The following is a 57,671-nucleotide window of genomic DNA, read 5'->3' on the forward strand; positions in this document are numbered from 1 at the left end:
AACAAATGGAATGGTGGCCATATTCAACAATGGGCTATGGTGATGAATCAACTACTCCTTCATGACCATCTTAAAGATCGTGTGTTAAGGTACTTAGAATAACTTACACACTTTAATTGACAAGCCCATGCAGTCCGCGAAAGTTCCTCCAGAAGTATTGTGATTCCCTATTCTCTGCAATAAAAAGACCTGCCAATCAATCAGCAGGTTCAATATCATAATACAAATGTTCTTTTAAGGATTTTTCTAATAATTGTTCCCGAATAGACATGGGTTTTACATATACTTTCTTTGCAAATGCTACACCAAAGCACTTCTCTACTTCCTTCTTTGAAATATGGGTCATGCTGGTGATACCAGACTTTTTTAATCTCTCTACACGTTTTTCTGCTTCCAATAGAATTTGGTGATTAAGAACAGGAATGCTAAAAAAATTAACCAACCTAAATTCATTTCTCCCTCCCCTGATAGCTTGAGCTACACTCATTAAGCTATTAGGAGCATCCTCATCTTTTAGCTTTTTTATCAATCCTAATACTGTGAACATGTTAATTGCCCTGCTACATATCGTTTGGTCTCTGCCCACAATCTTTTCCATATGCGTAGTGGATTGAAAAAAGATACTTTCACCTTTAAAACTCTGCTCCTTTTCCAAGATATGCTTAACTCCCCAATCGTTGAGATGTTCCAGCAAGTGCAAATAACTTTTAATGAAATCAAATAAATTCGGAAAATCTCTTTGTATCTCAACATCTGCACGTTGGATGATATCCATATTTTTTTCATATTTTTTCTCTTGCAAGATTTCCCACTGTCTCTCTGAATAAACGATACCTAAATCGGAAGCCAATCTTCTTCTCGCATTATTCATGCTATAAACAGAACCAATTTCAGCTCCTTCATGTACTTCAATCAAGTCAAAGATATTTAATCCATGAACAGTATGCTTTTCTTCATCTTTAGAGTAATATCTATAGACACCTTTATCATCTTGCTTTATCCATGCTTTATTTCCTTCAATAAATATACATTCCTTCGTTTCATTGATATCCCAATCCTGTAACCCCTTAAAATAAAATCGGAAATCCAAGGTCTGCATGTACTCCATAAATTCTTTGTGCTTGGTAATCTTCTCTGGAATTGTTATCTTATGCTCTGCTATACTATTGGTAGTGGTTAATATTTCAAGATTATTACTTTGAAAAAGTCCTTTTGCGAGAAGGATTTTTTCATTCTTTCCAGGTTTTACATATTTTGTTTGAATTCCTTCTTCTATCTTTTGGTCTTCCAGATGTTTTAATTTATAAACAGCATTTCTGATTTCCTCTCCAGTTGCACCCTCAGCTTCCATTTTGTTTTTTAGCCTATCAATCCTTTTCTGTTTCCTAAACTGCTTTTCCTTTATCTTACTACTGCTTATTCCTGGTTTTAAATCTGTTGAATCTCTTTGCTTCATTACTTTTCACCATTTTTAGAGGCTTTCAATCTTGCAAACATAGCATCAAACTGTGCAACTGTTTTATTAACATGTTCTACTCTTTCCTGATGATTGTAGGCAGAAGCTATTTGCTCTCGATTTATCTTATCGTTTTTATTGCTTTCCATATTGCTCATATTCTTTTCAGTTTCAGTAAATGGTTTCATATCAAAAACCCTCCTTCTTAGATGTTATTGTTTTTATAATATAATTTCATTTTACCTCTGTGGTTCATTATTGCCTATAGTAGAACGGTTCTATTGCGTTTGACTATTTTATCACCCAAACGATACGAAGAAGATTATTTCCATGTATCCATCTGCAATTTTGCCAAAATAAAAAGAGCCTTAATGGCTCAATTATCGGATAACACTAAATAAATATTTGGATTTTCCCAAAATTATCAATTCACTTCATTTCTTTTTGCTGAATGCTGATATGATAGCATCTACATTTGAATATGCACGTTCAGGCATTTCATCCCAAAACGTTTCTGTTGCTTCTACATAGCTTCTAAAGTCTTGTTCCTCCACCATAAGGGAGTATGAATCTAACAATACTGCACCTGCAAGTTCCAATGTATCTGTCCCTTTTATAATATCGAGTTCAAAATAATCTGGTCTAATCTTTCTAAGTTTCCTGGCTGATTCGCCATCACCATGTTTGATTGTATTGACCAGTAGCCTCATTTCTCTTATCTTATTCCATGATGCAATCTCTTCAAATGTAACACCATGTAACTCAAAAATCTTCTTTGCATCACCGAACGATAAGGAATTATTTTGAATATGTAAAAAGTGACGCAACTCTGTCAAAGTAAACTTGATTAATTGCTGTTCCCATATTTGACAAAGCAATGAAACCGACATTAATAGATGATTCTTCTTCATGGTATCCAAAAGCTCGTAAAGTTGTATCCCTTCATCATTTGCAAAATCTGCAACTGTGGCGGGGTCAGTATTTTCGTCTGCTGGAAAGTTATTATAGATGGAATCAGCGTATTCGGTAGCCTCTTTCTCAATGTCGCCAAATGGCGGTATCGTTCGGTTGTAATATTCCGCAACCATAGATAACTCTTTTTTATACCTATCCATTAATGGCTTCCAAAAGTAGAGTTGGGTATCCTTCATCTTTACCACTCCTCTCTATTTGCAATCCTTTCATAAATCCAATAATACAGTCTGGAATGAACGTAATCTATTTCCTTCTGCATGTGCTTGAAGTCAATTCCAAAACTTTCTTTCCCATTACCATACTGATACTCTTCTAAATTTTTATCATACGGATATCTGAAAGTCATAGAACTGTCATCAGTATTGTGTAGCTCCATAATTAATTTGCCAATTTTTTTCAGTTCATTCTTTGCCTGTTGATTATCTAAAAAACCATAATTATTTCTTATCTCATTATTTACTTTTGACCACAAGCTATCTAAGCTATGTCCTTCAAGTTTTTCCTTGATTTTTTCGTAATCGACACCATTATCAAGATAAACTTTATAAAGAATTGCTTTTAAACATAACTCAATTGAATGTCGGTAAAGAAATAAAGCTGGATTTATAATACTATCAACAATATGCCCTCGGTTCTCACCAACATCATTTATTAATTTGTCAGCAGAATCCTTAAATTGAACGGAGTACAAGGCAAATTGTTCATCAAATTTCCTCATTGATTTTTGCCAGTTTTGGTAAGCGTTCTTATAGATATCTGGATTTGATTTAAAAATCATTTTTCCCCTCACCCTTGCTCTTCATATTCTTCATCACGAAACATATCTGTATGGTCAATATTTTCAAATTCAATCATTTCAACACTAAGATAGTCTGGTTCATTCCCTTCAATATACTTTCTTAAAGAGAAATTATCGACAGCCAATTCCTTTTCGATATCCACTGGAAGCAAAAAGACTATATTTTCCGTAACCTTAACCATATCAGTAGCATAACTTTCAAATTTTTCATCTAAATCATCATGAACAGGGTTATATGTATAAATATCTACTTCCATTTCCACATCAACATCTACTGAAACGGAAATGGTGTCGCCAAATATATCAACTTCACTTAAACGAATATCACTAATATTTCCATATAGTAAAGGGTCAACGTAACCTGGCATAAAATAATCTTCATGTATCCCATTCGGTTGCATATTGGAAAGAAAACTATAAGTTTCGGATAAAATTTCTTCTGCAAAATATTGATTAATCAACTCTTCTGCGATACCATCTTCCAATTGTTCTACCACCTTATCAAATAACTCACTCGATAAGATTTTTGAATGTAAATCTTTAAACAATTTCTTTATCTGTTCATCATTATGGGCGAGAAAATCATGTATATTTTTATATGCAGTTATTTTGTTATTCTTAATAATTTCGGGATGAAGTGGATAAGGCATTTCTTTTGGACTGCTTTTAGAGCCAATTTTGCCAAATTCCTTTGTGTTATTAGAAATAAAATAGCAGTCTTCTAACTTATTATTCTCTGCAAACCGTTGATAAGAATACCAAATAATCGCATCTCTTATCGCCTTATTTACGGTTTTTACATTTTGACCTTTGTTATTCGTAATGTTACCTTGCTTAATAAACGGACTTTTCTCATACATGTCAGCTTCAATGATATCTTCTAATACATCCCCATCATACTCAATAATTTCGATTTGGCTGTCGTCTTGGAAAAAATTATACTGCTTATGGAAATCATCTAAAAAATCATCCAGTTTTATATCAATAACAAACTTTTGAGCTGTCTTATCTAAAAAAGGACTTAATTTAACCATTGATTCATTGGCCGCTTTCAGTTGTTGCTCAATAAAAACCTTATGTGCTCTAAAAAGTTCGGAATATACAGCTTTGCATATGTAGATTTTTACATCATCATGTTTTGCAAGGTTTAGTAGAATTCTATTTTTCCCCTTTTTAAAGAATGGGTCATAATATATGGCATTCGTATCCAAAAAGATATTCATGTTACTCTCCCTATTTTTCAATGTGCCATTATAAAAATCTGCTGGAGAAGTTGTTCCCCAGCAGTTACAGCAATTCTATATTAGCTTACTCCTAATGCTTTAAATACCGAATCTATCGGGTCGGAATAAAATATCGGCTGAACTTTTATCAGAAGCTCTGGCGGAACTGTTTGCAAATCTACAACGGAAGAAGCAGGGATTAATACTTTTTTCGCTCCAGCATCCACACACACTTGAAGCATATTAGCAAACTCTTCAACCTTAGAGATAGTTCCTCCAACCGTCATATTTCCTAATACAACCATACTTTCCTGGACTGGTTTTTCCAAAGCTCCTGAGCATAATCCAATAAGCTCCGCAATTGCCAAAGCATCTGTTAATCCTATCCCCTGCATGTCACTGATATGCATCAGATAATCCTTTGTTTTCGTGCTGATTGAACCACTAATGCTCTTACAGTTGGCAGTGAAATATCTAAACGCTGTATCCAAACTTTCTTTAGCTCCCCGATGTGAAGCAATACCCGATTTTTCAAATTTACCAGTACCAGAAACAACTTGGTTTTCGAGCTTATAGACTCCAATCATTCCAGAGTTTCCATGACCTACTGTATAAACATGTCCTGGTCTTCCTAATCCCTCTGGAATTAATTTGCCTCCACCTTGTTCTGGAACGGATACGTACTCTTCTTGCATGGATTCTTTATCAATATACGAGAAGTTAATATCGTAAAATTCCATACCGCCAATTTTTTTTAATTGCTCTTTTACTCTTCTTCTTCCTTCAAGAGCATAAGCAAGGATTTCTTCAATATCTTCTTTCGTATATTCTCCATGTGGGAATATCAGTTTAACAAGTCCAGAGACCGTTTTACGTACCGCTATAACATCACGTTGGTTCAAATTATTGCCCAACTTAAAATATTTATCTATGGAATCAGCAAAGGAACGCTTTCTCATTTCTCGGAAAAATTCAGCTAAATAATCAACAATGAATCCGTACTTATCTGTAAAGAATTCTGGTCTCATTTTAGGGATTTCCCAACCTGGGATATAATAGTGCATTCTATCAAAGAAGGCACTGTCGTTTGCCATTTCTTCTGGAAACGGAGCAAATAAGTGTGACGTTTTGATTAGTGAATCCAAGCTCTGATTTATGTTCCCAACAAATATCATGGATGCAGAAGCATTCTTTTCTTCTTTTCCCCTTGCAAAAGAGCCAGATGCCATATAATCCTTCATAATTTGGATTCCGTCTTTATCTTTAAATCGAATTCCAGCCACTTCATCAAAAGCAACCACATCCCACATTCCTACAAGACCAACCTTTTTCGTAGACATATTATAAAAGAGATTGGCTACTGTTGATTGTCCTCCAGAAACTAAAATGGAGTTTGGCGATATTTCTTTATAAACATGCGACTTACCTGTTCCCCTTGGACCAAGTTCACACGCATTAAAATTATTCTCAACCAAAGGGACAAGTCTCAATAGAAGATGCCATTTTACCCTATCCTCTAATTGTGTTGATTCCATCCCTGTAGAGCGAATAAGAATATCTATCCACTCTTGTTTGGTGAAGTTTTTCCTTCCTTCAAAGACCTCATTCAAATCCATATTGGGCATTTGGATGGGCTTTAAGCTACTGATACTAAATGGATTCATATTTTTAACTTCTTCATCGTAGAAATAATCCATTTTTAAAATACACCATATCCCACCTGCAAGAAGTTTATCGTACTCTTTTACATAATTGGCTGAGATTGGCACACCCTTTAACCCAAGGTTAGAAAACTCTGCTTCATATGTATCTATCTTGGCGTTTAAGGTTACATTCACCTTATCAATAATGGTGTATTGTCCTTGTTCACGTATCCTTGATTTGATTTTTTCGGCTTCATCAGGTCTTACAAAGTTATCAGCAAGAATTTTTTTGACCCTCTCTACGCCTTCACTAATGCTTTCTTCATCATCTGTGGCCGCATACATACCTAAAAGATACTCAAGCACATATACAGGGACATTAGCACCTTCTTTTATGAGCTTGGTTAAATCTTTTCTTACTACCCTCCCAGCAAAAAAGGAGTTTAATTTTTTGTCCAAGTCAATGCTATTTTCCTCACTCAATAGCTCCATGCAACTTCACCACCTTTATTAAAAGTCAAAATCACTGACAATTCCTAAGTTTATTTGGAAAGGGATTTTTTCTATAATGACATCTGTTTCACTATCTTTGATAATCAAATAATAGTATTTGTTTTTATCATATTGCTGTGATTTAAGAGCAAATTTCACTCTAAATGTTCTTTCATCTGGTTTATCTGTCTGCTTGTCCCCAATGATGGTTTCTTCATTAGAAATTAATGCATCATTCTCGTCAGCCATATAGATGTTTACTGTTCTCGGAACTACCTTATCTTCCACTTTCTCCGTTTGGAAGAAGGTAAGATTAAATAGACTGTTGGTAATTTTCCTTACAGTATTAGTCAATTTTATATCGACCTTTTCAATTTCTTTACTATTCGACTGACCTCTTCTAACATTTTTAAATTGAATAACAGGAACAACGACTTCTTGAAGACTTGCCCCACCATGAACGAAATTAGCTCCGCTTCCTTGTGTTTTAAATCGTATTGTGGAATTTGGCATATACACCGTCAATGAACTATCATTACCAATAACATAATCCATACTAAAATTTAATAGCCCTTTAATTTCCTTTTGCTCTTTTGATAGTAGGTATCTTCTCTTAACCTCTATGGATGAAATATCTTCTCTTTCAATTTTGTCGCTTTCCTCTAACGAATCTCTCTGATAGATAAATCCATGGTCGGCTGTGATAAATATGTTTGTCCCACTTAAATCATCTTTAATAACTTTAACTAAATTATATAATTCCTCTATCGCTTTCTCCACTGCATTAAACGTATAGAATTCCGTAGAAGCCTTATCACCAGTAGCATCAATAGAATCATGATAGATATAGATAAGTTTTTTTCCTTTGAAGTGCTCTCTTCGACCTGCTTTGTTCATTGCCATGATTTCCTGATAGTGAATAGCCATGCTATTTTCCACTTTGTCTTCGAGAATGTTTTTTCGATTCTCTAATCCTTGGGAATCCTTTGAATCAACATACACTCTCCCATTATCCTTTATTTCAATCTGCTTATAAGGGAGCAAGGAAGCCATTCCGAGCTTAGTTACCGAAGGAATAACACCAAGATTACCTTCTATCTCACAGTTACCAATTGTCTCTGTATTTAACTTGTCATTCAATTCAACTGCAACTTCATATCTTAATGCATCCGAAATAATGACAAATACCCTATCACCTTTTTGAACCTTTTGTGATACATAATTTTTATAAAAGTCCATCTGGCTTTCGATACCAGGTATTTTCCATCCTTTTTTCATTTCATCGCTTAAAACTGAAGACCAGTTGGAGCTTAATTGACCCATATACCAATTTGTATATAGATTCTCTACCATAGATTTAAGTTTTTTGAGGAGGTCACTGTTACTCTCATTATCAAAAGCAACGTAAAACTTCCTGTAATAAGTGTCCATCTTATAGAAATCATCTAAATATAATTGATACATCTCCGCAAGTTTTACTTGGGGAATACCCATGTTATATTTTTTGTGAAATTGGTGCATTTTAACTGTATAGAATAGTGCTTCGTAAATATATTGAAATTGCTCATAATAATGCTTCGTTCTACGAAGTTGAATCAGGTCAATGAACTGTTCAAAATCTTCAATATTAGAATCTAAGCTATTAGCAATATAAATAATAATCGCTTTGTCAAAGTACGGAAATACATCAGCATGTTTGAAGTTCTCTATGTCCAGTGCATTTATCAGGTCATGTATATGTATTTCTTTTTCAATAATTTCCGCAAGATTATCATAAAAAGTGTAATCCGTTTTGTGATGCATCCAATGGTCAATGAAAATCATGCTATTAGCTCGGTTTTTTTCTGCAATATATTCTTTGATATTTGATAAATACTTTTCATTCATACTATGACTCATAGCAGTTACAGTTAAATGAATTAATAACTTTTTAAGAGATTTCTCTTCCTTATAAAAGCCATAATACTGGGAAACATACTTCCAGAATACATCGATATCAAAGAACTTATCCATCTGCTGAAAATATTTATTCTCGCTTTCTTCAATCCCATTTATCAATATCTTTTTAAGTACATCATCCGTATCGAGTGTTTTGAGATTACATAAAGCACTAATGATAGCAAGTTCAATCTTTTCTTCAGTATATTGTTCAATTTCAAGAGCCTTAAACCTTTTACGTCTTTCTATTTTGTCAAAGAATTTCTCATATTTCTTAATGACATGTCTTAAAGAACTGTCTATTTTCAATTCATTCATCAATAGAGAAATCTTATCAGCATAAAACTGGTTAGAGTATAGGAACGTATCAATTAACCAGTTATCTTCTTCCGTTTGTATATCTACATTGGAATAAATCAAATAGTTGGAATCAGTATCTTCTTCCTCCAACAAATACTTGGAATAAAAGAAGTTGCTTTCATTCAACTTATGGAGCATGACATTATCAATATTTATTTCATCAATAATCTCTGAAAAACTGCTTTCTTTATCTAACCAGAAGATTATCTTTCGTTGTTCCCCATCCCTTAAAGGGGCATCGTAGCTCTCCTTTAAAGTCTTGACTATTTCATCTATATTCATTGAATGAACACCTCTTAACCTCTGTTACGATTAAATAGAAATATACCAGAAGCTATCTGGTATATTTCTTAATAATGCTTTCTATATCTTTGCCAATAATCCCTTGAACATTTCATAGTTCGTTGCCACACCATTATCTAAATCCATCTCTATCTGCTTATCGGCTAAATGGTGCAATAATTCATCATACGCTTTTAACTCTTCAATCTTCTTATCCAAGACTTTTAATTCCTTTTTAGCATTACTGATTTCTTTAACCGTAGAGTCACCTTCAATAATACTAAGCAAACCTTTTTTCTCTGCAAAAAGACGATTTTGTAGTTCATGAAGGTAATCCGTTCTGATTCTTGATAGGGTTGATTTATCATATCGGTGCATATAGATTAAGCAGTTAAATGCCTTTTGCTTACCAGAAGTAAACATCCAATAAATTGGTCTTTTTTTGTAAACCTGAACGTGGTCCTTAAAGAAATCGTTCACGAAATATCTTCTAATCGTTTCTTTAGCTGTTTCTCCACTTTTCTTGCCAAGAGTATCAGCAATAAAATCAAGATTTTGTTGTAAAGTGGCTTCACCAAAAGTCACTTTCACAAACTCAACAAACTTTGAAACAATATCATCTTCAAAATAAGAACCTGACAATACAGGAAGAATGTTATCCTTATCTGCTTTGAAGGTTTTATATGCTTCTGAATCAAACTTCCCACCTGCAAACACAAGACCTTCTTCATCAAGGGAATAACGCCCAAACATACAGCCGACAGCATAGGATATAAACGACTTAATTTCTCTTTTCCTATCTGATTTTCTTATTGTTACATCGTCTTCACTAACCTCGGGAGACATTTCACCTTCTAAACCGTACTCATTGATAAACAACTTGTTCAGTTCTTCTTCGTTATTCTTTAGTCGATTGAATTGGTCTTCGGTATATGAACTCCAATTATTAAATGTCTGTTCAATGATTGAAGTATCTCCTTTATGAATCAAGAATGGATGTTTACAGAAATCCCATGAGTTTTCATATGAGTCCCAATCATTTTTTGAAATATCTATACACTGGATAGACAATTTTTCAATCTCAGCAAATAAATCATCGTCATCTACCATTACAATAGGTAAACTATTAACATCCTTCATCTGATAACTCATTGTTGGATTGAACAAATCCATAATATAATTTATTACCTTAGTATTCAAAAGACCTATAATATAATGTTCACTTTTTCCATCTAACATGTGGAAGGTTGGTCCTTTTTTATCATATATTGCGTTACGGGCAATTCTAACTGAAAACCCCCTATTTGAGATACCGTTATATGTTAGACCATCTCTAAACCAATATTTTTCATTAAGTAAATTTGAGCTTTTATTTAATTTATAAAAACTCCTTGCATCCAGTGACCAATCTACGACATATTCTAAGTTTCCATACCATTTACGATAATTTCCACCTTTTGTATATAAACTCCATTTTTTATTAATATCCTCTTTTTTCACTTCCCAAATTCTTCTTAAAAATCTATCGTTGTCTGCTGTAATATTTTGAGAACCTGTTACTTCGATATAATCTAATAGTTGCTTTTCTCTCCGAAACGTACTCTGTAGTTTTTCAGATATCCAATATGCAATTGGTTGACCTGGAATATTTTCATAGAAGTCATTTTTTTGCGTATATCTATAATAGACATCATTATTTCTTATTGCTTCCAATGCTTTTTTGGGTTGATTCTCGACTCCTGTAAAATCTGCCAGTCTAATATATTCACCAGTTGTTTTTGAGTTGACATTTCGTAATGTAAATGTACAAACTGGTACAACTGCGGCCTCAAATGCGTTATATTCAAGTTGAATTAGAGAACTTATACTATTTCCTGAGACTATTTCTTTTCTCAAATCTTCAAACGAAGAGAGGAACATCCAAACAAAAGGAGTAATAAATCCTAAATGGCCCTCTTTCTTAACTTTTTGTAAAGAATACTCCATAAACACAGAAAATAAATCTGAACTAAACTTATAATTATTTCTTAAGAATGCTGTAAGTTCTGTTGTCATATATCTGCTTCCCATGTACGGGGGATTGGACACTAAAATACAATAAGTTGTCCGCATTATATCTGTCTGCTTTATTAAACTTGGTAGAAGGTCAATAGCCTTCTTTCTTGATTCATCTTCAAACATATCTCTGGCTGGATTGTTTTGAATATATTCCAGTCTTGCTAAAAGAAAATCCTCGTCAAAATTATTGATTTTAATTAATGAACCAATCATTTTACCATCTCGGAACTGTTCGATAAAACTTTTTGTATTTTCAAAGTTACTTCCGCTGTTTTCACCAGCGATGAAAGCAATGTCCTCTTCATTTAAGTCGTTCGTTTCTTGAATTGATGCTAAATTAAGGTGCAACCCTTCTCTTTCAATGCTTCTAAAAAATCTGTTGTTGTATTGTAATGCTTTCATAACAACGGAGAAACATGCCAGTTGATATGCCCTGTCATCAATATCCAAGCCATATAGGTTATTTTCAATGATAAGTCTTGGAATTTCTCTTTCCATATAACCACATTTGCTGTATATTTCAAAAAACACATCGAAAGCGTAGACTAAAATATGTCCACTACCCATAGCAGGGTCAAAGAACTTTATTTCTTCCACTTCTAATTCCTTATTAATATAAGGTGCTAATTTCTCATCAAAGTCTGGTTCTGGATTTGGATTTTCAAGATAGAATTCCCATTCTTGCAATAGTTCCCTATCTCCAGGATGTGATTCCACCCAATATCTCCCCAATGAGTTTTGAACCATATATCTAACTATCCAATCAGGCGTAAAGAGTTGCGTTGCAAAAGGGATTTCTTCTGTTTTATACTTAGCTTTCGCCTTAATCACTCGGTCTTTTTCTTCTGCAATAAAATACTGATAAAGCCACCCTATGATTTCAACATCTGCCCAATCTCCTTCTGGAAAGACATCTGTATCAGTCATTTGAGATAAAAATGAACCTTCTGCTAATAATCCGTCAGGGAACAGAAGCTCCGTATAATCGGCAATTTTCTGAAACATAAAAGGAAGAAGTGGTTTTAAACCATTACATTGTTTGATAATGAGATATTTGAATAGCTCTTCCGATTTGTTGTTTAATTTTAGGTTGTAGACATATTCCTTATCTACATCTAAATCAACATTAAGGGCTTCTTGAACAATATCAGGTTCAAAACTTCCAGAATTGCTCGAAGAAAGCACCCTTATTTTTGTTGGAAGGTAGTTATTGACTTCCATAAATCTTAATGCTGTAAAACGATTAAACCAAGTATATGCCACTTCCTCGATGACTTGGTTAAAACCAATCTTATCTATTCTTGCAATTAATGCATCCCTTTGATTTTTTTGGTCTTTATCAAGCTGTTTACCATCTATATAGATGGCATCCGAGCTTTGAATATCAGCCTTTTTAACCCTATCTTCGGATATTCCTAATTGAAGGGCTTTAACCGTTATTTTTTCTATTAGTTCATTTCTTGCATTTACTGCAAAATTCTTTAATGCTGTTTTATTCATTTCAATAAACCGCCTTAGTCGATGAACTCGATATTTTTATTGTGTTTAATAATGCTTTTGAGTTTATCGGAGAGCGAATTGATAAACTTGTCCACGTCAGCTTCGTTATTTAGACGTTTTACAAAGAACAATTCTTTAATGTTCAATTTTTCAAGACCCATTTCCACTTTTTCTTCCTCATTAGGGTCTTTAATAATTTCTCCGCTTTCCTCTTCCTGTTTGGCTAACAACCATTGCTTGATTTCATTTTCGATAATTCTATCGTACTTTTCCTTAAAGCTATTGCTTTGAGAAATAGTTGCATCTACCTTATAAATATCACTAAAGGACTTAATACTTTGAAGCAGATTGTTGTAAAACGATTCGATTGTTTTTTTCGTATTAGCATTTACTTCGTATTGACTTGCCTTTAGAGAAAGTTGGTCATAATCTGCCTGAATTTTTTGTGAGGCATTTTCTTTCTTATCCTTCAGAACCACATTTAGAGCTTCATCAATTTTATTTACGAATTCTGGTATTTTTCGTATTTTCCCATAAGGTAAGATATCCTCCAAAATGGCTGAAAGTTTATTGGCCGCATCTTCCGTATCATCGTCAGTTAAATAGAGCTTATTATCTTCGTAATTCTTTATAGCTAATAGTCCTTTATCAAAAATATCCTTCTGGTTTTCAAAAAAGCGTCTTACATAATCTACATCCTCTTCCCAAATTAAAAGGTCTTCTTCTAAATCCTTTAGCTTGGTAAAAAACGTAGCATTGTCCATGTTGTTTTCAAACTGATTAAAGTATTCAAGTCCTTTATCAAGAAGGCTCTTACCAGGATATTTTCTTCCTTCATAGCGATTTTTCAGTTGTTTAATCGCTTCTATTTGTTGACCGATTAAAGTCTTTATCTCTCTAACAAGACCATCTTCATCACTTGGTAAGTCCGTTTTATTGAATAGTTCTTTGCAAATACTCTTTGCTGTCTTTAATAGGGCTTCATCAACATTTACCCTTCTGATGATAATAACCCTATCAACCTGTGATGGCTTTCTCAGAGCATCAATTACGTCAACATAGTCTGTTGGTTCTAAATATTGACCATTGTATCTTAATCGAATTCTTTCTTTTTTAAATAATCCTGCTGTAATTCCAGCAATATCCACTTCATTCCAACCATACGGTTTATCGGTATATCTATCCAGTAGAATTTTCATTCTCACTTGTTTAGAAATGTCATCTTGCAATTTAATAAACGAGAAAATCTCATTTTCTGCTAACTCATTTGTATCACTTTTAAAATCCTCCAATGATTGTTGCTCGGAGTTATTTTTTAGAAGGCTTTTTATATCATCATCACTATTATAAAATTCTTTTACATAACCTAATTTTGTATAAACATTATCCACTAAAGTTTTGAAAGCAGTATTTATTTTGTCCTTTAATGTGTTCCCTTTAACATCCAGTCTCTCTCCATTGATATAGAAAGTTCCTGCCTTTATTGCTTCCTCTAACAATTCTTTAACTCTTCTTTTCCTTGATTTTGATTCATGCTTTTTACTATCTATTATATTTTGAATATTTTCAGGTAAGGTAGGGTTTACCTTTTTTGTATATTCATCTATTTTAAGAACTTCTTCCATCTCTTCTACATAGGAGTCATTGCCTCGTAACTTTAAAATCATCTGACTATTACCCATAGTCATCATCATGATTTCTTGGTCTGGCTTATCGTAGTTATCTGATAATGGCGATAAAATATGAATTCCTATATTTGAAGTTTGATTTAAATACTCCTTTTCATCCATTTTTCGATTGAATGGAAAATCATATTTATCAGAGTATTTTATTTTTTTTGCGTCATATAAGTCATGGAACACGTAATCAGCCAGTGCTCTTTTAACCACTTCTTCATCTATATTGATTGATTTGATTTCCCTATTTATATCTTGCTCGTCATCCGTAAGGAAAATATAAACGTCTCCGTTCTTCTGAATGAGGGTTTGTGCAATCAATTTTTTCAGTGAACTCTCAATCTTTTCCTTTAGAACAAGTTTATCTTCATTAATCTTTGTTACCATTAGTGTCGCAATATTTTCTACTGAAGCAGGTAATTCCTTAATATATTTAACCATGAACAACACTTTAAGAAGGTCTATATTAAATTTGTCATCTCTTAATGCTGGGTTTTCATATGCTCCTTCAATAACCCTAACGATAGTCGGGTTTAAAAATTCTTTTATTGTTTCGTAGAAAGCGTAGAACGGAACGAGTGCTCCTTCGTGTTCCTCAGAATATCTCAGACCTGCTTCCTTAAAAGCAGATAGCATAGACCTTTCTCCTTCAGATAAATGTTTTCCTGAACTTCCATGTTTTCTGACTTGTTCAAATACATTTTGAAGAAGTTTAAATTGGTACGGAATAAATGGATACACATCAGCGAATTCCTTTTCATCCTCATATCCACGCAAATCTGCTGTACTATCTTTAAAGTCAATTAAATTTTTTAATGTCGCACTTGTATTGTCTTCATGATACATAAGTTGAAGCGTTTCTTTTGCATGTTCCTTTTTAGATAGGATACGTTTCTTTATTACTTCATCCACTGAAATGGAAGATAAAGATAGTCTGGTATCAAAACGCCCTTGGATTTTAGAAAAGTCATTGCCCTTCACTTTTACGATAGAATCAATGCTTTCTTGAGAGGTAACTAAAATCCACACCTTACCATTACAAAATGTTCCCAAATCTTCTGCTACTGTTTGAAGATTTAACATTAATTGTTGATTATCGCCTATATATTGACCAATTTCATCGACTAAGAAAACTAAATGAAAATTTTTACCTTTGCTATCGATGTAGTCTTTTACATCTTTAGCGAATTTTTCAATGCTTATCTCGAAATTGTTTACCCCATTTTCAAACCAATTCCTTGCAGATTCCGCAGTCATATTTGTAACCTGTGTTAATGCCCCAATGACATAATCTGCATCGAAATAGAACGTGTTTCTTCTTTCAATCCAATCTTCTCCAGATAAATCTTTAAACACCATTTTAAAATCTTCATATACGCCTTCCTTGGTTAAGTGTTTTTCCATTTCTGCAACACCAGGTATATCACCATAGAAACCTCTATGCTCATAGAACACCTTCATAAAGACTTTAAGAATAGCATCGTCTTTGGATTTACCATCAACGGAACTTTTAGAATCAATATTAAAGAGAATTACTTCCGTTTCAACATCTGATGTTCTCTTCATATTGGCGAGAACCATCGGGTCTTGAACTTTTTTATCAAAGAATTCAATAGCTTGTTTCCCATTTATTTTTTTATTTTCCAATAGGTATGCAAGGATTTTTAGAAAGTGTGATTTACCAGAACCAAAAAATCCAGATATCCAGACACCCATTTTATCTGTGTATCCATCAATTCCCTTTTGGTAATTCTCATAAAACTTGGATAAATGCTTCGCAAGTTCTTTTGTTACGACATATTCATCCAACTCTTGATAAATGTTGTCTTCATCCGTTTGGGCAACTTTAATTACGCCTTTAATGTTTCTGTGTATATCCTTCTCAAACATATCCTTGATTTGCACAAGAACTCCCCCTATATCTCTTTATCCACTAATCGAAAAGCTCGATAGTAATTGTCATCCTTGAATTTTCCAAACAATTTTAACGAAAGTCCATCATATACCCCTGGAAAGAACATTATGACAGGTATTTTATCCAGTACCTCTTGAAGATTGTTTAAGATATTATGTGAACGTACAAATGGATAGACTTTTCCAACCCCTGTGATAAAAACAATGTTATTGTCGGCAATTTGCTCCTTTATTCTTTTTAGAAAGGTTTCAGGTGCGGTAAAGTTTTTCATTGCTCGAAATAAAGATTCTCGCCCTTGTTTCTCTTCCATTTGAAATATCCGCTCAAAAATACGTTTTTCTTTTGCAATTTCAACCATCATTTTATAAAGGTCAAATTCAATAATTTTTCGGTTTGACCCCTCGTAATTGAACTCTTTCTTAATATGTTTTACATAATCCCGAACTAACAATTCATGTTCTGGTTCATAATCAAACACATAGAAACTGATTTCATTGCCAAGTCCTCTTCCTTCAAGAAACTTGTCCTCTTTTATTTTGGGGATTATTTTATCCAGCCTATTATTCAAGTTGCTCATACCTTCACCTCTTTAGTGACCCATTGCCTTAACGAACTGGCCATCACCAATTCTAATTATGTATTCCTTCAAATCTTCATCTATTAGAAGTCTGCTTAACTCTCCTGTTTTTTTATCCTTTAAAACGCCTGATTCAAATAAAACCTTGTAGAACACTTGCTTTAATTTGGCAATTGTCTTCTCCGTAAATCCAGCCACTCTTTTATCCTGCTCTGCTTTTACAGTGAAATATAAATTCAAATCCTTTTTTTCAATCAATAGTATATTTGATTCATACTTTTCTCTAATGACTTCATTCATAAATTCAAAAAACAATCTATCCGTCTTCATTATGGCGTATAAATTGATTATTTTCCCTGTTTCTAACGGTTCTTCTAATACCATTTGTGTTAGTGTTTCATCTAAGGCATTTACCCTTCTTAACACTGCTGGAAGGCTTCTCTTGATGCTTGATTCATATTTATATTGAAAAAGGTTTTCCTCTGTTACTCGTTGCTTTATTTCCTTATCATTTATATCCCGAACCTTTAGACCTATTACTTGCTTTAATTCGTAAAGCAAAAATGAAGCTCCTGTTAAAGAAGAACTATATTCTAATTCGCTAATCATTCTACAACTCCTTCCCATTTAAGGATAACACCATGATTACTCTCCCAAATGACCGTTCATATCAAGAATTCTGTTTACAACTTCAAGTCGCCTTTTACCGCATTGTTGCTTAAGAATAGTCGTAAAGTCGCCATTCTTTAGAACCCTATTTGGGTTATTTTTGTATATTTCTTCAACCTCTTTTATAAGAATAGTTTCATCAATTTCACTTTCCCAGTAAGCATCTATTACGGAGTTTAATGCCGAAGCCAGTTCTCTCTGTGTTTTATAAAAAAGTTTAAGCTCCAATTGTGCCACCTCAAAGCCATACTTATTTTTTACCATACTCTTATTTTATTCTTACTTTTTGAGATAAGCAACAAACGGATAGTGTAAGATTGCATAAAAAAAACCAATAGGATATCCTATCGGTCTTCTTACTTTCATGTTTCCATAATACTTATCAGATTTCAGGACAACTATCTCTGGCAATCCCATTTCAACATATTCTAAATATAAATGTTGCTTGGTTTCAAAATCTATTACATTAGGAACTACTTAACCCATATATAAAATTACATCTTGTTTTGTTTAATTGTACCTGCTTTTAACTAATCTGCATTTTAATAAATTTATAAATATCTTCAAAGTCCTTTTGAGGAATATGAGTAATTTTATTCTTCTTACTTCCAAATAAACCAGGTTTTTTTAGTTCGATAACAGTTGCAGTTATACCCAATGCTTTTAGAATATCATGGTCAATTTCTGTAAAATCCGAGTATTCTATCTCATGAGGTTTTACCTTTCCAAAAGGCTTCACTTCTGCTAAGACTGCCTTAGTGTCGGTTACAAATAAATAACCAAATGTCGTTCCACTAAAAGCACCTGATGACAGAAAATAAATCTTTTCATTAATAAGGTTTTTCTTTACAGTATCAAAAGCCTTCATAAATTGTTGACGAGCTGTTTTAGGTAATTTTTCCGCCTCAGTACGAATACCATCATAGGTTGAATATTCTCCTACTATAGTTATCTCTATATTGATATTATTCATTATGATAATTCCTTTCGGTTAATAATTCTAAATTTATTATAAGGGCAGAGAATAAAGATTACATCAAGACAAGTCCAACTTCCGATATTTACCTTTAGTACAAGAAAAAAATGAAGTCTTAAAGCAATGCCTAAACACACGATGAATTTTTAAAAGATTTTCTAAAAATCTTTTAAATCTTGACTTTATATATTAAAGCACCAATATCAATCCGATACCTTAATGAATTTAACTCCTTATTCACTAACATATTCTACTTTAATGCCATTTACTCTTGTATCCATTTCATATGTTTCAGATGACCTTCCGTACTTTACACTAAGATTCTTTTCATTTACCCACTTAATCGTGAATTCACCGTCTGACACAAATGTATTTCCAGATTTATTCGGAAACTCTTCACCTTTATCCAGTATAGATAATTGGTATGATATACTTGTTGTTGCTCCGCAATCTCTACTAAATAGATAAGCCATTTTTTCACCTCTTGGAGATGGAACTTCTTGAATAATTTCATTCCCACACATACCACCAAATAATAAGTCCAACACATATCTTCCACCCATAAATATCGCAATAACGATAACAGCCACTATCAATAGACATTTTGCTATTTTCATTTATTATCCATCCCTTCAATCACACAGAATGTGTCAAAGAATCCTTCTACTTAATCAAGTATGGCTGAAAAAAAGATGGCAAATCCATTTAATCAAAGGAAATAAGTTCTGCCAACGTCTTTCCCTAAATGTTGATTGTTTTCAAAATCTATTTACTTCGTAATGATATACCTTCCCTGAATCTAAAATCTAATAAGCTTAAAGAACAGGGGTAATCAATTACATTGGGAAAGGGAGCAGAACGATGAAAAAGATAGAAATAGTTCTTTCAGAGGAATTGGAACAGGAGATAGCCGAGATTGTTAAGTTAAAGTCTACTGGCAACTATGTAGCAAAGGAAGAAGCTATTATTTTGAAGGTGTTGGAACTGTACACAAGCCGATACAAAAGCATGGTGAAAGGCTCAATAAATGCCATTGATAATGCAACAAAAAGAAAATAGAAGTTCCTTCATAGGGGCTTCTGAAACTATCCTATTTCTCTTTAATTTACAAACTCAACTCATCCTCATATTTCACTTTTACCATGCTTATATCGCCTGTAAATGGCTTTAGTGTAGGTCATGCCCCTCATGATATATTATTGGTCCTGTAATATAGTGATTGGGGGCTGACTCATAATAGAAAAACGGTCTAAGCCACCAAATAAGACCAGCTTATACGGTTTCTTAATTGTCCCTTGCTTTTAATATTACTCACAAGATATTCCATTTTTTAGCAACCAGCTCGTCATGTTGGCTTGTTTAAAAATAAATTCTCTTCCTGATTTTATTCTCTCTGTTCCTCCTGCACTGATTCTTCTTTTAGTTTATCTCCATAATAATCTATTCCAATTTCCCTACGGAAATCTTCCATATGCTTTATTTCTTCCTCGTCTGATGGGGGAAAGGGGCTATCGTACCAATCACTGTATCTTATATCAGCATAAAGGGTAGTTCCAATCACAATATAATTATCATCATTCAGAAGGTCTCCGTATTTATTTAGAATGTATAGAACCCCATCCATATCTTTACAAGGAATAGCAATGTAATCGCCAACAAAAATGTTCTTGATATCCTCAGTGGAAAACGGTAAAGAAGGGTTTGACAGGCTGATACCCCCCACCGAATTTTGTTTGGCTTCTGGATTAATCCAAATCGTTTCAAATCTCCCTCTATTTAAAAACGCAGTAACACCGTTATCATTATCTTTGTTAAATTCCGAATCAATGACAGCTTTGATAAGAGAGACTACCTTCTTATATCTATCATGACATTTTCTAAAAATAATTAGTGTTTGAAAAAAAGGATTATTTGTTTCTTCAAATAACTCTTCCAGGACTTTATTGGATATCGTTTTTCCCTGAATACCTTCTCTTCTCAATAACCTGTTATTAATAAATCCGATAACATCACGATTGCTTGTAAAATCAATTTCCGCATATTTTGAAAGGTTCACCATTATATTTTCCTTTTCCATTATCGAATGCTTTAACATTGCCTGGACATAGGCTGGTCTGATTCTATAGCCTGTATCGTTAATTCTGTTTAAAATGGTTTCTACTGTGTACACATTAACTCAACTACTTCCTTAAAGTATCTAATATAGCAATGTCATATTGCTTGTTTATCGTAATGTAATTCTTTTTGATTATATCCTTTGCTTTAATCAAGAAATAGCTTAGAGTGGCTCTACAACGCCTTAGAATCGTTTTAAAGATTATCAGGGAATTTGTAGGAAGTCACTGAAAAAGTCCATTATATCGCCTTTATAGGCTTTTATTTATTATTTTATCGAAATATCTTAGATTTATTTGCAAAAGAAACAATCTCAACCAGATATAATCAATTCATGGAAAGGAACTACGACAATTTCCATGTATGTGTTTTGTCCCTCTAACAGATTTTAGTTAAAAGTTGCTCTTGTTTTTTTAAATTAACTTCGACTTTTCAAAAGAACATTCATGCAATGAAATAGAAGGCTATAAAGCCGAAAAAATGTATAAAACAATAAAGTCCTAAAAAACTTTATCCCTACTTTAGAAGAAGGGGTGCGACATTTCAAACAAATTTTTTATTATTTTTCTGCCCCCTATATAGGTTTATGTTTTCCGTAAGTTGCGAGAGGTTTTGAAGCCTTATGTATCAAGGTTAAAATGCCCCTTTCGCCTTAAAAATCCACTTTCCTATTTCACCTCAATTCTTCTAATATCTAACCCAAAGAAACACAAAAGAACTTGTATTATTGACTACAAGTCCTTCTTCAATCTTTTAAATCTATCTTTAAAATCGACAGCCCTATTTATTTTAGACAGAGCCACTTCCAGCTCCTTCTCGTTCTTTTCCACCTGCCTTTTCTCCTTCTCTTGTTCCTTTTCCCTCACTCTCTTTTCAATTTCTTTTCCTCTTGCTCCGAGCCTTTGCCGATTAAATTCAGACATCAAGCCATATTTATTCTTTGATTCAGCAAACTCCTTAACCGTTAATGCCTGTTCCGTTGTAAACAATCGCTGTCCGTTAATTACAAGTGGTTCTGGAATCAACCGTTCCTTTCCACTCTCAGCCAATCTGTCGCTATACTTGCACCATTGAGCAATTGTAGCGGGGCTACGTTTTATATATGCTCCCAAATCACCTGTGGTATAATACCTCCGCCCATCAATTACTCTCATTCATCCTTTCCTCCTTCCAATCTTGCAAGTTTCTTCTTAAGCTCCTCATTTTCTTTTTTTAACTTGTGATAAGTGGTTTCTTTTGCTCGGTATTCTTTTAAATCTCCGTTTATTAATTTATAAATTCCTGCCCGAATCGCCTTTACTTCTGATTGTTTAAAGTGCTGGACATTGTTTATTTTTGTTGGGTTAGGCAAAAACCCTTCCTTACCGTTCTCCTTCATTTGGCGGTCAATACGGATAAGGTTGAACAAATTCTTAGGGGAAAGGTGTAAAATTTGAGCAATCTCAGATATCTTATAGTACAACTCCCCATCTTTACGTTTCAAAGTTATCTCCTCCTTCCTGTTTCTGGATATGATAGGGTTTTGGTATGAAATTTGATACTAAAACTATACGATTTTCTCTAATCAGACAAATTTAGGAAAGGTGTTTTAATGACAGTTTTAAAGGTTGATAGGGTTCTTGGCTTTGAATTCAGCGATGATTTCATTTAATAGTTCGTTTTTCTTCTTGTTGTGATAGACACCGTACAGCTTTAAATACAAGTCCAAATCGGGTGCAAGGGAAATCGTTTGTTGAACTCCTCCGTTTTTTTCGCTCCAGGGGAGATATTGAGATTCCTCCACTGATTTTGCAACCCTTTCCTTCTTTTTCATAGCATTCCCAGCCTCTTTTTCAGCGACTTCCGTATTTTCCTTTTTGTGCTTATTTGAATAACATTGCAAACAGTAGGTATCAAAATATTCTCGTTCCTTTCCAGCATTACAGAGCTTGTACGTTTGATTTATGTCAATCCATGCTCCATCCACTAATCTGTACACTGGATGCCATTTACAGCAATTTGAACAATAAATTTGAAGCTCCTTTACATCCTCCACATACCGATGGTTCACAACTGTCTTCCCTCTCTTTTCTAAAGAAAGTTGATACGGTAAAGGTAGGGATACTCCCTCTATTTGAATATCTTTATCTTTCAATTTTAAATCCATGTTGGGTATAACCTCACTTTCTATCAATGGTCTAATAAATTATAGATTCCTGAAACAGATATATTCCTGAAAAACTGGTTCATTGAATGCTGGGTTTGTTGAATCCCTGTTTTGTGGAAGCAGTAGCTCCGAAAATTACAATATTTATAGCTTCCCAAACAAAGAAACTATCTTATTTAAGAATATGTATGAATTTTTTCGTATCTTTTATGTCATTGCTCCGAATAATTGCTGAACAGATATGATGAATTAAAAGGTTTAAGATATTCTTTCGTACTTTTTTCATACTTTTTACGCAAATGTTGAGATATTTATGTAACAAACGCCATTTAACCTACAAAGTTGAAGAAAATTTCAAAAAGTACATGATATAATATGGCTACAAATGGAATTCGTTCGGGGGTAATCGCATGAACAAGTTGCTGGAAACAATCGAGGTCAAATCCGTAAATGGCTTATATCGAATTTACCTTTTTAATGACGGAAACGCTCTACCTAAACTTGTCATTTATCAGGTTGCTGATGGACATGAAGTGCCTGTTAAAAATATGTATAAAGAGCTTAAAAGATTGAAAGAAGAATTCTCTTTTGGGATTGAATATGAACCGATAGACCGCATTAAGTTGAATACGAGAGAATTTGGCAGGGAATTTATTAAACGATATACTGGAAGGTAAATTTTATCCCAATAACATTACTTTTTATCATTACAAATAAAAGGACCTTTTTGATTGGTCCTTTTCTCGTTTTCTATATTAAACTTAGTTAAATTTCATTTTAATTTCTGCATTTGCCATTACAGTAGATGTTGCATCCATTTTATCCATCTTTATTTTGAAACTTTCCCCAAACTGTTTTTTAGATGGAACGTCTCTTTTCATCGCTTGGATAAATTCTTCTTTATCTGATGCTTCCGACAACATACTTGCTACGTTAGTGAAAACCTCATTTTTATAGTTTTCATATTCCGAAAGCAGTTCCTCCTTAATTTGATAAAACTCCTCTTCATACTCTTTGAAACGGTTAGAAAATTCCTGGTAGGTTGCTTCCTTCATAAAAAACAATTGCTGTTCCCCCAAAGAATGTTTAACAGACCTTTCCTGTAAATTTTTTTGTACATTTTCCTTAAAATCACAAAGAATTTCACGCTTTGATTTAGGTAGTACGTTGACTTTTATAGAATCAGGAAACCACTCATAATCTTCGTTTTGAAAATTAGAGTTGAGTTTTCCCTTGGGAATCGTTACTTCTAATTCATCCCATTCCATTCGTACATCCACCATATAAAATTTTTCCATTTCTAATCCACCTCTTTAGCAAATTCTATCCTTATTATAAATAATAATTTGTTCAATAACCCAAATGCAAGGCACTGGATAATCCAATGCCTTGTTCCTGCTCATTTACAGACTGTATTCAAATTCTTCCCACATATCAAGTCTCTCCTCCTCGCCATAAAGAACATCATTGCTGAATGCCAAGATAAATTTTTCAGCAACATCTACTAACCTATCAACTGCTTCTCTCACACTTTTCCCTCTTGATTTAAAGGAGTAATTTATAGTGTGCTTATCATCCAAAAATTTTAGCTCCTTCCCAATTAATTCTCTCGCCTTATCTTCTCTCTCTTTTATTTTGTAATAGATTGGCGGACTAAACTCTCTAAATCTTAACTCTACAAACGCACGATAACGCATATCCTCTACTGATAGCATAAGAGACACACCAGATTTTCCGAATCCACATGGGATAATCCTCAAACTATCAAGATTGGATTTCTGCCTTTGAAATGATAAAAAATATGGAATCCTTTTTCTTAATTGCAGTAAGAGATAGTTGTTTACATCCGCTCTATTAGTAAAATCCCAATCAATCTTTTCCTTGTATTTTTTGTTCCCCTTAATTGAGCGAATAATGCTCATTTCCTTTTGTAATTGGATAGGATTAGAGACTTCATTGAGGATATGAAGGTTTTCATAGACTTTCAACTTATGTGTTCCACTATTCAATAAGTCAATTCCCTTAAATAATTCAGGATTAATCGTTACAAAGTAAAGGTTGATTTTTTTACCTGAATTTAATATTTTATTCCTTAACTGTTTTACATACTTATCTTTAAACGCTACCGCTTGATAAATAATAATCCCCTTATCTATTGCCTCTATCAGTTTAAGAAGTCGGTATTGGTGAGAATAATCCGATTTTAACAACACATTCTCTACAAAGACCTCTACTCCTGAATCCTGTTCTATTCCATACATATCAATTTTCAATCCTGCAAATTTTGTTTCTAATTCTAATCCTGCTAATTTCAAGTTCAATTCCTTTTCTAATATTTGAGGATTTTCAAATTGCGATAGTGTAAATATGAATTCTCGCTCACTGGAATTTTTATACATTTACCTCTAACCTCCAAAAAATATAGAAAAAGAGAACCAGTAAAAAATACATAGTTCTCTTTCCTCGCCTGTTTGATGATTATTTTAAAGACCTTAAAAATGTATCAACTCTGTTTAAAATCTCCACAGAATCCAAATGTTTGCTATGTTCTTCCCATTCACAATCAAGTAATGCCTCTATTAATCCTAATAAATCCTCCCTTGTTTCCATAGTCGGAAGTTTCCCTTTTATAAGATATTCTTGATTAACCATAACTTCTTGAATACTTTTTAAAGGAAGCTCACCCTCGCTTGGTTCAATATCAATCAAATCAGTAATATCTACCTTTAGTGCCTTTGCCAAATTTTTGATTATGGGATAGGTAGGAGCTTTTTTCTTCCCACGTTCTAAAGAATTTACGTAGCCTGGGTCAATTTTTGCCATCATTCCCAATTCCTTACAAGTATAACCTCTGAGGCCCCTATAATATTTTAATTGTTGTGCAAACGTTCTCGGCATCTCTCGTACTTCTCTACTACTCATATAAAATTCATTCCTCCTGTTCAATCTGTCTAATCCTAATTGATAGATTAGAACTTCCTGTTTTGATGGTTTCTAAGTAAGAATCCTTTTGTAGTTTATTAGAAACTTGCTATATTATAGTTTTAACCCTTTCAGATTATTCGATGATAGAGCATGATAAAACAGGATTAAACAATAAAACAGGTTACTCTTTGCTCTCTTAAATAATGCTGTTAATGAAATTGTCTTATAGTACAATACTGGTAAAAGGGGATTATAAATCTATGAGAATTATTAGTTTGTTCATGCTTTTATTGGCTCTTTTTGTAATCGGAGGTTGTTTGCAAAAGACAGTAGAAATGCCCGAAAAAGTTGTGGTTGAGAGAATCAACAGTGAAAATGACATCTATGAAGTCATTAAAACCGTAACGGATAAAGAGGAAATAAGTGATATTATTCAACTGGCGGAAAGTACAAATTGGGAGCATGGTCAAATGCAAGTAAGTATGGCACGACCAGCAGATTTTAAAATAAACGATACGGATTACTTCCTATGGATTACTCCATCAGGTGATAGATTTGAAGTGATTAAAGAGGCGGAGAGCAAGTATGGGAAACTATCAAAAGGAAAATCAGAAGAATTGTATTTTTTGATGACAGGCGAAAGGCTCGGTAAATAATCAAAGAACTCTTCCTTGAACACTATGTCTTGGCTTCTAAACTAAGATAATCCCCCAGCATTTTAAATTTCACTTTATAGAAAGTAGGTTTGTTTTATGGAATTTGATTTAGTGGTAAATGACGAAACTATCGAGCGTTGCTTTTTAGTGTATGATGAAGTTGGCTATGGATACGATGAAGATGAAAATGGGAACTATATTAATTTTGCGGAAGCCACTGTTTTAAAAGTGACTTGGTATAAAGACGATGACGATTGCGATGTAGATGATATTGTTACAGTTAGGGTTGCAGAGGTGTATAACTCACCTTCTTGCAAAGTAATTGTCGAATGGCATGACGAAAGTTTTAAAACTGACATTAATGCAGTTAGGCTCTTAAATGAGGCTAAATCAGATTTGATTAGTGAATTTGAAAATAAGTAGTTTCTGACCCTATGCGATTTCTACTTTATTCAAGTCTTTCCATTCCCTTTTGGAATAAGAATGAGGGCATTGAGGTTTTGTCCAATTTCCTTTTTTATCGGGAAATAGATTATTTCCTTCTTTTTCAATATTTTAGTCATAAAAACTACATCTCCAATTGTTAAATTGTGTCTAACAATTGGAGTGCAGTTCACTTTATATGTGAATGACCATGCCTTTTCTTTTGCTAATTGACTATCCATTTTTACTTTTGTGATTCAAAAGGGAATATCTTACCCATTAGAGGTAGCCTTTTGTTTCTCACGTTTTTCTCGAAATCAATTTCTCAACTAAAAGGTGAAATTAGAAAGGTTTATTGTTTATTCACACAATTATTCCATAGCATTTTCTATTGAAGAAATGACATCTTCTATACTTGATATCGCATTTTCCATTTCGCTTATTGCATTTTCCATTGCTTCACCTCGTTCTGATACTTGAAGCCCTTCTGGAAAATTATCAAAAGCATCTTGCTCTTCATCTTTGATACTCTCCAACTCTGAACTACAATCATTAAGTTTATTTATTATTGATTGCAGTAATTTTCTACGGGTATTATTCATATTTAATCCCTCTTTCAATAAGTAAATTTTTGATGTAGATACTTGATTCGTGTATGTAGTAGATATCTCCAACAGTACAAAGACCTTACTACTCACCATTTATATCGGATTAATTCAATTAAGTCATTAACTTATTTCGCATGTGGTAAAGATTACCTATATTCTATTTTCCCTTTATCCTTATCGCCCTACTATGTGACTTTGGAACTCTTCCTTACAAAGTTGCCCCATCCCCCTCAATCCCTTCTCCCACCTGACCTCACGCTTTTTCCATGCAAAAAAGACCGAAGGAAAATCGGGCTTTTTTATCTAAGGACATACATATTTGTGTAAACAAAAAGTTTTTTAGGTGTGTACTCATTTCAAAGTCATAACTGATTTTCAAAGCTATGTAAAAACTTAATCCTTAGAATTTATTGCTTTTTCCTAACCCCTTTTCCCTATCAAGTTCAGACTCACCTTAGATTTCGTTTCAAAAAATCCCTGCCTTCTATGTAGTCGTCAAAAATAGTCCTTCCCTCCCCCCTTCTCTCAAACCCTTGCCACTCCTACCTTTCTCCCATTTCCCAATTTCTGTAGGTAAATGCAGTTGTTCCCCCGACCGCTCCTTTTTTCTCCTATTTTTTGTCAGAATCCTATTTTTTTAGGAAAATAAGTTGTTCCCTGAAAGACAGGGTGAAGGGATTAGGAATGAGGGGTTTTTTCCTGCTTTTTCTCCTGCCTTTTTTCTCTTTTATCTTCTTGCTTTCCTTCATGAAATCGTTGATTTATCGGGCTTTTTCTCCTGCCTTTTTTCTTGCCTTTCTCATGCTTTTTTCTGGCCTTTTCTCCGCTTTTGGACACAAAAAAACGAGGAAAACTGGAGACAATCCTCCGATTTTCACTCGTTTTAGGGAACGATTCATTTTGCCAAGGGAACAACTTATTTGCCTTGGGAAGAGGGTCATTTTGCTATAACAACACATAATTCATTTTCAAATACACTTATTCAACAGTAACCGATTTAGCAAGATTCCGTGGTTTATCGACGTCACATCCGCGCTGAATTGCAGCATAGTATGCAAGCAGCTGTAATGGAACGACTGAAACTAATGGTGTCAACAGTTCATGGACTTCAGGTATAACCAAGCTATCTTCGTCCATATTGAGACCTTTCATTGAAATGATGCATGGATTTGCGCCTCTGGAAACGACTTCCTTCACATTTCCGCGAATGCTCAAGTTCACACTTTTTTGAGTAGCAAGAGCAACAATTGGAGTGCCTTTTTCAATTAACGCAATTGTCCCATGCTTTAATTCTCCGCCTGCAAAGCCTTCTGCTTGAATATAGGAGATTTCTTTAAGTTTTAAAGAGCCTTCTAAACAAACATAATAATCTACCCCGCGGCCAATGAAGAAGCAATTAGGAGTGCCTGTCAAAAATTCTCTTGCCATAATTTCAATGATTTCTTTTGAGTCACATAGAACTTCCATAGCATTAGCTGCAATACCTAGCTCATGGATAAGATCAAAGTTCACCTCAATACCTTTCCTTTTAGCAGCTACTTCCGCCAAAATGGCAATAACGGCAATTTGCGCTGTGTAGGCCTTAGTAGAAGCCACAGCAATTTCCGGTCCAGCATGAAGTAAAAGCGTATAATCTGCTTCACGAGAAAGCGTAGAACCCGGAACATTTGTTAAAGTAAGGGTTGGATAACCTAATTCTTTCACATGAACCAAAACCCCACGACTATCAGCCGTCTCGCCACTTTGGGAAATGAAAACAAATAAAGGCTTCGCAGATAATAGCGGCATGTTATAGCCAAATTCACTGGCAATATGAACTTCAACAGGAATTTTTGCCACACTTTCAAGCAGCTGTTTTCCAACTAATCCCGCATTGTAGGAAGTTCCGGCAGCGATGATATAAATTCGATCTGCTAGATTGACTGCATCAAGAATGTTTTTATCTATCGTAAGATTTCCTTGTTCATTTTGATACGTTTGAATAATTTTTCGAATCACAAGCGGTTGCTCGTCAATTTCTTTTAACATATAGAAAGGGTATGTGCCTTTTTCAATGTCGCTAGCATCCAATTTTGCCTTAAAGGAGTTACGTTGAACTGCTTCCCCATTTAATTTTTGAATCGCAACTTCATTTTTCGTTACGATCACGATTTCTTTATCCATTAATTCAAGATACTCGTCTGTAACTTGGAGCATCGCCATTGCATCACTAGCCACAACATTAAAGTCTTGACCAAGACCTACTAATAATGGACTTTTATTTTTTGCTACATAGATCGTATCATCACCTTTTGCATCTAACAAAGCAAGTGCGTATGAACCATGTAGTAAAGACAATGTCTTTCGGAATGCCTCTAATACTTCTAAGCCTTCACCAACAAATTTTTCTATTAATTGAACAATTACTTCGGTATCTGTTTCACTTATAAATGAAACATCTGTTAAATAATCCCGTTTTAATAGCTCATAGTTTTCAATAACCCCGTTATGAACTAGAATGAAACGGCCGCTTGTACTTTGATGAGGATGAGAATTCAATTTGCTCGGTACCCCATGCGTAGCCCAACGAGTATGTCCAATCCCAATATGTCCATCTACATTCTCGTCCACAATGCTGCGCAAATCAGCAATTCTACCTTTTTCTTTAAAAATATGAACTCCGGATTCATTTTTTACGGCAATACCTGCAGAATCATAACCACGATATTCCAGCTTTTCGAGTCCCTTTAAAAGAATTTCTTTTGAGTTATGATTTCCGATATACCCGACAATTCCACACATGTTAGTATTCTCCCTTGTACAAGAGCTTCACTCTTGTTTTTTGATGATAGGTATCTGTCTATACCTTTATGTTGTTTGCATATTTTCCCCTCTTTGTGCAAAGAGTCACCTCTTTGTTTTCAAGGAAAAATTTGGCGGTTGTATGCTCAACCGGGAGGTATCCGCCGAACCCTTCGATAAACCTCCTCCTCGTCAACTATTCACCACATCCTGGAATAGTTCTGGCGCTTTCATTTTCGATTGTACTTTACTACCTTCTATCCTCCTCTCCTGTAAATTAATTCAATTTGAATTAAAATAAAAACAAATTCATACTATATGAATTGATTTAAATAGTCAATTTACTCGCAAAAAAGTTCGATTAATATTCATATACTAGAAAAGAAATTGAAGATCGTGACGATATACCCTTGAGTCTCTCCTTTTCAAGATATCTGCTTAGTTAAATCAAAAATTGATGAATAAATTTCTTCCTATTTTCACTATATTAAAAAAATAATCTGTTACTCACTACCTGGAGATAATCCTCCAAAAAGGGATTACGCCACAATTCATGAACTTCCCTATTATTTCTCTACAAATTCCATTAACTACCTCGTTTATTTAACTAAAAATATGATTATTGAACATTTTTCCAACTGTAACTATTTGATTAACCATACATTTACTACAATGATCACATTTCAAAAAAGCAATGTCTCTCTACTTTACAAACTCTAAGAGAAAAATTTTTAAACCATTCTGAGTTCCCTTTTTCCTGTGCTACTCTATGGGATGAATTTTCCTTCCATGCTTTTATGGATTCTAAAGAATCCCAATATGAAACCGTAATTCCTAATTCTTCATCCTGAGCACTTTCTACTCCTAAAAATCCTTTTTGCTGAGAAGCTAACTCTAACATTTTGTCCGTCATTTTTCCGTACCCTCTGTCACTTGCAGTTCGCTGTGAGGAAAAAATCACTGCATAATAAGGGGCTTCAGGTGTTTTACAATTTCCCTCATATTTCATCGCTCCATTTTCATTTGATTTACAAATTATTCATTTTTCTATACTAAATATATGACGCAAAATTAAGAAAGACAGCAGTACCATTCTACATTTTCAACTATTTTTCTTATTTAATTTTTTTAAAATTTTATTGCAATAACCTAGACAGGCTGTCCTAATTTTACATATATTAACACATAATTGATGAAGGGAGGTAAATTTATGTCAACCTGCCAACGACTTGCGGATATTATCGGTGGTGAAGTTATTACGGCAGCACCTGTCTGTGTTGTTCAACGTCTTCGAAATATTAATGCAACTATTTTAGGTCGTCGAACTCGTTCCCCCTTAGCTCTTCCATTTGCCCTTTCCTTTGAAAATAACATAAAAGGGCAAACCCTTAACCTAGGTGAAACCGTTATTCTTCAAAAGGAAATTAATCCATTCTTATCTGCATTACGAAAAAGAAAAATCATAGTTACAGCTGTTCATAACCATTGGCTGTTTGACCAACCACGCTTAATGTATATGCATTGGGAAAATGTTGGGGATCCATTTGAGTTTGCAAGAAACAGTTTTGAAGCGGCAAAGGAAGTAGGTATTTTCTAAAAAGCCAGCCATTTGTGATATCTACAAAGTATGTCACAAATGGCTTATATTCCTCACTGTCTTGTTATCATTTTCTTCCAATTTTATAATAATACCCTACTTAACAAACCTCAGTATCAAACTGCTCACATTTTTATTAATCATGTTCCTTATGTAACTTAATTTATTACAATTTTTACATAAGCAAATCTATGATTACTAAATAGCCTATCATCCTGTAGTAATGGAAGGGGTACGGAAACGATTCTGGATATCAGGGGCCACTATGGACAAAACCTAAAATTAGATATTTAATGTCAATAACGTAGTTCCAATCGAGTAGGAGGAGGTGATTAGCCTCCGACCTCTCACACCACCTTACATACGGTTCCGTATACGGCGGTTCAATTAAGATAAATGACGTAAGAATTCATAACGTTCTTGTAGACTTTTAAGCCCTTGGTCACTCCAGTAGGAGTTATCGAGGGTTTTGTTCAATATTGGACTTTTTGAAATACGCCAACCCTCCAAGAGGTCCCCTACGGGATTCACCGTTTCATTCCTCAAATGAGGTACTACGTTTTCTGTGTTCACCATGACTCACTGAATGCCAAGGGCTATTCTCTCTTAATTGTTCAGTCCTTCCGAATCGTTCTAGACCAATTCGTACTATGACCTCGGCTTACTTCTGATGGTTCAGCTACTTATCACTAAGTAGATTATGAAGGGTACTTCACGTATCCATCAGACCTCCCCGGGTAAGAATATAATCTTTTCTTCCACCTATCTGTTTCATTTACTCCGTATCACCTTCGGCAGAATGGATTTTGTTTTGTTTCGCGAACTCATCCATGATACCAAGCCTTATATGAAGTTCGTGTTCCTCAGACCGGAAGTTTGCCGTCCGCTTCCTTCAGATTCCGCGTCACCATGGACACCCTTGCGTTAAACTAACCACTACTTCTGCCTTCTGGGTTCGGGACTTTTACCCTAAAGATTACACCATGCCGGGCACACTAAAAAAGAAAGAACCAGCTCGGTTCTTCCTTACCGCTTTACATGCCTATCCTTTGGTGCGACCCAGAATGCAACGGTAATCGAGACGATGACGAGCAAAAACGGGGCATAAAAGATGAGGAATTCTGTCAACATGGAACTTCCCTCCTTACGCATGATCATTTTGCCCTCCTTGCACATATTCCTTATTAAACAAAAACAATCTTAATAATAGATACAGGGACGGAAGGAGAAGAACCAGTCCGGCAATAAACGCAACCACTAGGGCGATGGCCATGGCCTGGTTTGTAAAGCTATCGTACAGAGTAAGATACGGATACAATAAATAAGGATAGTGTGCTGTGCCATAGGCAAAAAAGGCGAGAGCAAATTGCCCGATTAAAAGACTAAAGGCGAGACCATAGCTCTGCTTTTTCCAAATAAGATAGACGCTGCCCACAAACAAAACAACCGATAGGGCAAACATCCACCATAGATCGACTAAACGTTCATAATGCTCGGGATTGTGCGCCTTCATTTCTACAATAATCCCGGCTGCTGTAATGATGGCTGGTCCCGCCCATGCCAATGCATATTTACGGAGCAGCGCCGTTGCTGACGCATCATTTGCGTGAGAGGCATACCATGTCAAAAATACAGCAGATATATATAATACTGTGGTCAGGCTTAATACCACGATGCTCCAGGATAACGGGCTCGTAAATAGCCGCCAATAATCGAGGACAGGGCCGCCTGGTTTCATTTTGACAAATCCACCTTCTGAAATCGTCAGTACCGTAGATAAAGAGGCTGGGATTAATAGGCCTGTCAGCCCATACAAAATCGTATAGCGTTTATGCTTCAGTCCCCCATAGGTTGTAAAGACATAATAGGCACCCCTGATTGCTAAAAGAATAATCGCAATACTGACAGGGACAAGCAAGGTAGTGCCAAAGTAAAAGGCGGTTTTTGGGAAAAAACCCACCATCCCGACAAAGAAAAAGACAAGAAAGACATTGGTCACTTCCCAGACCGGCGATAAGTACCGTTGAATCACCTTCGTTAAGACATGTTCGTTGCCTGTTACGGTACTGAAGGCATTAAAAAAACCGGCCCCAAAATCAATCGATGCCACGATGATATAGCCGAACAAAAAAATCCCCAGCACGGTAATTCCGACAATTTCAAGCGTCATGTTAACTCACCTGCCTTCTCAGCCTGCCGATCAGCCAGCTCCTGCTCCACCGGATTTTTGCGAAACATACGTATCAATACAACAACACTTCCTATCCCAAGCACTAAATACAGTCCAACAAATAACAGCAGCATAGTATCCACCTGCTGGCTGATCGTCGCGGCGTGCTTCGTCTGCATGATGCCGCGTAAAATCCAGGGCTGACGCCCCACTTCATCCAGCCACCAGCCTGTTTCAATTGCCAGGACAGCTAATGGGCCGCCGAGCACAATCAGCCAGTGAAACCACCTAGTTTGGATGAACGGCCAGCTTTTCCAGATGCCCGCTACATAGACGAGCGCCACTAGAATCAGCCACATGCCAATCGTGACCATCGTATCGAACAAGTAGTGGATGTAGAGGGGGGGCACTTCGTCTTTCGGAAAATTAGCTAAGCCAATCACCTCCGCATTCGGCAACCCGTGAGCGAGAATACTGAGTGCTGCGGGAATTTTTAGCGCATATTTTACTTCACCATTGTCAAGTATGCCGTACAAAATCAGGGGAGCCCCTTTTTCCGACTCAAAATGCCATTCCGCCGCTGCCAGCTTTTCCGGCTGATATTCGGCTAAATACTTTCCGGAAAAATCGCCCATGACCGCTGTAGCGATGGAAAAAATCAAGCCAAGCTTCATCATTAAAAATACAGCTTTTTTGTGATACAAATGGTTCGATCCCTTCAGAAGCCGATAGGCGCCAATCGCCGCGAGGACAAATGCCGAAGTCATATAGGCGGTAACGACAACATGGGCAACCTTTGTCGGCATTGCCGGGTTAAACATCGCCAGGACGGGACTGACATTTATCAGCTGCCCGTTAACAAGATCAAAGCCTCGAGGCGCATTCATAAACGCATTGACGATCGTAATAAATACAGCAGACATAGAGGCTCCGATCGCAACGGGGATCAGAAGGAGCAGATGTTTTTTCTGATTCTCAAATCGATCCCAAGTATAGAGGTAGATCCCAAGAAAAATCGCCTCAAAGAAGAAGGCAAATATCTCCATAAACAAGGGGAGAGCAATCACATTCCCAGCCAGCTGCATAAAGTTCGGCCACAAGAGGGAGAGTTGAAGGCCAATCGCGGTACCAGTGACAACTCCGACTGCAACGGAAATGACAAACCCTCGCGTGCACCGCCTCGCTAATAATATGTAATGTTCATCCTGCTTCTTAATTCCAACCCATTGCGCAATCATAATCATTAACGGTATACCGACTCCCACGGTTGCATAGATAATGTGAAAGCTTAACGTTAATTCTGTTAGAACCCGACTATAAAATACTGCATCTTCATTTCCCACTTTACGCCATCCTTTCCTATCCTGTGAACAAACGACCAATCAGCGATAGTCCAATAATAGTGGCGGCAATAAACGACAACCACATCAGGACCCTTTCCTGTTGCTTGTAAATAAGAACTCCTCCTCTTAATCATTTCCTACCAATTGAATGCGATCCTGCATTAAGTGTTTGCGGATGGCGAGGATCAGTTCAGTGAGGAAGTACACTCCTACTGCCGGCCAGGTCCAGGCCCAAATGAGTTCAATCGGTTGATACAGTTCCATTAATATTGGCTGGAGCCATTTTAAGCAGAATAGCGATAAGAATACCCAACAGATCGAATAGGGCAAACAGATATGTCCATGCAACTGAAAGGGAGTATTGGAATAATCCCACCATTGCCGATGAAATAGTTTCAGCAGCAGTGCGCCGCTGATATATTCCACAATGCTCGGTACAAACAGACATAATAGGAGGATTGTACCGCTACTAGTCTCTGGCGAAATCAAACAAACCAAAATAACCGGTGCAAAGCCGTACATCGGTTTAAAGGGGCCAACTAAAAAATTTTCTTTAAAAAATTTTCGATTGGTAAAATAGTGATAGCTGTTTTCCAATAACCAGCCAAGAAAGGAATATACCGTGAAACAAAAAACGATGGCCGCCACCCCTTCCATTGTTAGTACATCAAGAGGCTGAGACGCCGCATCCTCCACCCAGCTCAACTTCATAGAACCACCCCATTATGAATGAACAATTTCCACAATAGGTTTTGCTGTCAGACTGGAAAATATACCAAAACATTCCTATTTCCTTAAGAACAAAATCGCTAACGCGACTTTAATCACGTCCCAAGTGAAGATTATTCACTTGGGATATCTTTCATTGTGCCATTACAAAAAGGACAGACTACTTCTACTTTCTCATCTTCTTCCAAATCAAAATGAAACTCTTCCACTACAAATTCAGGAACTTCATCTTCTTTACCACAATCCATACATTTGAAAAGCAAGATTTTTATCTCTTTGATCTTTTCTACACTCTTCTTTCTTCGCTTAAAATTGGCACTAGAAAGAATTTTCATCACTGCTTCCAATTTCCTAAAGTAAAAAGCCAACAATGTTGGCTTTTTTTAAGCTAATATCTTATTCTCTTCCTTCTTAAAGAAGCTTTTCATCGCATGGAATACATCTGCTTTTTGTTTGAGGATATATAGTTTTACAGTAACATCTAATTCAATGCTTAACTTCCTTGTTGCGAACAGGCAGCTCGAAAATTCCGGCAATCCTGACTAATTTATTTAGGTTTATTTCCCAGCAAAAATCAGCTATTGAGTTTGTTAAATTATAATGTTACAATTGTTAAATTTGACTTTTGGACTATTTGTGAACATTCATAATTTTGTATAGACATTCATTCATTAAATCCATAAAATTTTGAATAAAGAACGAGAAATAAATCAAGTTAAAAGTATTAATTTTACAACTTATTACAATTTATTTCAATAGTTTTTTATGATCAAAATTTTACAGGGAAGAAAAGCACTAAAATAATGCATAATAGAAACAAAATTTGCCAACAAAAATTTGCAGATGAGTTTCAGCATTTTAGAACAGACAAAAATGGGATTAAGGAGATGCTTTAAATGACAAGAACTACTCTGTCAAGGTCTCTAAACGAACCTGAAACAAGTTCTAAAAATATCAGAGCCGAATTCAAATTAATTATTAATTCTTTAGATTGTTTGGAAGACTGTTATTTTTCAATAGTGGACGCAACAGGCAAAATTATTTTCATCTCAAAAGGCTTTGAAGACATAGATGGCTACATAATTAGCGAGATCTTAGGAAAAAATGTATTGGATGTCTACAAACTGGGGAAAGAAAATAGCGTACATATGAAAGCAATAGATGAAAAGCGGGTATTGAGGGATACACTATTAAGATATCCTTCAGCCAATTGTCAGCCTATTGAGTTCCTAATGGATATATATCCGGTTTTTTCGGGAGAAGACGTAATCGGTTCATTTGCCATAAGCCGCGACACAAGCAAAATACAAACACTTACCAACAAAGTCGTTCAACTTCAAAAAGCACTTTATCATCATCAAAAAACGAACAATAACGGAACCCAGTTTTGTTTTGACGACATCATTGGTTCGGGAGAATGTATGCAAAGCGTCATAAATACAGCGAAAAAAATGGCTCGTTCCGAATCAAGGATCATGATTCTTGGAGAAACAGGAACAGGCAAAGAGCTCTTTGCCCAGAGCATTCATAATGACAGTTCAAGGGCCAAAGAACCTTTTATCGCCGTTAACTGTTCAGCCATTCCGGATACTTTGCTTGAAAGCATCCTGTTTGGAACAAATAAAGGTGCTTTTACCGGTGCCGAAAATAAAGCCGGATTGTTCGAGGAAGCAAAAAACGGCACACTTTTTTTGGATGAACTCAACTCTATGAGCGTCGTTCTCCAATCCAAGCTCTTGAGAGCATTGGAAACCAATCGTATCCGCAGAGTGGGCGGCAACAAAGAAATTACTGTTAACCCGCGTATTATTAGTGCGATGAATATCGATCCCAAAGAAGCAATAGAAACAGAAAAGCTTAGAAGCGATTTTTATTACAGACTCGCTGTGGTCACCTTAGAATGTCCGCCTTTACGAAACAGAAAAGAAGATATTATTACTCTGTCTTGGAGTTACATTAAGAAATATAATAAAATTCTCGGTAGAAAAATTGACGAGATATCCAATGAAGTTATCCAAGTCATGCAAAACTATGACTGGCCGGGAAATGTTCGCGAATTAAGTCATAGTATCGAACATGCAATGAACATGGTCGATCCTGCTGATACTTCACTGTTGGTTCAGCATTTACCCGCGTTCCTTCAAGACAAAACCCTTGAGAAAAATATTTTGCCAATTACTGTTTCAAAAATTAATAATTATAAACAATTAATGGTGCAAGTTGAAACAGATATTTTGACTCAAGCATTAAAAAGAAATAATGGTAACATTAACAAAACAGCCAAGGAATTAGATCTGTCCAGACAATGTTTATTTTATAAGCTGAAACGATTGGATATCGATATTCAACATGAGATTCATATCGATTAATTTTTTGATTTTATGTTCATTAGTGAACAATAACGAATAACCTGAAACTTCTTTTGGTTATCAAAGCAGAAAAGCAAAATCACATCTGTGACTTTGCTTTTTTATTTAAGCTTATTTAAAAAATAGCCGCCTTGAAATCTTTTTGGTTCATATGAAACAATAAAAGCTTTCGGCTCAAATCTTTCCACAGTTGCTATTAATTCTCTTTCTCTATTTCTTTTTGTTAGTATCTCCATTCTATATCGATCACTATTCATTCCTTCACCCGTATATAATGTTACGCCAAACCCATTTTCTCTTAAGGTGCGAACCAACTCACTATTTTTCATTTGTGTATTCACGTTAACAATTATATAACCAATGGCTAGCTTCTGTTCCAATTTCGTTCCCAAGATAATCCCGATCCCGAATCCAATTGAATAAACAATCATAGAAATAATGCTTTTATCCCCATTGAAAACCAACGAAAGGCCAAATACGTAAATTAATGTTTCGATAATCCCCATTATCGCAGCAAGAACCGTAATATTCTTTACAAGAAACAATGTTCTTAGTGTATAGATAGGTACATATATGAGCTGTAAAACGATAATCAATAAGATATTTAGCATAAATGAACACCTTGAACCTTTCACTTTATGAGGACTGATTTCGAACAGCATGTCCTAAATCTGCTATTTGGTATTTAAAATCAATAGGTGAAAAGAAGTAGCAATGATCAAACAGACCCCTTTAAATATCAATTGTTTTTGCAATAGCGTTTCGTTCTGTCTCTCGCGGAGGAATCCTCTCTCAGGTCTGAATAACCGATCATAATGACGGCACCTATTATCAATGTACATCCAAGTAATGAAGACCAGGTCAGCGGTTCATATAAAACAATGATACCTGCTGCCATGCTGATCACCGGTTCCAAGGTACTGAGAATGGATGCATTTGCCGAACCGATCCTTTGCACACCTTTTATAAATAAAATCAGCGCCAAGGCGGTACAGAAAAAGCTGACCAATCCGGTATAATATAAACCCTTTAGTGTCAAAGCAAGCAGCCAATTTCCCCGAGTTGCAAGCAGCACCAGGGAAGTGATGGAAGCAATCAAGCAAGCATAAAAAGCCAATACAAAGCTGTCCATCTTTTTTAGCTGAGGATGATTAATTGACAACACATATACGGCAAAAAATACAGCTGAACTTATCGCCAGTCCAACACCTCGAAGAGAAAAATTGTTCCCGTCAGGATCAGCTATCAGGTAAATCCCTCCCAGAGATGTCAAAAGTGCCAACCATTTATAAAAGTGCAATTTCTCATGATAGATAAAATAGGCAAGCAGCATTACAAGTACGGGAAACAAGTAATGAAGCGCAGTAGCCACTCCGGCACTAACATAATTATAAGATAAATATAATGTTAAAATAGTAGCCGTATAGCCCAGTGTACTCGATAATAATAATGGAACTATTTGCTGTCTTTTAACATGAAAATTAATCTTCCTGCAACGTATGAAAATTCCCAGCATAGCAGCAGCCATTCCAGAACGCAAGAAAGTAACATCATATGCTGTAAGTCCTGTTGAATAGGCCAGTTTGACCCAAATTGGCATAAAGCCAAAAAAAATGGCGGAAATAATAATATAAATAATTCCAGGAAACTTGTGCATCTGTTGTACCCTCCATTTGTGGGATAAAGGGCATGCACTGGAATTTAAACACAGTCAGGGTGTATAAATCACTCTTTATCTCTTATTTATCGTATATCTTTCCTTATCTTTCCTTACTTCCAATGCAAACAGCAACATACTTTTTACGGCATGCTGCTGTTTAATATGGGATGTAATCTTAATCAACCGAACTTGATTCAGCTAACGTTAATCCTTTTGTCTCAGGAGCCATGGCGATTGAGACAATCAGTCCAAGAACCGAGATTCCTGTGCCGATCATCATGGTTGGCCCAATTCCATGATGATCCATGAAAATGGGTAATGCATAAGTAGATAAAACGGTTCCAATTCGGCTAAAAGCCATTGCTGCACCAACAGCAGAAGCACGAATTTCAGTGGGAAATAGTTCATTCGGATACAGCCATTGCAAAATACCGGGTCCGCCGGAAAAGAATGCATAAATTCCAAAAGCCGCAACAACAATCCATATATTTGCATTAGGAAAAAATCCTAAAATGGCCAATGAAATGCTCATGATGGTAAAACTCCAGATCAGTAAGGGACGACGGCCTATCGAATTCAGCCAAAACATGGCAGGAACACAGCCGATTAAAAAAAACATACTGATAATAATGTCACCTAAAATAGCTTGCTTTCCCACCCCGAAGCCGAATGCCTTCATGATCTGCGGACCAAATGTATACAAACCGAACATAGGTACAACCTGACACGCCCATATGGTACCGACAAACACCATTCTTCTAAAATATCCTTTTTCAAATAGCTTGCTATATCGTGTCTTCTTAACTTCTTCGGGCTCTAGTTCCACATCAGCACCAAATAATTTCTTCACAATTGCCCGTGCCTCATCAACTCGCCCTTTATGTGCCAGCCAGCGGGGCGATTCCGGAGTGCCCCATCGTCCGATCAGGAGGATCACACATGGAATAAAGGCACTGCCAAGCATCCATCGCCAGCCGCCATTAACATCAGACAAATAATATCCAACAATATCTGCGGCGGTTGCCCCTACATACCAAACTGCTGCTATAAATCCAATAGAAAGAGCTCTGTACTTTCGTGGTGTAAATTCCGCTACCAGAGAAGTTGCAATCGGATAATCTGCCCCAATCACAATTCCTATTAAAAATCTCATGACAACAAGCTGTATTGAAGAAGATATGAACATAGTCCCAATAGAGATGATTGCAATTGCAATAACATCGATGGTAAACATCAATTGACGCCCCACAAGATCAGTTATATATCCAAATAGGGCAGTACCGATAAAAATCCCTGCCAAAGCAGCCGCTCCAACTACTGCACTCCAGTGTGCATCTAAATTCAGCTGAGGTCCCAATTGAGCAAGGGCGACACCGATAATAACTAAGACATAGCCATCCAAGAAAGGACCGCCGCTGGCAAAAAGAGTCATTTTCTTCAGATATGGCGTAAATTCAAAATCATCAAGCGTTTTTTTTGATTGCATACTCTTTACTCCCTTTTTGGTAAACAATCGTAAATATCTATTGCGTGCTTTTTGATACTATTGCCAAAGCTGTATTCTATTAACAGCCTAACCCAGGGAAGCTGCAATTCCGCCGATTATTCCAATCATCACAAAACCTCGATTATTTTTTCCAGAAGGCCATCAATCTAATTGCTTCCTATATAATCTTTACAACCTGCATTTATTCTTCATTAGCATTAGCGGAATTGTTATGATCAAGGCAACAATTAATGCCAGTGAAAAAGTATTACAATCAATATTGAAGCAATTATATTTTGTTTTCATCCCTGAGTTTTCACATTATTTTCTCCTGTATGCCGATATAAAGATAGGAGTAAAGCGAAGTACTTTTTGAAATATTTCTGAACATCTCCTGAATTTCCACTATGGTATCAGTGCTTCACTTCTGCTCCTTTATAATATTGTATCGTTTACCAACCAGTTTTTTTGTACTTGTATATCTGCTTTTTTAGTTTCTTCGAATCCGCTGTTATTTCCATTCAATAATGCCAAAGTTTAGATACGGCTTTGCTTGTGTATACGCATCTATGACTCTGAAGTGAACCTTATTTTCGCCCATTATCCACATTTGTGTCTTAATGGTTGCCCCCGGAAGAAGTGATGCTGTAATGCGAGTTTTGAAACGTGTTAATCTCTCAGGTTCTCCGGGAATAAATGTTTTAACGAAATGGCGGCAGGCAACTCCTGCGAAACTCACAGCATGAAGAATTGGTTTCATTTGACCATTTGCTTTGGCATATTCCCAATCAACGTGCTGTGGGTGATAATCCCCGGACAATCTGTAAATGAGTGCTTGATTTTCAGGAATCCGCTCTTCAATCTCATAATCCGGTTCTCTATCCGGAATTTCCACGAAATCTTTTGGCGGTTTTGGCCCTCCAAAACCTCCGTCATAAATCAAACAATCCCAGCTTTCATTGGTAAATATTTTCGCACCGGTTTCATCGAAGGTCTCGCCGACATGCTGAGCTAACAAACCTTTATCAGAGCCGCGATCATACAACCCCTTGAGCAGTACATATGTGCTTAATTTACCGGACAATTTCGTCAGTGGCTGGTGAAATTGTAAATCAAATCCCCAATGGAGAGATCCGGCATAGTTATAACCATAATCAATTGTTTTCGTGACTTCACTGTCGACGATTGGCATCGCTGCAAACATGGGAAGAATTTTTAAATTCTTTTCATACACATATTCCAAGTCCGTTTTTCCATCGACACCGGCACCACAGCCAAGCGCAAACAGAATTAAATCCTTGAAATTGTAGTCACGTTCAAAAGGTCCGAATGTTTGCCCAACCATTTCCGTTTTTATTGCCATGTTTAATCATCCTCTCTTCTTAATAAATGATATCTGCAAAATTCATAGGCAAAGCCTGTGATTTATTCCAGCAATTTTTTTTGTACTTTATAGGTACAGGTCCTTGGAAAACATTTCCTCACCTCTATAAAGGACGGCACCTTGAATTCAGCCATATGCGCCCGGCAATATTCCAAAATCTCCTCAGTGTTAAATTCTTCACCCTCTTTAAAAATAATAAAGGCTTTGACTGCCTGATCACGAATAGGATCAGGCACACCAATCACTGCTGCTTCAGCAATTTTCGGATGACACATGAGGATATTTTCAATTTCAGTAGTGGAAATATTTTCACCGGATCTTTTGATCATATTTACTTTGCGGTCAACAAAATAAAACCAGCCTGACTCATCCACATAGCCCTTATCCCCCGTGTGTAACCATCCTCCGGGCCTCAATGCCTTTGCTGTTGCTTCCGGATCTTGATAATATTCCTTCATCAGAGTTCTGCCGGGTACACCCTTAATGTAAAGTTCACCAATTGTGTTAGGAGGAAGTTCATTCCCTTCCTCATCAATAATCTTTGCTTCATAAGACAAACCCGGTTTTCCGATCGAAGGCCAATTTCTCTCTCCGCTCGGAGGGGCGCCGATTACACCGACAAGAGACTCGGTTAAGCCATAGGAAACGAGCAATTGTACATTAAAGCGTTCTTCAAAGCTACTCTTTTCCTTTTCTGTAAGAGCAAGATAAAAGTACACTTCACGAACACAATGATTTTTTTCCCATTCTTGTTGAGGCTGCATCATCATTGTTCGAGCCATCATTGGGATACACTCTGTGATCGTAGCCTTATAGTCGCAAACCTGCTGCCAAAAACGTCTGGCACTGTATTTTTCCACTACAATCATCGTTCCGCCAACCGTAAGGATCGGCATGAGGGCATCAAGCTGAAAATCAACATGAAAAGCAGGCATAATCGTTAAAAACCGATCATCATGTCTCATCGACAGCTGCCAAGCGGTAAAAATACCTGCATATAACATATTGCAATGGGTAATGACAACGCCCTTTGGTTTGGATGTAGTACCCGATGTAAACAAAATTTCGGCCGCATCGTCACTGCTTAAAGGTCTGAGCTCCTTTAATTCCTTAGGTTGCTTTTCCTTACTGATCCCAAAGTTTATCGTCCCGGGAATTTGCTTTTCACTTCTTGCCAACAATATATTTTTTATACTGTTATCAGCATCCGGCCGGTCTCGATCATAAAAAGGTAAAAACTTTTCTTCTGTCACTGCGGTAGCAACACCGCATTTTATTATTATCTCTTTACATTCTTCTTGTGTGTATTTCGTATTTATGGGAACCATAACTGCTCCGATTTTGGCTAGACCAAACCAGCACATCAAGATCTCGGGGCTGTTATAGAGTTGAATGGCAACCTTATCTCCCTTTTTTATCCCTATCTGAATAAAAAGATTTGCCGTTTTATTAATTTCTTCATTAAATTGTGAGTAGGTAAACTCACAATTCTTGCCGTTGCAGTCATGAAAAATCAAGACTTTTTTTTCACCGTTTATCCGGGCCAGCTCATCCCACATATCTCGCAAAGTCTTGTTCCCCACTATATCTGCCATTCTTCACACCTCTTAACTCTCCCATCGCTCAAGTTTTGTACTTTAATCATTGCAGCCAAGCCTCATACATATGGGACTTTCCAGTTTAATTATTTTTCTGTTCATTATCCTTTACGGAATTCTACTCCCATTGTGCCCTCAGGGAACTCCCATTTCTTTACGATTGTGCCTAAGCATAAGATTCTGCAAGTACCGCATTCCAGACATCCGGCATAATCAAAGGTTAAGTCTTTATCTTCGTTAAGCTTGTACAGGCCAGCAGGACAGGCATTGACAAGCTTCATTTTCTCCTTCATATCGGGATAATAAGGATCTATTTCTATATGAGCATTCTCTTCATCAACAAAATATTTATTTACGCCCAATTTTTCCTCAATGGTTATACTCATACAGACTTCACTCCCTTCAGTCCGTCTTTTACCAAATTCATAAGACCAATCGTTTTTAAATGCTTCATCGCTTTCTTCCGTAATGGAACGGCTGGTTTTCCGTCAACCACAAACATTTCTTTCATTATATTGGATACCATTTCCGGGTATTGGTTAAAAATGCGATCATTATCCATAAATGCAGGGAAGTTTTGATAAACAGAAAGATCATGCATGATGAAACTTTTATCCAGTAATTCCTTGTAGCTTTTGAGAGAGGCCGAACTAAAATCGCCCTTTTCTCTTGCAGCAAGAACAGCCTTTGCGGCCAGCTCTCCTGAAGTAATAGCCAAATCCATCCCTCTTACCATATAACCGATGTTTAAGCAAAAGCCGGCTGCATCGCCGCAAATCAGGAAGCCGTCACCATACAAGGTTGAGACCATGGATAAGCCAGCTTCAGGCACAACGTGACCGCTTCTTTCAATAAGCTTTCCATCTTTAATTAAAGGCGCAATTTCAGGATGATTGGTAAATGATATAAGCATTTCCTCGATTGTTTTATCGCTCTCTCCGATATTCTCCAGGCCAAGAACCAAGCCAATCGAAATGCTTTCCTTATTGGTATACAGGAAACCCCCGCCGACGAGCCCATTGCTGGGAGACCCGGCAAATAACCATGCGGCGCCTTCATTACCTGTTAAGCCAAAACGATCCTCAATCACTTTTGCCGGCAGCTCATAGATTTCCTTGACACCCACAGCAACCTGAGAAGGCTGTACCCTTTTTCTAAGGCCTGCCTTTTCAGCTAATAGTGAATTGACGCCATCCGCCAAAATCACGACATCTGCTTTCATTTCCTCATCGCCGCAGATAACACCTGTGACCCGATTATTTTCCATTATTAATTTGTCGACCTTAATACCCGCTGCAGCGATCGCTCCCGCCTCTTCTGCCTTGTTAAAGAGCCATCGGTCAAACTCACCGCGCAAAACCACATAAGAATCACTGCCCGTTTCAGCTAAGTAGGGAGAATGATAATCCATTGTTACCGCATCTTGTTCAGTCATCATACTGATACGTTCTTTAACTACTCTTCTCTCTACTGGTGCTTCCTCTGCAAAATTTGGTATTATTTCTTCTAAACTGTGAGCGTAGAGGCGGCCTCCAGTCATATTTTTAGAACCACCGTAATTACCTCTTTCAATGAGCAGAACCTCCAAACCCTCCTGTGCCAAAACATAAGCTGCAGTAGAGCCGGCAAGGCCTCCTCCTACGATAATTGCGTCAAATTTTTCCTCGCCCATTGCTTATCACCCCTACAAATAGTTGTTCTTGATTATGATAGATACTCTGATGACGGGATATTTTTAAAATGCTGCTGAAAAGCTGGTATTAGTCTCTTTAGTAACGAGAATCATGTCTCTCATTCTATGCTTTCAATTTTTCAACGATTTGCGGCAGAACTTTATACAGATCTCCGACCAAACCAATATCAGCATGTTTAAAAATCGGTGCATTTTTATCCTTGTTAATCGCCACTAGTGTTTTAGCTTGGTTTACACCTACCAGATGCTGAATTTGGCCTGATATACCCATGGCAATATAAATATCTGGCTTCAGAACAACGCCGGATACACCAATATAGCGTTCTTTGCTCATCCACTTCTCGCCTTCGGCAATCGGCCGGCTGCAGGCCATCTCGGCTCCAACCTGAGCAGCAAGTGCTTCAGCCATTTTCAGATCCTCTTTGTTTGCAAAACCTCTGCCAACGCCAATAACCCGTTTCGCAGCACTTAGATTTACTAATTCGCCCTGTTTTGGACGACTTTCCAGAATCCGAATTCCAGCATCGTCGACATTCGAATCGACTTCGATGATCTTTCCCTGTCTTGCCGCTTCCTTAGGCATTGAAGCAAATACTCCTGTACCGATTGTTACAACAGCTGTTTCTGATAAAGCTTTTTCCGTTCTTATTGCAGCACCGCCATAAACCATGTGTTTCGCAATAATGCTTCCATCTTCTACTCTAATCCCTGTAACATTTGAAATTGCACTGGTACCTAATTGAGAGGCAATTCGTCCAGCGATTAACTTACCGCGAATGGAAGAATGGACCATTACTAAGTCTGCTTTTTCTGCACGGAGCAATTCGGTAATTGATGTAGAATAGGCTTCTACCATTACTGATTCCCCGGGATGTTCAAACAAATAGACAATGTCGGCTCCTGACGCAATAGCTTCTTCGTCTTGATTTTTATCACCAAATAACACGGCAGATACTTGCGCACCGAGTTGGTGTCCTCCGGTGCACAATTCTCCGATAGAGTTTTGATCATCGGTTATAATCCAAACATTATTGATTGTCATAAAATCTTCACCTCTTTTTTGATTACTTCAATTCAGCACTTAATAGTTTCACAAAAGCATCCACAACATCTTCAGATTCGCCTTCAAGAATATTTAGGCGGCGATCCACCTGTTCAGGTGCCAGTGTGCTCACGATCATACTGGATGGCTGATAATCTGCAGCTTCGATCTCAGTTAATGTCAATTTGTTCACCGGCTTTTTATTGGCCGCAATAATATCTTTCATCCCTGCTATCCTTGGGACATTAATTTCCGATGAAACGGACAGGACTGCAGGTAATGTGATTTCAAGTACTTGAATCGCATCTTCAAGAGCACGTTCAACGATGACTTTGTCTCCCTGAGGCGTAATTTTATTTACCGCATTAACGACCGGAATCCCCAACAATTCACCTAATTGATTGCCTACCTGCTGGGCATATAAATCCGATGAACCGGCACCGCACAAGATCAAATCAAAGTTACCCATTTTTTTTATGGACGCTTCCAAAATCCTGGCCGATTGATATGTGTCCGCTTGTTCCAAGGTTTCATCTATCACAACATAAAGATCATTCAGACCTCTGGAAAGAATATCTTTTTTCAATTTTGGATTATCGAGAATTTTGCCTCCAACACATAAACCAGACAATTGGCCTTCTGTGGCATCTACGATTTGTTTGCCTGCTTCAACAGCATTGAGATCATATTGACCAAATTTCCATTCCGCCTTTTCAAAAGAAATCTGTCTATCTTTTGCAACGACGATATCCTGTTCTTCAGGTACAGCCTTACAGCATGAAATAACTCTCATATTTCCACCTTCTTAATCTATTTTTCATTTACAGCCCAAGATGTGTGGGACGAGGTGCACTTATCCACTGGCCATGCACCTCATCCCTCTCACATGATCGAAGCCTTATCTGCTTTCGCTTTTTTTGATTATGCGTTTTTCACATAGTTCCTGAATGCGCTCGTTTGAATACCCGAGATTGAGCAGAATATCCTCCGTATCCATTCCCAGCGTTGGCATTGGCCGCCAAACTTGTCCCGGATTGTTTTTAAATTTAGGAAAAATATTTGGACCTTTGCATTTTTTCCCCTCAATCGTTTCCCATTCTATGAAAGCTTCGCGCTCAATAAAATGAGGATGGTCCGGCAATTCTTCAAACGTCAGCATTTTATTAGCCGCAATTTTGCAATCTGAAAAGTCTTTTTCTACTTCATCCACCGGCTGCGTCAAAAGGTATTCTTCTATTTTTTGTTGGATTAAGTCTGCTTTAGGGCTATCAAGCCAAAGTGCCGTTGTGCCTTCCGGATATTCATCCGTTCCCCAAAGATAACCCAGTCCGATTCTTTCAAGAATCGCCTTGTTCTGTGGAGCCCCATAAAGACATAAACTAAGGAAGCCATCCTTACACTTATACACCCCAATTCCACATAAGTTCTGATGTCTGGCCCCTGCACGCGGATAGAGTATTCCTCCATTAAGGTAATCCATCATATAATAGGCGCCCATGCGAAGCATCACTTCATACATGGCAACATCAATACTCTCTCCTTCTCCTGTTTTCTGAGCCTTATGAAGGGCAGCCAGAGATGAGCCTACTACCATAAGTGCAGTCATATAATCACCGGTATAAGGAGCAGCAATCATAGGTTGATCTTCAGCCCCATTTTGAGCTAAGTAACCGCTAAACGCCTGGGCTGTTTGGTCGTACGCTGCCCTGTTTACTCTATCAGGCACCCCATATTGGCCATACCCAGAAACATGAACGATGACCAGGGATTTATTGTGTTCCCACAGCAATTCATCCGTAATGCCACGTTTTTCATAGACTGGCCCTTTGCTCGATTCAATAAAGATATCTGCTGTTTCGATCAGTTTTAAAAATACTTCTCTTCCTTCTTCCGAGAAGAGATTTAAGGATAAACTGTGCTGATTCCGCCGTTCTAATTCTTTAACATATGTCGTGTCTCTCATTGAGTCACCGTTAAATGTATTTTCAATCCACGTTACATCTGCTCCCCATTCCGCCATCATTTGTGCTGCTTCCGGAGCAGCAATTTCAACTGCAGAATAAACAACTTTTAATCCTTGCAGATTTCCGAATACCGGCATATTTGAATTTTTCGTCATCGTTTCAATATCTCACCTTTCGTTTAAGGTAGTAGAATCTTAATTTTGATATACGACTGTTCCCATTCTTAATCCTTAGCGATATTGTTTGAGCACCGCTCTGCCTGCTGTGAGGATTTGCATTTCATCGGTTCCGCCGGAAACCCTGTCGACACGAAGATCCCGCCAGAATCTGCTGATGCGATGATCACCCGCGATCGCAACGCCACCTAATATTTGCATTGCATCATCAACAACTTCAAAGGCTGCATGTGCACAATAATATTTACACATTGCCGCATCACCTTTTCCCATTGTGCCATTGTCAAATTTCCATGCAGTTTCATATAACATGTTTCGCATATTTGTGATCTTGATTGCCATATTAGCAAATTTCTCTTGGATTAATTGGAATCTTCCAATCTTCTCTCCAAATTGCTCTCTTTGATTGGCATATTTGGCTGCATCCTCAAAAGCACAAAAAGCTGTGCCATAGTTCGTGCATCCAACTAAGAACCTCTCAAAGTCGAATTCCTCTTTTACTCGATTAAAACCATTTCCCTCAGTTCCAAACATATCTTTTTCTTCTAATTCAACATTATCGAAGTAGATTTCACAGCAGCTATCCATTCTCAAACCAAGCTTAGAGAGCTTCTCAAGTTTAATGCCTTGTTTCTTCATATCAACAAACCACTCTGTAAACGTATTGTAGTTTTCAGAATCTCTTGCCATTACCACTAAATACGGAACTCCCGCACTGCTTGTAATAAAGGTTTTATGTCCGTTTAGATATACTTTTCCATTCTTACGGGTGTAAGTAGTCTGAAGGCCTCCAACATCTGATCCGGCTCCTGGCTCAGTAATGGCAGAATTCCACATTTGTTTGCCTGTACCACGCAAAGCCATGATTTTCTCAATTTGTTCTTCAGTTCCTTCTCGTAAAATTGTGTTAAATCCTGGTAACTGATAGAGTACGTAGGTCGGTGCTCCCAATCTTCCAAGTTCTTCCCAAACAGCTGTTAAAGTAACCAGCCCTGCATTAAAACCGTCATGTTCTTCCGGCAATAAAAGACTGTCAATACCTAAATCAGCCAATTCCTTTACAAATTTTTCCGGATATTTGCTGCTGGCATCACATTCTGCAAAATAGCTGTCCCAGTTTTCTCTAGCCATCAGCTCTCGAATACCTTTAACTAATAATTCTTGCTCGTCCGTAAGTCTAAAATCCATTATTAGCCCTCCTATTTTTTCTAAATTCTTCGTCATTGCTCCCTAAAGAGGGACACCGCAAATCTACTTAAAAAATTTAGCAGCACCTTTTTTGACAAGAGAAACCATGTTTTTTCTTTGTCGACTATATATAATGCAAGAACTGTGCCAGATCCCCGATACTTTTCGTGTAAAAGAAAATGATTTTTACGCGAATTTATGCCTTAAATGTGGAGGTTGCTATTTACTAAGGAAAACAAAATAAGCTCATATTTCGTTGTTGTCAAAATTTTTTTACATGTAAAATATTTTTGTAGGCCTTTGATAGGTTGTCATCGAGAGGGTAATATAGTATGTAAAAATTTTTTGACAAACAGGAGTCACTTCCGAACACATCAAGCTTCAAGATGACATTTTTGTTGAATTTAAAATGTGTAAATTTGGTGAATAACAATAAATAAACGAGGCTTTGGAGAGTTATATGTAAATGAGGCTATATATAGAAAAAACGACAGGTTTTCTTCTTTCTACCTGTCGTTTGGTTAAATATATTTTTTTAAACTATCATTCTATAGATCATCGTTAAAAAATTTCATAGAGACCTGTTCATTAGCTCTCTATCGGAATAATTGGCAATATCATGTGAGAAGGATATTTCTCATTATGATAAATCATTTGCTGTGCTTTAACAGCCTCTTTACTCTCCAACATTGATTTCCCGGTATTTAAATTTGGCGCATACTGAGGAAAACTGCTAGAGGAAATTTCCAGTGTGATTTGATGCCCTGGTAAAAACACATTGCTTGTTGCCCAAAGATCGATTTCATATGCAACGATTTCCCCGTTCAATTCCTTTTCAGACTTATTGCCATTGCGATATTTTGCATTTACAATTCCTTCTGTTAAAATGATGGCCCTTCCATCAGGAGCAGTATCGACAAGCTTGGCAACGAAATCCGTATCCTTTGCATCTGTTGAAGCCCATAGCTTTACTTTTATCGGTCCTGTCACTTCAATTGCTTCTGTTAACGGATTAGTTGAATAGACCAGTACATCTTCTCTTTCTTCGTTCAAGCTTTGATCAATCGGACCGGGGCCCATTGCCAACGATGCTGCAAATAACGTACCTCCACCTTTTGTCGGTACCGGGTGGTTCGGATCAAAAATAAAAGTATCTGTCTCCTCCTCTTCAGGCTGATTCATAGAAAGATGGCCATCACCATTTTTTGTATTTGCTTGTCCCTTGCTGTGCAAATAAAAATTCGTGTATTGAGTTCGCTCAAGTGGCCATTCCATTTCATCTCTCCACTTATTAACTCCCATAATGAAAATTTTAACTGGGGGTTCCGTTTCAATACCTGTATCCATCCCTTTTAGCCAATAGTCAAACCAGCGAATATGAAGATCGGTAATGTTCTCCTTCAAATCAATCCAATCTCCGGAAGATTGAACACCAAAGCTGCATTCTCCTTGCACAGACGCAAAATTGCCATGTGTCCATGGCCCAACGATTAACTTTTGTAATTGTTCTGATTTTGTCATTTCCACATAATTGGTCAACGTCGGACCAGTAAAACAATCATACCAACCGCTTAAATGAAAAGCTGGTACATCCAGATCCTTGTATTTGTCAGCAATGCTCGATTTCTCCCAGTAATCATCTTCCTCAATAGGATGGGACAATTCTTCAAAAAAATAATCAGTTACACCAAGTTCTCTTAATGGAGGCCATTGATTAATCGGAGCAAAGCGGTAGAAATCTTCTATGTTATTCAGACTATCGGCAACCTTTTGGATGGCCTCATTTCTTTCCTGAAGGTTTTCATGTTTTCGCTTCAGCATATCAGCAGCAATCGATTCGAGTGACCAGGTTTCAGACAAACCTGCAAGGTATACTCCATTTCGATAATCAAAACCATTTCTAAGATCATTTAAAGTCATTGTCGGGAAAATAGCTGTTAAGTGTGGTGGCTTCCTTACTGCTGCCAAAAGCTGCGTATAGCCATAATATGACATACCAAACATGCCTACTTTTCCTGTTGAATACGGCAGTGTTGCTGCCCATTCCACCGTATCATAACCATCTTCTGCTTCTTGATTAAATGATTGGAATTCACCTTCAGACTGAAAGCGACCTCTTACGTCCTGAACTATTACAACAAAATCATTTTCCACGAGTCGATTGGTATCTAAATAACGATGTGAATAATGTGGCAGATCCTTACTGTAAGGAAGCCTCGTTAACAAAACTGGAAAAGTCCCCTCTCGGTCAGGACGATAAATATCCGCATAAAGGACGACACCATCTCTCATCTTACATGGTACATTTTTTTCAACCAGAATTTTAGTTTGTTTCATGAGTTAGCACCCTATTTTCTTATAATTTTCAGCTTTCATTAGGCTGTCGTGAAATCTTTTATTCCTATTCGCCTTTTGAGATTCTATCTCATTGATTAACATTCAGAGCTAGTTTTCTCTAAATGCAAGGAACAAGCAAGATCCAGCAGCAATCATAAAAAAGGACATTCTAAACCTTTTTAGAGAAATTTGTCATTACAAAACTCAAATCCAATTAAAAAGTAGAATGTCCATTATGATGGTAACTTTGACACTATCCAAGACTAGCTTTATTTTTTTTAGATTCTCTCCAAACAAGTAAACTAAATACTACTGCCATTGCTAATAATCCAAACTGAAGCATGTATACTGTGTGATAACCAGAAGTCACAATATTTCCAGCTTTATCTGTGATCATTCCTGCTACTAGTTTGGGCATATATATATCCGAAGAGTATGCAATTAATGAAATTAACCCAGAAGCTGTACCTAAAATTTGATCAGGTATTCCTGCTTCACCAATTTGGCCAAAATAAATTGCACGAGCACCAAGTTGAAAGAATGCTATCACCAATACGATAACCATAGCTGAAATAACATAAGATGAACTTTTTGGTAAAAGCATAATTGCCGCAACAAATACCGCTTCAACAATCGCAGTTGTTAATAATGTTTTAGCTGTAGATTTAAATCTAGTTACAACAAATACTAATGCTGGACCAGCTATTAAACCAAGTCCGTTTGTACGGAATACTGCAACAAACGATGCTTGTTCATTAGACATTCCGTAAGTGTTTGTTAATAATTGGTTAAATACACTTGTTGTTGTAAGTAATGCATAGAAAGCAAACACAACAAGTGCTGCATACCATAATCCAGGTATTTTTATCGCATCTATTACTCTCGAAAATTTGAATTTTGAACTGTCATCATCTTCGCCTTCTATAGTATCAATATCTTTAAATAAGATCGCATATAAAATACCTATTATAGCTGTAATTATTGCTAACACAATTAACCCAGGTTGAATTCCACTACTTGTATTACCAATGATTTTTACAAGTATAGTGTTTACAATAATTCCACCAAGTCCTACGAATGTATAGGTAAATCCAAAAGACTTAGTTTGATTTTCTAAACCACCAGCTCTTGCTATCGAAGTAATCCATGGTGACCAGAATGTTAAAATTGTAGTTAATCCCAATGCAATATAAATGATTTTTATTACACTAATATTAGTTACAAATGCACTTAATAGAATTAGCACTGTTGTAGCGATATATGAGAAAATCGACAATCTCTTTGGTCCAAAAATATCAACTAAAATACCAGATGGAAGATACGTAATTAAAGCTATAATTCCATATATACCTACTAACCCAGCCAATGTTGTTAAGTTAGTGTGGTATCTACCAAGCATTTGATTGCCCCATGTGTAATATAAGTACGGCAGTACATAAATTATAGGGTTGGCAAACCCAAGTACTATCAATCTTGCAAAATACTTCGTTTGACTAATTTTCATAATATTTTCCCTGCCTTTATTTTTTGTTTGTGTTCAAAACAATTCTTTTCATTTTAAAATTCTTAAATCCCCCTCCTTTTCTACTAAATTTTTTTGCCTGGGTCTATCGGTTAAAACTTCCTAAGAGTTTAAATCAAACAAAACAGTAAAACTCTTTAAAGACTACAATTTCAGATTGCTACCAAAGTTTTCCTATGCCATGTCCAACCAAACTGTGTGATCTTTGATTAAATTACAACAGACATATCATTGAATTGACCCTAGTTTTCTTACTAAAGGCATATAATTACGCAAATAGAAAAAGATTAACTAATCATGATACAAGCCACTTTTTCATTACATACTGCATACATTTATAATGATTCAGTCAGTCCTACAAAAATTGTCCCTATTTTTTCACCTCCTCAAATGAAGAAAATCTAGTAGAAAACATACAAAAACAAATTCATGGTTTCTCTTTGTCAAAAATATATAATGCAAAAAATGTGCCAGGCATTCGGTCTATTTCGTTTCAAAACAAAAAGTTCTACCTGGAATTCCAGCCTCATTTTTGTGTTTTTTCATAAAGTGAGAAAGACAAAATGAACTCTTTTATCGTTGCTGTTAAATTTTTTTTACAAGTAAAAATTTTTTGAGGGCTTTTTTTGGCTTGCCTTCTAGATGATTATTTAATGCGTAAAATTTTTTTGACAAGAAGGAGAATCTTCTTACTACATACAGAACCGTATTGGACTTTTTTAACCCGAAGATTAGAAAGAAATTTTGCCATTGATAAATTTATGGATATTTGTTCATATCCGGAAAGATGTGAGACACCCTTTAGCTAAAAAATCCCCCGAGCCATCCGTCTGAGGGAATCTAAACCACTTATTCATTCCACAAACTGTAAAGTCTGAAATTTTATCCAGAATTCTAAAAATAACCCTTTAGAGCTAAAGGCATGGAAATTGCATTACTAATATACTGAAACACATGGAATATATGCAGCATGCTTTGACTATCTTGCTTATTTCCAAAAAACCTCTTTGCATGAGATTTTCCATGCTTTTTTTATTCAAAATTATGAATAATATTTGACATAGTATGAACTAATATTGCATTTTTTTCAAAAATAGCATTCTAATATAGATGAACTAAAATGGCCATTCATAACAAACAAGTTGGAAGAAAAAGCTGCGCTAAAATGATTTGGAATATCTAACTTTTTGTGATAGAAAGCCGGCAATTCCCACTGTAGCATGTCACTATAGATGAAGGAGGTTCAAATAATGAATTTAGCATCTGGATTATGGCAACAACAGGCATTAAAGCATACGATGACGCAGGAACTATCTCAGGCGATTGCTTTGCTTCAATATTCTTCACAGGAACTGACCAGTTTTCTGGAATCCAAAGCTCTCGAAAATCCACTTTTCAATTTGAAAGATGCCCCAATTGAAAATGGTTCTAAGAAGTGGAAAGCAGAAAGAAATAAGTCAGATTGGATGGAACAGATTGCTGATAAATCAATATTGCTTGAGGATCAGCTGTTATCACAATTGAATTTAAATAAATATTCGAGAATCCAATTAATCATTATTAAAATTCTTTCGCAAAATTTGGATGAAAATGGTTACTTTCGAGGTAATTTAGAGGAAATCTCAATGAAAATGAATGTTTCAAGGCAACTGGCAGAAGAATGCATTGGCATTATCCAAGGACTTGAACCAGCCGGAATCGGGGCCAGAAATCTGCAGGAATGTTTACTTATTCAAATTCGGCGTAAAAGTCCAGAAGATAAGCTTGCGTTAAAAATCATCACCGACTATTTTGTTTTATTTGCAGAGAGAAAATGGACTAATCTTTCAAAGGAATTGAAGGTCCCAATTTCAGAAATTCAACATGTATTTGATGACATTCAAAAACTGAATCCTAAGCCTGGATTGACATTTGCAACGGAACAAACCCATTTTATTATCCCTGATGCCATCATTGAAGTAGAGAAACACGAGATTTCAGTGCGGTTGTGTGAGGCGTCTGTTCCAAAAATAAATTTTAATTCATCCTACTACAAGATGTTTTCCGGAAATGAAGATCCTCTGGTAGATCAGTTTCTTCAGGAGAAGCTCCAAGATTTCCAATGGATTATGAAAGGGATCGAACAGAGAAGAGAAACCTTGTCCAAAGTAATTTTGAAAATAGCAGAAAAACAGCAGGAATATTTTCTGGGATGCCCCAGCCATTTAAACCCAATGACTATGAAAGAACTTGCACAGGAGCTTGATGTACATGAATCAACCATTAGCAGGGCTGTCCGGGAAAAATACGTTCAAACACCTACAGGAATGGTTACGCTTAAATCATTTTTCTCCAGTGCCGTTCCGACTGCGTCTGATAAAAGCGCTTCATCAATCCAGGTAAAGAAAAAACTTTCGCTTATTATTTCAGCGGAAAATAAAAAACGCCCCCTATCAGACCAGGATATTGTGAAAATTCTCGAGGATAAGGAAAGTATCGTAATCTCGAGAAGGACAGTTGCCAAATATCGGAATCAATTGGGAATCCCTTCTTATGCTAATCGAAAAAGATACTAAATAGTCCATTGAATGATATTCTTGCCATTTGGATTTGATAGCCAATGCAAATATTTATGCTTAATTTTATCTTGTTTTATAAGTGGATATAATTCCAATTACCGTCAATTTATTTGTTCAATTCATCACAAATTTATTTTGATATATAGCACATATGAGAGTTCCCGCTATCTTAAGGTAGCGGGACTTTTTTATTGTAAATTTCACTAAAACCAGGCCGGCTTGCATCACTGCTTCCAATTTTCTAAAGTAAAAAAAGCCAACAATGTTGGCTTTTTTTAAGCTAATATCTTATTCTCTTCCTTCTTAAAGAAGCTTTTCATCGCATGGAATACGTCTGCTTTTTGTTTGAGGATATAATATCTGAAGTTTTCATTCTTGATGTTTTTGTATGCGGACATTAAGGTGGAATGGCGGTTGTACTGATTAACCTCGCCATACCCAAACATATTGGATACTTTCATTAATTCTTCGACAAGCTTGACGCAGCGCGCATTGTCAGAGGTTAAATTATCACCATCGGAAAAATGGAATGGGTAAATATTGTATTTACTCGGATTGTATTTATCTTCGATTATCTCTAAGGATTTCCGATAAACAGATGAGCAGATTGTTCCTCCGCTTTCTCCTTTTGTAAAGAAGTCCTCTTCAGAAACAACCTTTGC

The 57,671-nt window shown here is 36.3% G+C and carries 50 protein-coding genes (1 of these 50 running past the window's edge); 7 read left to right on the forward strand and 43 right to left on the reverse strand.

Translation table 11 applies throughout. The features are described 5' to 3' along the window. Nucleotides 1-196: 196 nt before the first annotated feature. The 14 genes from ACE38V_RS18045 to ACE38V_RS18110 all read right to left on the reverse strand — a co-directional run bounded on the left by ACE38V_RS18045 (nucleotide 197) and on the right by ACE38V_RS18110 (nucleotide 19,156). A complete protein-coding gene (locus ACE38V_RS18045; RefSeq protein WP_375843419.1) occupies nucleotides 197-1,456 on the reverse strand; it encodes a hypothetical protein in 1,260 nt (419 codons plus the stop codon). After that, on the reverse strand, nucleotides 1,456-1,644 hold the full coding sequence (locus ACE38V_RS18050) for a hypothetical protein (RefSeq protein ID WP_375843421.1): 189 nt from the start codon (nucleotides 1,642-1,644) through the stop codon (nucleotides 1,456-1,458). The genes ACE38V_RS18045 and ACE38V_RS18050 overlap by 1 nt, the downstream gene beginning before the upstream one ends. A 246-nt stretch (nucleotides 1,645-1,890) precedes the next feature. Then, nucleotides 1,891-2,607 (reverse strand): hypothetical protein, encoded by a 717-nt coding sequence (locus ACE38V_RS18055; protein WP_375843423.1) that lies wholly within the window; start codon nucleotides 2,605-2,607, stop codon nucleotides 1,891-1,893. Nucleotides 2,608-2,609: 2 nt separating this feature from the next. Continuing rightward, a complete protein-coding gene (locus ACE38V_RS18060; protein ID WP_207980492.1) occupies nucleotides 2,610-3,209 on the reverse strand; it encodes a hypothetical protein in 600 nt (199 codons plus the stop codon). 8 nt (nucleotides 3,210-3,217) lie between these two features. After that, nucleotides 3,218-4,441 carry a PIN domain-containing protein gene (locus ACE38V_RS18065; protein ID WP_375843425.1) on the reverse strand — a complete coding sequence of 408 codons (1,224 nt, stop codon included), beginning with the start codon at nucleotides 4,439-4,441 and terminating at the stop codon, nucleotides 3,218-3,220. 92 nt (nucleotides 4,442-4,533) lie between these two features. Beyond that, complete coding sequence (gene brxL, locus ACE38V_RS18070; RefSeq protein WP_375843427.1) at nucleotides 4,534-6,588, reverse strand: protease Lon-related BREX system protein BrxL; 2,055 nt, start codon at nucleotides 6,586-6,588, stop codon at nucleotides 4,534-4,536. An 18-nt stretch (nucleotides 6,589-6,606) separates the two neighbouring features. Beyond that, a complete protein-coding gene (gene pglZ, locus ACE38V_RS18075) occupies nucleotides 6,607-9,168 on the reverse strand; it encodes a BREX-1 system phosphatase PglZ type A (protein WP_375843430.1) in 2,562 nt (853 codons plus the stop codon). An 81-nt stretch (nucleotides 9,169-9,249) separates the two neighbouring features. Next, nucleotides 9,250-12,726, reverse strand: a complete 3,477-nt coding sequence (gene pglX, locus ACE38V_RS18080) for a BREX-1 system adenine-specific DNA-methyltransferase PglX (protein ID WP_375843433.1) — start codon at nucleotides 12,724-12,726, stop codon at nucleotides 9,250-9,252. A gap of 14 nt (nucleotides 12,727-12,740) precedes the next feature. Beyond that, nucleotides 12,741-16,292: a BREX system P-loop protein BrxC gene (brxC, locus tag ACE38V_RS18085; RefSeq protein WP_375843566.1), complete on the reverse strand. Its 3,552-nt coding sequence runs from the start codon at nucleotides 16,290-16,292 to the stop codon at nucleotides 12,741-12,743. Between the two features lie 26 nt (nucleotides 16,293-16,318). Next, nucleotides 16,319-16,894, reverse strand: a complete 576-nt coding sequence (locus ACE38V_RS18090) for a DUF1788 domain-containing protein (protein WP_375843435.1) — start codon at nucleotides 16,892-16,894, stop codon at nucleotides 16,319-16,321. A 12-nt stretch (nucleotides 16,895-16,906) separates the two neighbouring features. Then, nucleotides 16,907-17,503: a DUF1819 family protein gene (locus ACE38V_RS18095; RefSeq protein ID WP_375843437.1), complete on the reverse strand. Its 597-nt coding sequence runs from the start codon at nucleotides 17,501-17,503 to the stop codon at nucleotides 16,907-16,909. Nucleotides 17,504-17,539: 36 nt separating this feature from the next. Next, entirely contained in the window at nucleotides 17,540-17,800 is a 261-nt protein-coding gene (locus ACE38V_RS18100; protein ID WP_375843568.1) for a TIGR04540 family protein, read from the reverse strand. A gap of 289 nt (nucleotides 17,801-18,089) precedes the next feature. Then, entirely contained in the window at nucleotides 18,090-18,536 is a 447-nt protein-coding gene (locus tag ACE38V_RS18105; protein ID WP_375843439.1) for a PH domain-containing protein, read from the reverse strand. Between the two features lie 236 nt (nucleotides 18,537-18,772). Further along, nucleotides 18,773-19,156, reverse strand: coding sequence for a hypothetical protein (locus tag ACE38V_RS18110; RefSeq protein ID WP_375843441.1), 384 nt, complete (start codon nucleotides 19,154-19,156; stop codon nucleotides 18,773-18,775). Between the two features lie 244 nt (nucleotides 19,157-19,400). Between ACE38V_RS18110 and ACE38V_RS18115 the strand changes: the two genes are divergently transcribed. After that, on the forward strand, nucleotides 19,401-19,598 hold the full coding sequence (locus ACE38V_RS18115) for a hypothetical protein (protein ID WP_375843442.1): 198 nt from the start codon (nucleotides 19,401-19,403) through the stop codon (nucleotides 19,596-19,598). Between the two features lie 325 nt (nucleotides 19,599-19,923). Here ACE38V_RS18115 and ACE38V_RS18120 read toward each other — a convergent pair whose 3' ends face one another. From ACE38V_RS18120 to ACE38V_RS18135, 4 genes are all read right to left on the reverse strand, one after another. Further along, complete coding sequence (locus ACE38V_RS18120; protein WP_375843444.1) at nucleotides 19,924-20,709, reverse strand: hypothetical protein; 786 nt, start codon at nucleotides 20,707-20,709, stop codon at nucleotides 19,924-19,926. Nucleotides 20,710-21,385: 676 nt separating this feature from the next. After that, complete coding sequence (locus ACE38V_RS18125; protein ID WP_375843446.1) at nucleotides 21,386-21,808, reverse strand: hypothetical protein; 423 nt, start codon at nucleotides 21,806-21,808, stop codon at nucleotides 21,386-21,388. Beyond that, the gene (locus ACE38V_RS18130; protein WP_375843448.1) at nucleotides 21,805-22,137 is read right to left on the reverse strand and encodes a hypothetical protein; all 333 of its coding nucleotides are present in this window, start codon (nucleotides 22,135-22,137) and stop codon (nucleotides 21,805-21,807) included. Before ACE38V_RS18130 ends, ACE38V_RS18125 begins: the two co-directional genes overlap by 4 nt. Before the next feature lie 117 nt (nucleotides 22,138-22,254). Continuing rightward, on the reverse strand, nucleotides 22,255-22,800 hold the full coding sequence (locus ACE38V_RS18135; RefSeq protein ID WP_375843450.1) for a hypothetical protein: 546 nt from the start codon (nucleotides 22,798-22,800) through the stop codon (nucleotides 22,255-22,257). Between the two features lie 410 nt (nucleotides 22,801-23,210). Between ACE38V_RS18135 and ACE38V_RS18140 the strand changes: the two genes are divergently transcribed. Then, nucleotides 23,211-23,477: a hypothetical protein gene (locus tag ACE38V_RS18140; protein ID WP_375843452.1), complete on the forward strand. Its 267-nt coding sequence runs from the start codon at nucleotides 23,211-23,213 to the stop codon at nucleotides 23,475-23,477. 84 nt (nucleotides 23,478-23,561) lie between these two features. Here ACE38V_RS18140 and ACE38V_RS18145 read toward each other — a convergent pair whose 3' ends face one another. From ACE38V_RS18145 to ACE38V_RS18155, 3 genes are all read right to left on the reverse strand, one after another. Further along, nucleotides 23,562-24,098, reverse strand: coding sequence for a hypothetical protein (locus tag ACE38V_RS18145; RefSeq protein ID WP_375843453.1), 537 nt, complete (start codon nucleotides 24,096-24,098; stop codon nucleotides 23,562-23,564). Nucleotides 24,099-24,203: 105 nt separating this feature from the next. Further along, nucleotides 24,204-25,199: a hypothetical protein gene (locus ACE38V_RS18150; RefSeq protein WP_375843455.1), complete on the reverse strand. Its 996-nt coding sequence runs from the start codon at nucleotides 25,197-25,199 to the stop codon at nucleotides 24,204-24,206. 79 nt (nucleotides 25,200-25,278) lie between these two features. After that, on the reverse strand, nucleotides 25,279-25,722 hold the full coding sequence (locus ACE38V_RS18155; protein ID WP_375843456.1) for a helix-turn-helix domain-containing protein: 444 nt from the start codon (nucleotides 25,720-25,722) through the stop codon (nucleotides 25,279-25,281). A gap of 263 nt (nucleotides 25,723-25,985) precedes the next feature. Here ACE38V_RS18155 and ACE38V_RS18160 point away from each other — a divergent pair, with 263 nt between their 5' ends. Together ACE38V_RS18160 and ACE38V_RS18165 are read left to right on the forward strand one after the other, a co-directional pair. Further along, on the forward strand, nucleotides 25,986-26,381 hold the full coding sequence (locus ACE38V_RS18160; protein WP_375843458.1) for a hypothetical protein: 396 nt from the start codon (nucleotides 25,986-25,988) through the stop codon (nucleotides 26,379-26,381). A gap of 96 nt (nucleotides 26,382-26,477) precedes the next feature. Next, the gene (locus ACE38V_RS18165) at nucleotides 26,478-26,804 is read left to right on the forward strand and encodes a hypothetical protein (RefSeq protein ID WP_375843459.1); all 327 of its coding nucleotides are present in this window, start codon (nucleotides 26,478-26,480) and stop codon (nucleotides 26,802-26,804) included. Nucleotides 26,805-27,175: 371 nt separating this feature from the next. On the opposite strand, the gene ACE38V_RS18170 is transcribed toward ACE38V_RS18165, so the two are convergent. The 3 genes from ACE38V_RS18170 to ACE38V_RS18180 all read right to left on the reverse strand — a co-directional run bounded on the left by ACE38V_RS18170 (nucleotide 27,176) and on the right by ACE38V_RS18180 (nucleotide 31,202). Continuing rightward, nucleotides 27,176-27,406: a hypothetical protein gene (locus ACE38V_RS18170; protein WP_375843461.1), complete on the reverse strand. Its 231-nt coding sequence runs from the start codon at nucleotides 27,404-27,406 to the stop codon at nucleotides 27,176-27,178. Nucleotides 27,407-28,390: 984 nt separating this feature from the next. Next, on the reverse strand, nucleotides 28,391-30,193 hold the full coding sequence (gene glmS, locus ACE38V_RS18175; RefSeq protein WP_375843463.1) for a glutamine--fructose-6-phosphate transaminase (isomerizing): 1,803 nt from the start codon (nucleotides 30,191-30,193) through the stop codon (nucleotides 28,391-28,393). A 676-nt stretch (nucleotides 30,194-30,869) separates the two neighbouring features. Then, nucleotides 30,870-31,202 (reverse strand): antibiotic biosynthesis monooxygenase family protein, encoded by a 333-nt coding sequence (locus ACE38V_RS18180; protein ID WP_375843464.1) that lies wholly within the window; start codon nucleotides 31,200-31,202, stop codon nucleotides 30,870-30,872. Nucleotides 31,203-31,403: 201 nt separating this feature from the next. Between ACE38V_RS18180 and ACE38V_RS18185 the strand changes: the two genes are divergently transcribed. Further along, nucleotides 31,404-31,790 (forward strand): DUF1259 domain-containing protein, encoded by a 387-nt coding sequence (locus tag ACE38V_RS18185; protein ID WP_375843466.1) that lies wholly within the window; start codon nucleotides 31,404-31,406, stop codon nucleotides 31,788-31,790. Between the two features lie 1,026 nt (nucleotides 31,791-32,816). Here the strand turns inward: ACE38V_RS18185 and cydS are convergent. The 5 genes from cydS to ACE38V_RS18210 form a co-directional block, all read right to left on the reverse strand. Beyond that, entirely contained in the window at nucleotides 32,817-32,918 is a 102-nt protein-coding gene (gene cydS / locus ACE38V_RS18190; protein ID WP_483863918.1) for a cytochrome bd oxidase small subunit CydS family protein, read from the reverse strand. A gap of 16 nt (nucleotides 32,919-32,934) precedes the next feature. Continuing rightward, the gene (locus tag ACE38V_RS18195) at nucleotides 32,935-33,960 is read right to left on the reverse strand and encodes a cytochrome d ubiquinol oxidase subunit II (protein ID WP_375843470.1); all 1,026 of its coding nucleotides are present in this window, start codon (nucleotides 33,958-33,960) and stop codon (nucleotides 32,935-32,937) included. Next, nucleotides 33,957-35,303, reverse strand: coding sequence for a cytochrome ubiquinol oxidase subunit I (locus ACE38V_RS18200; protein ID WP_375843471.1), 1,347 nt, complete (start codon nucleotides 35,301-35,303; stop codon nucleotides 33,957-33,959). The genes ACE38V_RS18195 and ACE38V_RS18200 overlap by 4 nt, the downstream gene beginning before the upstream one ends. Before the next feature lie 126 nt (nucleotides 35,304-35,429). Then, entirely contained in the window at nucleotides 35,430-36,014 is a 585-nt protein-coding gene (locus ACE38V_RS18205) for a putative ABC transporter permease (protein WP_375843473.1), read from the reverse strand. Nucleotides 36,015-36,145: 131 nt separating this feature from the next. Beyond that, complete coding sequence (locus ACE38V_RS18210; RefSeq protein ID WP_375843570.1) at nucleotides 36,146-36,367, reverse strand: DEAD/DEAH box helicase family protein; 222 nt, start codon at nucleotides 36,365-36,367, stop codon at nucleotides 36,146-36,148. Nucleotides 36,368-36,928: 561 nt separating this feature from the next. Between ACE38V_RS18210 and ACE38V_RS18215 the strand changes: the two genes are divergently transcribed. Next, nucleotides 36,929-38,401, forward strand: a complete 1,473-nt coding sequence (locus ACE38V_RS18215; protein WP_375843474.1) for a sigma-54 interaction domain-containing protein — start codon at nucleotides 36,929-36,931, stop codon at nucleotides 38,399-38,401. 101 nt (nucleotides 38,402-38,502) lie between these two features. On the opposite strand, the gene ACE38V_RS18220 is transcribed toward ACE38V_RS18215, so the two are convergent. The 13 genes from ACE38V_RS18220 to ACE38V_RS18280 all read right to left on the reverse strand — a co-directional run bounded on the left by ACE38V_RS18220 (nucleotide 38,503) and on the right by ACE38V_RS18280 (nucleotide 54,433). Then, on the reverse strand, nucleotides 38,503-39,012 hold the full coding sequence (locus ACE38V_RS18220; protein WP_375843475.1) for a DUF5698 domain-containing protein: 510 nt from the start codon (nucleotides 39,010-39,012) through the stop codon (nucleotides 38,503-38,505). Nucleotides 39,013-39,140: 128 nt separating this feature from the next. After that, complete coding sequence (locus ACE38V_RS18225) at nucleotides 39,141-40,058, reverse strand: DMT family transporter (RefSeq protein ID WP_375843477.1); 918 nt, start codon at nucleotides 40,056-40,058, stop codon at nucleotides 39,141-39,143. 178 nt (nucleotides 40,059-40,236) lie between these two features. Then, nucleotides 40,237-41,574, reverse strand: a complete 1,338-nt coding sequence (locus ACE38V_RS18230) for an MFS transporter (protein WP_375843478.1) — start codon at nucleotides 41,572-41,574, stop codon at nucleotides 40,237-40,239. 484 nt (nucleotides 41,575-42,058) lie between these two features. Beyond that, the gene (locus tag ACE38V_RS18235; protein ID WP_375843480.1) at nucleotides 42,059-42,910 is read right to left on the reverse strand and encodes a MaoC/PaaZ C-terminal domain-containing protein; all 852 of its coding nucleotides are present in this window, start codon (nucleotides 42,908-42,910) and stop codon (nucleotides 42,059-42,061) included. A gap of 62 nt (nucleotides 42,911-42,972) precedes the next feature. Further along, nucleotides 42,973-44,526: a crotonobetaine/carnitine-CoA ligase gene (gene caiC, locus ACE38V_RS18240; protein WP_375843482.1), complete on the reverse strand. Its 1,554-nt coding sequence runs from the start codon at nucleotides 44,524-44,526 to the stop codon at nucleotides 42,973-42,975. Nucleotides 44,527-44,630: 104 nt separating this feature from the next. Further along, complete coding sequence (locus tag ACE38V_RS18245; protein ID WP_375843484.1) at nucleotides 44,631-44,915, reverse strand: ferredoxin family protein; 285 nt, start codon at nucleotides 44,913-44,915, stop codon at nucleotides 44,631-44,633. After that, complete coding sequence (locus ACE38V_RS18250) at nucleotides 44,912-46,201, reverse strand: FAD-dependent oxidoreductase (RefSeq protein WP_375843485.1); 1,290 nt, start codon at nucleotides 46,199-46,201, stop codon at nucleotides 44,912-44,914. Before ACE38V_RS18250 ends, ACE38V_RS18245 begins: the two co-directional genes overlap by 4 nt. A gap of 124 nt (nucleotides 46,202-46,325) precedes the next feature. Next, on the reverse strand, nucleotides 46,326-47,210 hold the full coding sequence (locus ACE38V_RS18255) for an electron transfer flavoprotein subunit alpha/FixB family protein (protein ID WP_375843486.1): 885 nt from the start codon (nucleotides 47,208-47,210) through the stop codon (nucleotides 46,326-46,328). Nucleotides 47,211-47,286: 76 nt separating this feature from the next. Further along, nucleotides 47,287-48,057 (reverse strand): electron transfer flavoprotein, encoded by a 771-nt coding sequence (locus tag ACE38V_RS18260; protein ID WP_375843489.1) that lies wholly within the window; start codon nucleotides 48,055-48,057, stop codon nucleotides 47,287-47,289. 105 nt (nucleotides 48,058-48,162) lie between these two features. Next, entirely contained in the window at nucleotides 48,163-49,383 is a 1,221-nt protein-coding gene (gene caiB, locus ACE38V_RS18265; RefSeq protein WP_375843491.1) for an L-carnitine CoA-transferase, read from the reverse strand. Between the two features lie 75 nt (nucleotides 49,384-49,458). After that, on the reverse strand, nucleotides 49,459-50,592 hold the full coding sequence (gene caiA / locus ACE38V_RS18270; protein ID WP_375843492.1) for a crotonobetainyl-CoA dehydrogenase: 1,134 nt from the start codon (nucleotides 50,590-50,592) through the stop codon (nucleotides 49,459-49,461). A gap of 588 nt (nucleotides 50,593-51,180) precedes the next feature. Beyond that, complete coding sequence (locus ACE38V_RS18275; RefSeq protein WP_375843494.1) at nucleotides 51,181-52,929, reverse strand: CocE/NonD family hydrolase; 1,749 nt, start codon at nucleotides 52,927-52,929, stop codon at nucleotides 51,181-51,183. 253 nt (nucleotides 52,930-53,182) lie between these two features. Beyond that, nucleotides 53,183-54,433: an MFS transporter gene (locus ACE38V_RS18280; protein ID WP_375843496.1), complete on the reverse strand. Its 1,251-nt coding sequence runs from the start codon at nucleotides 54,431-54,433 to the stop codon at nucleotides 53,183-53,185. 1,268 nt (nucleotides 54,434-55,701) lie between these two features. Between ACE38V_RS18280 and rpoN the strand changes: the two genes are divergently transcribed. After that, entirely contained in the window at nucleotides 55,702-57,006 is a 1,305-nt protein-coding gene (gene rpoN / locus ACE38V_RS18285; protein WP_375843498.1) for an RNA polymerase factor sigma-54, read from the forward strand. A 278-nt stretch (nucleotides 57,007-57,284) separates the two neighbouring features. Here rpoN and yhbH read toward each other — a convergent pair whose 3' ends face one another. Then, on the reverse strand, nucleotides 57,285-57,671 hold the end of the coding sequence (yhbH, locus tag ACE38V_RS18290; RefSeq protein ID WP_375843500.1) for a sporulation protein YhbH. Its footprint extends 783 nt past the window's final position; 387 of the gene's 1,170 nt are visible here — the last part of the coding sequence; its start codon lies beyond the right edge, outside the window; it ends in the stop codon at nucleotides 57,285-57,287.

The organism is Cytobacillus sp. Hz8 (genome assembly GCF_042263505.1).
GTDB lineage: Bacteria > Bacillota > Bacilli > Bacillales > Cytobacillaceae > Bacillus_BE.

What these genes read in the sequence shown, in the direction of transcription:
- ACE38V_RS18045 (WP_375843419.1), bottom strand. Translation starts at nt 1,456, where the DNA reads ATGAAGCAAAGAGATTCAACAGATTTAAAACCAGGAATAAGCAGTAGT.
- ACE38V_RS18050 (WP_375843421.1), bottom strand. Translation starts at nt 1,644, where the DNA reads ATGAAACCATTTACTGAAACTGAAAAGAATATGAGCAATATGGAAAGC.
- ACE38V_RS18055 (WP_375843423.1), bottom strand. Translation starts at nt 2,607, where the DNA reads ATGAAGGATACCCAACTCTACTTTTGGAAGCCATTAATGGATAGGTAT.
- ACE38V_RS18060 (WP_207980492.1), bottom strand. Translation starts at nt 3,209, where the DNA reads ATGATTTTTAAATCAAATCCAGATATCTATAAGAACGCTTACCAAAAC.
- brxL (WP_375843427.1), bottom strand. Translation starts at nt 6,588, where the DNA reads ATGGAGCTATTGAGTGAGGAAAATAGCATTGACTTGGACAAAAAATTA.
- pglZ (WP_375843430.1), bottom strand. Translation starts at nt 9,168, where the DNA reads ATGAATATAGATGAAATAGTCAAGACTTTAAAGGAGAGCTACGATGCC.
- pglX (WP_375843433.1), bottom strand. Translation starts at nt 12,726, where the DNA reads ATGAATAAAACAGCATTAAAGAATTTTGCAGTAAATGCAAGAAATGAA.
- brxC (WP_375843566.1), bottom strand. Translation starts at nt 16,292, where the DNA reads ATGTTTGAGAAGGATATACACAGAAACATTAAAGGCGTAATTAAAGTT.
- ACE38V_RS18090 (WP_375843435.1), bottom strand. Translation starts at nt 16,894, where the DNA reads ATGAGCAACTTGAATAATAGGCTGGATAAAATAATCCCCAAAATAAAA.
- ACE38V_RS18095 (WP_375843437.1), bottom strand. Translation starts at nt 17,503, where the DNA reads ATGATTAGCGAATTAGAATATAGTTCTTCTTTAACAGGAGCTTCATTT.
- ACE38V_RS18105 (WP_375843439.1), bottom strand. Translation starts at nt 18,536, where the DNA reads ATGAATAATATCAATATAGAGATAACTATAGTAGGAGAATATTCAACC.
- ACE38V_RS18110 (WP_375843441.1), bottom strand. Translation starts at nt 19,156, where the DNA reads ATGAAAATAGCAAAATGTCTATTGATAGTGGCTGTTATCGTTATTGCG.
- ACE38V_RS18115 (WP_375843442.1), top strand. Translation starts at nt 19,401, where the DNA reads ATGAAAAAGATAGAAATAGTTCTTTCAGAGGAATTGGAACAGGAGATA.
- ACE38V_RS18125 (WP_375843446.1), bottom strand. Translation starts at nt 21,808, where the DNA reads ATGAGAGTAATTGATGGGCGGAGGTATTATACCACAGGTGATTTGGGA.
- ACE38V_RS18135 (WP_375843450.1), bottom strand. Translation starts at nt 22,800, where the DNA reads ATGGATTTAAAATTGAAAGATAAAGATATTCAAATAGAGGGAGTATCC.
- ACE38V_RS18140 (WP_375843452.1), top strand. Translation starts at nt 23,211, where the DNA reads ATGAACAAGTTGCTGGAAACAATCGAGGTCAAATCCGTAAATGGCTTA.
- ACE38V_RS18145 (WP_375843453.1), bottom strand. Translation starts at nt 24,098, where the DNA reads ATGGAAAAATTTTATATGGTGGATGTACGAATGGAATGGGATGAATTA.
- ACE38V_RS18150 (WP_375843455.1), bottom strand. Translation starts at nt 25,199, where the DNA reads ATGTATAAAAATTCCAGTGAGCGAGAATTCATATTTACACTATCGCAA.
- ACE38V_RS18155 (WP_375843456.1), bottom strand. Translation starts at nt 25,722, where the DNA reads ATGAGTAGTAGAGAAGTACGAGAGATGCCGAGAACGTTTGCACAACAA.
- ACE38V_RS18160 (WP_375843458.1), top strand. Translation starts at nt 25,986, where the DNA reads ATGAGAATTATTAGTTTGTTCATGCTTTTATTGGCTCTTTTTGTAATC.
- ACE38V_RS18165 (WP_375843459.1), top strand. Translation starts at nt 26,478, where the DNA reads ATGGAATTTGATTTAGTGGTAAATGACGAAACTATCGAGCGTTGCTTT.
- ACE38V_RS18170 (WP_375843461.1), bottom strand. Translation starts at nt 27,406, where the DNA reads ATGAATAATACCCGTAGAAAATTACTGCAATCAATAATAAATAAACTT.
- glmS (WP_375843463.1), bottom strand. Translation starts at nt 30,193, where the DNA reads ATGTGTGGAATTGTCGGGTATATCGGAAATCATAACTCAAAAGAAATT.
- ACE38V_RS18180 (WP_375843464.1), bottom strand. Translation starts at nt 31,202, where the DNA reads ATGAAATATGAGGGAAATTGTAAAACACCTGAAGCCCCTTATTATGCA.
- ACE38V_RS18185 (WP_375843466.1), top strand. Translation starts at nt 31,404, where the DNA reads ATGTCAACCTGCCAACGACTTGCGGATATTATCGGTGGTGAAGTTATT.
- ACE38V_RS18195 (WP_375843470.1), bottom strand. Translation starts at nt 33,960, where the DNA reads ATGACGCTTGAAATTGTCGGAATTACCGTGCTGGGGATTTTTTTGTTC.
- ACE38V_RS18205 (WP_375843473.1), bottom strand. Translation starts at nt 36,014, where the DNA reads ATGAAGTTGAGCTGGGTGGAGGATGCGGCGTCTCAGCCTCTTGATGTA.
- ACE38V_RS18210 (WP_375843570.1), bottom strand. Translation starts at nt 36,367, where the DNA reads ATGAAAATTCTTTCTAGTGCCAATTTTAAGCGAAGAAAGAAGAGTGTA.
- ACE38V_RS18215 (WP_375843474.1), top strand. Translation starts at nt 36,929, where the DNA reads ATGACAAGAACTACTCTGTCAAGGTCTCTAAACGAACCTGAAACAAGT.
- ACE38V_RS18220 (WP_375843475.1), bottom strand. Translation starts at nt 39,012, where the DNA reads ATGCTAAATATCTTATTGATTATCGTTTTACAGCTCATATATGTACCT.
- ACE38V_RS18225 (WP_375843477.1), bottom strand. Translation starts at nt 40,058, where the DNA reads ATGCACAAGTTTCCTGGAATTATTTATATTATTATTTCCGCCATTTTT.
- ACE38V_RS18235 (WP_375843480.1), bottom strand. Translation starts at nt 42,910, where the DNA reads ATGGCAATAAAAACGGAAATGGTTGGGCAAACATTCGGACCTTTTGAA.
- caiC (WP_375843482.1), bottom strand. Translation starts at nt 44,526, where the DNA reads ATGGCAGATATAGTGGGGAACAAGACTTTGCGAGATATGTGGGATGAG.
- ACE38V_RS18245 (WP_375843484.1), bottom strand. Translation starts at nt 44,915, where the DNA reads ATGAGTATAACCATTGAGGAAAAATTGGGCGTAAATAAATATTTTGTT.
- ACE38V_RS18250 (WP_375843485.1), bottom strand. Translation starts at nt 46,201, where the DNA reads ATGGGCGAGGAAAAATTTGACGCAATTATCGTAGGAGGAGGCCTTGCC.
- ACE38V_RS18260 (WP_375843489.1), bottom strand. Translation starts at nt 48,057, where the DNA reads ATGAGAGTTATTTCATGCTGTAAGGCTGTACCTGAAGAACAGGATATC.
- caiB (WP_375843491.1), bottom strand. Translation starts at nt 49,383, where the DNA reads ATGACGAAAAATTCAAATATGCCGGTATTCGGAAATCTGCAAGGATTA.
- caiA (WP_375843492.1), bottom strand. Translation starts at nt 50,592, where the DNA reads ATGGATTTTAGACTTACGGACGAGCAAGAATTATTAGTTAAAGGTATT.
- ACE38V_RS18275 (WP_375843494.1), bottom strand. Translation starts at nt 52,929, where the DNA reads ATGAAACAAACTAAAATTCTGGTTGAAAAAAATGTACCATGTAAGATG.
- ACE38V_RS18280 (WP_375843496.1), bottom strand. Translation starts at nt 54,433, where the DNA reads ATGAAAATTAGTCAAACGAAGTATTTTGCAAGATTGATAGTACTTGGG.
- rpoN (WP_375843498.1), top strand. Translation starts at nt 55,702, where the DNA reads ATGAATTTAGCATCTGGATTATGGCAACAACAGGCATTAAAGCATACG.